Consider the following 54,300-nt stretch of genomic DNA (forward strand, 5'->3'; position numbering starts at 1 on the left):
TCTGCGTAGAGCAGGCCGGCGGTGAGCTGCGGGAAGCAGAGCAGCAGTGTCTGGGCGACCATCCCGCCGAGTGCGGTGAGGGTCGCGTGCACGAAGCCGCCGTCCACCGCGGGGATCAGGCTGAGCGCCCCGGCGAAGGCGAAGGGCAGCTGGACGGCGTACGCCGCCAGGGCGCCGATCGCGGCGGCGAGGGCGGTGAGGCCGAGCGTGCGCCACCAGGCCCCGCGCACCAGGCGGGCCGAGCGGCGCAGGGCGCCGAGCGGGCCCAGCCCCTCGTAGGCGGCGACCGTGGGCGCGAGCGCGAGAAGGACCCCGAGTACGAGGGCGACCGGCAGGGTGGCCGCCGCCACCAGCGGGGGCAGCCCGGCGGCCAGGACGGCGGCGCCCGGTCCGGCCACGGCGCCGAGCACCAGGAGCTGGGTGCCGAGGACGGCCGCGAAGCGGGGGCGGGCGGCGCGCAGCAGCGTACGGGCGGTGGCGGGGCGGCCGAGCAGCGCCGGGCGGAGCACGGCCCCCGTCAGTGCGGCGGCCAGGGTGCAGGTCAGCAGGGTGGCCAGGGCGGCGGCGGGAACCAGGGCGGCGACGGGCCGGGCGTCCAGCGCGAACGCCGTCAGGGCGGCCGCCGCGACCAGCAGCAGTGCCCCGAGCTGGCCGAGGAGCATGGCGGTGGCGAGGCGGACCCCGTACCGGGCGAGGGTGGCGAAGGCGCCGCCGAGTATCTCGCCGGGGGTCAGCGCCCGCAGGGATATCACCCCGGGCCGGGGAGGCTGCGGGGGCAGCCAGCCGCCGCCCCAGGGCGTCCACGGCCGGCTCGCGTGCTGCGTCTCGTGTCGCGTCCCGTCCTGGACCATGCGCGGATCTCCCCGTCCCCCGGTGCACACGGCGGCGCCGCCGCGAGCGGACACCGTAGCGGCCGGGACCGGGGAAGTCCCGGGGACACGCGGTTGTGTACGCGCGTCCATAACGATGTGTACAGTCGTACGCATGCCCTACATACTGCTCGCGGCCGCCATCGCCGCTGAGGTCGCCGGTACCACCGCAATGAAGTTCAGCGAGGGCTTCACGAAGCTGTGGCCCTCGCTGATCACGCTGGTGGGCTACGTCATCGCCTTCACGCTGCTCGCGCAGACGCTCAAGTCGATGTCGGTGGGGACGGCGTACGCGATCTGGGCGGGCGTGGGCACGGCCGCGATCGCCGCGATCGGCATGGTCTTCATGGGGGAGGCCGCGACGGCCGCGAAGATCGGCGGCATCGCCCTGGTGATCGCCGGCGTCGTGCTGCTGAACCTCGGGGGGACCACGCACTGATGGCCGGCTCCGTACGCCGCTACGACCCGGACCGGCGGGACCGGATCATCGACGCGGCCATCCGGGTGGTGGGCGCGCGGGGTATCGCCGGGCTCAGTCACCGCAGCGTGGCCGCGGAGGCCGACGTACCGCTCGGCTCGACGACGTACCACTTCAAGAGCCTGGACGACCTGCTGGTCGCGGCGCTGCGGCAGGCCAACGAGGGCTTCGCTCGGGTGGTGGAGGATTCCGCGGCGCTGGCCGATCCGGACGCGGACCTGGCGGGCGGTCTGGCCGCCCTGCTGGGCGAGTTCCTGGGGGCGGACCGGGCGCGGGCGGAGCTGGAGTACGAGCTCTACCTGGCCGCCCTGCGCCGCCCCGCGCTGCGTCCCGTGGCCGCCGAATGGTGCGAGGCCGTCGCCGCGGCGCTGTCCGCGCGGACGGACCCGGCCACGGCGCGGGCGCTGGTGGCGGTGATGGACGGGATCGGCCTGCAAGTGCTGCTGACGGGGGCGGAGTACGACCAGGCGTACGCCTGCGAGATCCTGCGGCGGGTGCTGCGGGCCTGACGGCGGGGCCGGCCGGGGCCCGGCCGGGGCCCGGCCGGGGGCGGGCCCCCGGGGCTACCCGCCGCGGACCGCCGCCAGGGCGGCGGCCACGCTCGCCTCGATGTCCCGGACCGGGTAGAGGACCTCGCGGACGGTCCGGTCGCGGTCCACGACCAGCGTCAGGCGCTTGAGCCGGCTGATGCCCCCCGCCCGGAACGTCGGCAGCCGCAGCGCCGCGACGAGCCCGAGCTCCGCGTCCGAGAGCAGGGGGAAGCGGAGCCCCTCGGCCTCGGCGAACTCCCGCTGCTCGTCCGGCCGCTGGGTGGACACCCCGTGCACCGTCGCGCCCGCCGCCGCGAACTCCCCGAGCTGGTCCCGGTAGGTGCACGATTCGAGGGTGCACCCCCGCGCCCCGGGGATCCCGGCCCACCCCGGCGGGTAGGACTCGGCTCGGGCGAACGCGCCCGGGAAGCAGTACAGGACGGTGAACGGGGTGTCCGCCACCGGGTCGCGGAGCTCGCCGAAACGGTCCGGCAGCGACAGCTCCGGCAGCCGGGTGCCGCGCAGCGCGTGGACCCGTACCGCCTCGCGCGAGGTCTCGTCCGTCGTCGCCGTCATCTCTCCCTCTCCCAGGATCCAGGTGTCCCCCCAGTCCTGGAGGGCGACCAGGACCGGGAGCAGCGCGCGTCCGCGCGGGGTCAGCCGGTACGCGTGGCGCACCGGCCGTTCCTGGTACGGCTCGCGGGTCAGTACGCCCGCCTCGACCAGCAGCTTCAGCCGCTCCGTCAGGACCTTTCGCGACATGCCCAGTTCGCGCTGGAACTCGTCGAAGCGCTGCACGCCGCGGGCGGCGTCGCGCACGATCAGCAGCGTCCACCAGTCGCCCACGACGTCGAGGGCCTGGGCGATGGAGCAGTCCGCGTCGTCGAGGTGCGTGCGCTGGGCCATGGGCACTCCTTTGTCCGTTGACCCGAGGCTGCCATGCTGACATGGTTAGTTCCCAAAGGGAACTCACTGGGAATGTGTCGGGAACGCGGGGGGACGAGAGTGTGCTGCAGGGATTCAAGGACGTACCGAGGGTCGTGTGGCTGCTGGCTGCGGGGATCCTGGTCAACGCCGTCGTCAGCTTCACCTTCGTCTTCGTCTTCCTCTACCTGACCGGCCCGCGCGGCCTCGGCGCCGCCCAGGCGGGCCTGATCGTCGGCGTCGGCGGCGTCGGACTGGTCGCCGGGAACTTCACCGGCGGCTGGTACGGCGACCGCTTCGGCCACCGCCGGGTGCTGCTCACCGCCTCCGCGCTCGGCGGAGTCGCCCTCGTGGCCCTGCCGGCGGTCTCCACCGGCCTGCTGGTCCTCGTCCTGCCGCTCGCGCAGTACGCCTCCGGGGTGGTCCGCGCCGCCAACTCCGCGCTGGTCGCCGTCACCGTGCCGGAAGGCTCCCGGCGTCAGGCCTTCGCGCTCACCCGCTTCGTGTCCAACGCGGGCTTCGCGGTGGGCTCACCGATCGGGGCCCTCATCGCGACCGGGTTCTCGTACGACTGGCTCTTCGTCGCGGACGGCCTCGGAACCCTCTTCTTCGCCCTCTGGATCGCCCGGGTCGTACCGGCCAGGGCAATCGCAGCGCCCCCCGCGGCCCCGGACGGGGGTCTGGGCCGCGGGGGCCTGTGGCGGGAGCTGCGCGCCCGGCCCGCCGTACTCGTCCTGCTCGGCGCGATCGTCGTCATCGACATCGTCTACAGGCAGCACTACACGACCTTCCCCGTCGTCCTCGCCGACCACGGTCTGGACACCCGCGCCTACGGACTGCTCATCGCGGTCAACGGCGGTGTGATCATGCTCCTGGAGATCCCCGCCGCCCTCGCCCTGCGCCGGCGTTCCCCGCTGCACATCATCGGCACCGGGCTCGTGCTGGTGGGTGGCGGCTACGCGATGCCGGCGCTCGGAGTGGGCGTCCTGACCGCGGTCGCGATGATGCTGCTGCTCACCCTCGGCGAGATCCTCTACAAGACCACCGCCACGGCGTACGTCGCGGACGAGTCGCCCGAGCACGCCATCGGCCGGTTCCAGAGCCTGTACGCGGGCGTCTCCGTCAGTGGCGTCGTCCTCGCCGCGCCCCTCGGCGGAGCCCTGTACGACGCCGCGCCGGGCCTGCTGTGGCCGCTGTGCGCGGTACTGGGCGCGGCCGCGGGCGGGACGGTCCTGGTCATGGGTGCGCGGGCGACGCGGCGACGCGCGCGCCCGGCACATGAGACCGGTTCGCGACCGCGGGCCGTCGCCGGTTAGGTTTCGGGCATGACTGCTACGCGTACCACCGGCGCCGTCGCCGCCGGACTTGCCACCATCACCGCCGACGGCACCGTCCTCGACACCTGGTTCCCCGCCCCCCAGCTGGTCGCCGAGCCCGGCCCGGCCGGCACCGAGCGCCTCACCGCCGAACAGGCCGTGGAGCTGCTGGGGGCCACCGCGCCCAAGGCGATCCGCCAGGACGCGGTCCGCGGCGTCGAGGTCGTAGCCGTCCGCACCGTGATCGCCTCCCTGGAGGACAAGCCGCTGGACGCGCACGACGCGTACCTGCGCCTGCACCTGCTCAGCCACCGCCTGGTCAAGCCGCACGGCCAGAACCTGGACGGCGTCTTCGGCCTGCTGGCCAACGTCGCCTGGACCTCGCTGGGCCCGGTCGCGATCGACCAGGTCGAGACGGTCCGCCTGAACGCCCGCGCCGAGGGCCTGCACCTCCAGGTCACCTCGATCGACAAGTTCCCGCGGATGACGGACTACGTCGCCCCCAAGGGCGTGCGCATCGCCGACGCGGACCGGGTCCGCCTGGGCGCGCACCTCGCCGAGGGCACCACCGTCATGCACGAGGGCTTCGTCAACTTCAACGCCGGCACCCTGGGCACCTCCATGGTCGAGGGCCGGATCTCCGCGGGCGTCGTGGTCGGCGACGGCTCCGACATCGGCGGCGGCGCGTCCACCATGGGCACCCTGTCGGGCGGCGGCAAGCAGATCATCTCGATCGGCGAGCGCACCCTGATCGGCGCCGAGGCGGGCGTCGGCATCGCCCTGGGCGACGAGTGCGTCGTCGAGGCGGGCCTGTACGTGACCGCGGGCACCCGCGTCACCCTGCCGGACGGCCAGATCGTCAAGGCCCTGGAGCTCTCGGGCGCCAACAACATCCTCTTCCGCCGCAACTCGGTCACCGGCGCCGTCGAGGCCCGCCCGTACAAGGCGGCCTGGGGCGGCCTGAACGAGGTCCTGCACAGCCACAACTGACCGATCCGGCCCACCACGACAGCGCCCTCCCACCCCGACCGGGGTGGGAGGGCGTTCGTTTGCGCGATGCCGGCCCGTCGCCGGCGGTCAGGTCCGGTCCGGCAAGGCCGCGTACGCCCGCTCGACCTCGCCCAGGTACTGGTCCAGGCGGAAGTGGACCTCCTCGACGGCCTTGCCGTCGGAGCCGGGGTACATCAGGCCGGACCAGATGACCGTCCCGCCCCGGATCCGGACCCGGAGGGTGAGTCGCTCCGGCCCCGGATCGGGCCCCGGTCGGGCCGCCACGTCCACCTCGCGCGGCATGTCCGCCGGATGGAGCGGTCCACCGGGGCGCAGGAGCCACCACGGATCGAGGCCGGCCATGCGGCTGTCGCTGCGGGCCGTGAGGTCGAGGCCGTCGACGAAGAGGTAGGTGTGCAGGCCGGTGCACACCGGCGGTCCGGGACAGGTGCTGATGAGCAGCGTGCTCAGGGAGCGCATCGGGCCGACGGGCCCGGCGGACCTCAGCAGGCCCGGGGATCTACGAGGCATCCGCCTGATGTGACGTCATGGCCCGAGCCTACCGACCGCGCCGCACCGGGCCGCAGGGAGAACACCCTCCCCACCCGAGCGGGGGAGGGGGATCGGCCGTGCGCGGGGTGTCAGTGCAGGGGGATGGTGCGGACCAGGCCCGCGAAGGCCTGCTGCTCCGCCTCGGTCAGTTCCACCGACTCCATCGGGTGCACGGAGGTGCCGCGCTGGGCCGGGATGACCGAGAGGCCTTCGAAGGCGCCTGGCTCCGGGTGGTGGAAGCGGCTGTCCCACAGCATGTGGCCGAGGCCGATCAGCCAGACGGCGGCGGCCACGAGCAGGACGGCGATGCCGATTTCCTGAGCGAGGGAGATGGAGGGGAACACGCGGTCCTCCAAAGGAGTGCTGGAGTGCGGTACAAGATCGGGCGTGGGGACACTCAACACCAGAACCGCCCGAATGGGTAGGGATGTGCTGAGCGTCACGCCAGGGCCAAAGGTCCCTTCCTCGGCTCCCGACCGTCCGGTCCCGGGTCCCGGCCGCCCTCCCCGCTAGCGCAGCGGCAGCTTGAAGCCCTCGTGGCTCCGGGCGTAGCCCAGCCGCTCGTAGAAGCGGTGCGCGGCGGTGCGGCGCTTGTTGCTGGTGAGCTGCATCAGGCCGCAGCCGCGCTCGCGGGCCCGGTCCGCCGCCAGCTCCATCAGGCGGGCCCCGAGCCCCCCGCCCCGCCGGTCCGCGCGGATCCGTACGGCCTCCACGAGGGCCCGCTCCCGACCGCCCTGGCCCAGACCCGGGACGTACGTCAGCTGAAGGCAGCCGAGGAGGACCCCGTCCTCCTCCAGGACCAGCATCTCGTTGCGCGGGTCCGCCTCGATCGCGGCGAAGGCCAGCTCGTGGGCTTCGGAGACCGGCCCGGAGGCCGGCTCGGGGGCCCCGGCAGCGGCTGCGGCCGGGTCTGTGTCGGCGGACTGAGCCAGCAGGGCGAGTACGGCGGGCAGATCCTGACGCGTTGCGGTACGGAAGATCATGCCGGGATCATGCCAAAGGGGCCGGGCGGCGGTGCGGCCCGGCCCCTTCGGCGGCGCCGCTACGGGCGGAAGCGCACGACCTGCGGGTCGTGGTCGCTGTTCTGGTCCGAGAACTCGGCGTTGATGTGCACGCTGTCGTACGTGAACTTCTTGATCGCCGGGCTGGTCAGGATCTGGTCCAGCACCTGCGCGTTGCCCTGGAAGACGTACGAGTACCGCTCCGACTTCGGCAGCGACTTGATCGCCGGGTACAGGGCGCCGCCGTCCGCCAGCGCGTCCGTCGTCGCCGAGAACTCGAAGTCGTTGATGTCGCCGACGACGAGGACGTTCGCGTGCTTCTCCGCCGCCAGGATCTCCTTGACGAAGCCGTTCACCGCCTGCGCCTGGAGCAGCCGCTTCTCCTCCGACTTGCGGACCGGCGGCTGGTGGTGGGAGGTCAGGCCCTCGTCGCCGCCCTTCGAGCCGAAGTGGTTGGCGATCACGAAGACCGTCTTGCCGCGGAAGACGAACTCGCCGGCCAGCGGCTTGCGGCTGTCCACCCACGCCGGGTTCGCCGGGTCGATCCGGCCGGGGGAGTGGGTCAGGGCGGCCTTGCCGTTCTCCTTCACCACACCGGTCGCCGTCACGGCGTCGCCCGGGGCGCGCTCGGTGAAGGAGACCCGCTCCGGGTTGAAGAGGAACACCTGGCGGATGTTGCCGCCGGGCTCGCCGCCGTCCTTCTTGTCCTCCGGGTCGACGGTCCGCCACTGGTAGGCCGGGCCGCCGGCGGCCGTGATGGCCGCGGTGAACTTCGTCAGGGTGGCCTCGGCCGAGACCGTGCCGTCGTTCTTGGCGCCGTTGTCGTCCTGGATCTCCTCCAGGGCGAGGACGTCGGGGGAGGCGAGGTTCTCGACGACGGCCTTCGCCAGGTTGTCGAACTTCTCCTGCGGGTCGGACGGGTCGAGGTTCTCGACGTTGTACGTGGCCACCGCGAGCTCGTTCGAGGCCTGCGCCTTGGTCTTCTCGGGGGCGAGGGTGCCCGCCCTGACCGTGCCGAGGGTGCGGGCCACCAGGGTGTAGCCGCCGAACTGGTTGAAGTCCAGCGGGCCTTCGGTGGGGCCGGTCAGCTTGTCGCCGACGTTGGCCACCGGGAACGGCTGCTGCGCGAGGGGCGCGAGCTGCTGGATCTGGAGGCGGCCGGTGTTCTGGGACTCGTACGAACCGTAGATCGTGCCGCCGCGCTTGGCGGTGTTCTCCCAGCCCTTCACCGTCACCCACAGCTCCGCGTACGGGTCGGTGGCGCCGACCACGCGCGAGGTGCCGATCGCGATGTTCATGCCCTCCAGGGACTCGTAGTAGTCCAGGGCGTAGCGCGAGGGCTCCAGGGTCAGGCCGTTGATGCTGCCGGCGGCGGCCGGGTCGCCCTCCGGGGCGTACGCGCAGGGGACCGAGTACTCGTTGACGGCGGTGGCCGCGGGCAGCGGGTTGCCGGAGGAGACCACGGTCACGACGGGCTTGGAGATCTGGGTGACCGACTGGTTGCCGGAGGCGACGCCACCGGGGATGTACTCGCCGACCAGGCCGGAGACGGTGACGGCGTCGCCGACCGCGACGGTCGGGACCGAGCTGGTGAAGACGAACACGCCCTCGCTGGTGGCGTCGTCGTCGTCCGTGTCCGGATCCTGGATCCAGAAGCCGCGCGAACCGTACGTACGGACACCCGTGACGACGCCCGCCACATCGGCGACCTGCTTGCCGGCCAGCGGGGATATGCGGGTGGAGCCCTGGATGTCGTGGATGCGTATCGGATCGGCGGACGCGGCGCCTTCGGCCGCGTCGGCGGTGCCCGCGAGCAGGCCGGTGGCCAGCGCGGTGGCGACGAGGGCCGCGACGGCGGCGGAACGGGGATGCGAGGAGCGCATGGGCGGGAACTCCGGTGTGTGGAGGAGGAAGCAGATATCTACGCGCGTCAATTTCCTTCGTGGCCGGCAAAGTTGTCAAGCCCTACAGGGGATACGGCGGTTGACTGTGGGATGAACCAAAGGGGAGGGGCCGCCGGGAGCGCCCGAAATGCGTCTACTCTGGGGCGCCGTAGACCCGTACCCGAACCACCGGTACCCGTACAACCCGCACAACCCGTACCCGAACAACCCGTGCCCGCGAGGAGAACCGCCCCATGTCCGCAGACTCGCACCCCACGCTGCCGCCGGTACGGCTGCTCCCCGACGCGGAGCTGGCCCGCGAAGCCCTGGCCGCCCCGCTGTTCGCCCGCGCCGTGCGCCTCGCCCGCTGGGCCGGACCGGACACCCGCGTGGACACCGGTGGCGAGCTCGTCGCAGGCCAACTGCCGCAGGCCGTCGCCCTGCTGGGCCTCGACCCCGCCGACGAGGACTCCGCCGCCCACGCGAGCCAGGCCTGGCGGGTGGCCGTCGACACCGGACTCGTCGACGTCACCGAACCGGAGGAGGACGGCTCCGCCAACGGGGAAGCGGACGCGGGCCAGGGGGAGTTCGGCACCGCCGGGCCCGGCGAGGACCTGGCACTGGTGACCGGCGGAACCCCCGGCGACGTGCTCGACCTGTGGCTGGCCGCCCTGGACACCGTCCTCGCCGACGCGGCCGTGCCCGCCCTGGACGACCTCGTCGACGCCCTCGACGCGGGCGGCGAGATCGACTTCGACCAGCTCGACTGGAACCCGCGCCGCGAGGCCGACTTCCTCGACGGGGTCCTGGCCAACCTCTACCTGCTCGCCGTCGCCGAAGGCGGCACGGCCGACGGCCCGGTGCCGCTGCCGGTGCTCGCCGCCTCGATGGTGGTGCCGGACGACATGGGCGATCCCACCGACGCCGTGCTGGAGCAGGTCTCGGACGCGATGATGCGCCTCGACGACCAGTTCCGGCAGCTGGAGCCGATCGGGCTGGTCGAGTTCCGACCCGTCGACGAGGAGCTGATGGCGGAGGCCGAGGACGAGGACTTCCTCGCGGGCGCGGGCGCCGCCCCCGAAGAGGAGGACGTCTCCCGGTACGGGCTGGTACGGCTGACCCCGCTCGGGCTGTACGGGATCCGGGCGCGCATGCTGGAGGCGGGCGTCGAGGCCCCGGCCGTCGGCGAACTGGCCGGCAAGGGCGCGGACGTCCTGCTCGACGTGGTCTCCCACTACTCCGAGGACGCCGCCCAGGCCGAGATCGAACAGTGGCTGGCCGGCCGCCCCGTACCCGAGGCCGTGACGGAACTGCTCGCCGCGGCGCGCGGGGCGGACGCGGGCGGCCCGCTGCGCCGGCTGCGCTGCCAGCAGGCCCTCGCCCCGGCCGGCGCGGAGGCCGAACCGGCCGTCCGCTCGGTGCTGGACGACGCGGAGCTCGGCGGGCTCGCCCGGGTCTGGCTGGCCGAGCGCGGGGTGGCCGACGTGCCGGCGCCGGACGAGGAGATGGTGTTCTGGCTGACGGTCGACACGATCGCGGCGCAGCTCGCCACGGGCGGCGGTAGCGGCGGGGGAGCCGGGGGCGGGGAGGACGCCGAGGCGGAGCTGCCGCTCTTGATCGAATCGCTGACCGCCCATCACACCGGGTTCTTCGAGCAGGCCTGGCGGGTGGAGCACCCGGCGACGGCCCACGTGCTGGAGGCGATGGGACGGCTGCACCCCGACAAGAAGGCGGCCAAGGAGGCCCGGAAGGCCGCGTTCAAGGCGCGTTCCCGGGGCGTGTGAGGCGTCGGTAACCAGCCGTTCCCGAAAGGGACTCGGCCAAGGAGGACGCCGGGCAAGGGGTCGATTCGTTTTCCCGGGTAGTTCAGTCGGCGTTCACGTGCGGGCGGGAGCGTGTGCGCCGACGACCGTACGACAGGCGCACCACCTCCCCACCCCTGGAGACCCGATGCCGCTCAGCCGCAGAGATTTCACCACCCGCACCGCACTCGCGGGTGCGGGAGTCGCGCTCACCGGAACGGTCGGCGCACTCGCCACCGCCCCCGGGGCCCTCGCCGCGGACGACGGCGCACCGCAGGACGCCGGCAGCGAGCAGGGTCAGGGCGGCCACGGTCGCGGCCCCGGCTACGGCCCGCTCGTGCCCGACCCGGCCGGAATCCTGGCCCTCCCCGCCGGATTCACGTACCGCGTGATCACCCACAGCGGTGTCACCGCGCTCGACTCGGGCGAGAGCACCCCGTCCAACCACGACGGCACGGCCGCCTTCGCGGGCCACCGGGGAGTCACCCTCCTCGTCAACAACCACGAGCTGAAGGGCCCGCGCGCGAACTGGAAGCACCCCGTCCCGCTCGCGGAGGGCCTCGTCTACGACCCGGCCGCGGCCGGCGGCTGCACGGTCGTCGAGGTCCGGCGCGGCGGCGAGGTCGCCGAGTGGGTGGGCATCTCCGGTACGTCGACCAACTGCGCGGGCGGCTCCACCCCCTGGGACACCTGGCTGACCTGCGAGGAGAACTCGGACCTCGCCGGCAAGAACGGGATGACCAAGGACCACGGCTACGTCTTCGAGGTCGACCCCCACGACCGCCGCGCCAACCTCGGCCCGAAGCCGGTCAAGGCGTTCGGGCGCTATGACCACGAGGCCGTGGTCATCGACCCGCGCCGCGGCCACGCCTACCTCACCGAGGACGCCTCCAACCCCAACGGGCTGCTCTTCCGCTGGACCCCGCCGGCCGGCTTCCGCCACGGGCGCGGCAAGCTCCGTACCCTCGCCGACGACGCCGGTGTGCTGGCGGCCGCCAAGTGCTTCGACAGCGCGGGGCTGTTCGTCGACGACCTCTCGCGGGCGACGAAGATCGGGACCACCTACGGGGTGGACTGGGTGCCGGTCCCGGACCGCGACGCGCGCACGGTGGCGGTGCGCAAGCAGTTCGGGGTGGCCGCCGTGACCCGCGCGCGCAAGCTGGAGGGCATGTGGTGGGCCGACGGCGGTGCGTACTTCGTCTCCTCCTACGCCCGTGAGGAGAGCCCGGGCGCGGCCCACGACGGCCAGGTGTGGTTCTACGACCCCAAGCGGCGCACCGTGCGGCTGCAGGTCCTGCTCGGGGTGAACGCCGACCCGTCGGTGGACGGCGGGTACGACGGCCCGGACAACATCACGGTCTCCCCGTACGGCGGTCTGATCATCGCCGAGGACGGGTCGGGGCTGCAGCACCTCTTCGGCGCGACCGAGTCGGGGCGCACGTACCCGCTGGCCCGCAACGAGATGAACCTGGGGACGGCCGAGGAGCCGGAGTACTCGGAGTTCACGGGCGTGTGCTTCTCGCCGGACGGGCGGACGCTGTTCGCCAACCTGCAGGACCCGGGCATCATGCTGGCCGTCACGGGACCGTGGCGCCGCGGGCGCTGACCGGGTACCCCGACATGAGAAGAGCCGCCGGGGCCTCGGGCCCGGCGGCTCTTCTCGTTGTCTCGTCTGTTCGTCTGTACGTCTGTTCGTTTACTGAGCTTCGGCGCGGCTGGCCGCGGCCCATTCTTCGAGGAGGAACTCGTACGCCTCGGAGGGCCACTCGCCGTCCACCCGGCTCTCGACGAGCTGCCGGATCGCCTCGTTCGCCTCGGCGGCGGACGGGCGCGCGGGGCCCGCGGGCTGGAGTGTCTGGTGCATGGTTCCAAGGCTACGGGCGGGCACTGACAGCCACCTCCGTATTAAGGGTGGAACAGATCACCCGGTGAGGGCGTCCGTCGCTCCATGTGCCCGCTCACCTGCTCAGAGTGCCTGTGCGGCCGGTTTGACCATGCCCCGCACTGTGCGCGACTTCACAAACTCTCCCATGGCCGTCATCTCCCATTCGCCGGAGAACTGCTTGATCAGCTTGGCCATCATCACGCCGGTCTGCGGCTCGGCGCTGGTGAGGTCGAAGCGGACCAGCTCCTCGTTCGTCGCGGCGTCGATGAGGCGGCAGTAGGCCTTGGCCACCTCGGTGAACTTCTGGCCGGAGAAGGAGTTGACCGTGAAGACGAGGCCCGTCGCCTCCGCCGGCAGCCGGCCGAGGTCGACGACGATCACCTCGTCGTCGCCCGCGCCCTCGCCGGTGAGGTTGTCGCCGGAGTGCTTGACCGAGCCGCCCAGGATGGACAGCTTGCCGAAGTAGCAGCTGTCGATGTGGTTGCGCTGCGGGCCGTACGCGATGACCGAGGCGTCCAGGTCGATGCTCCGGCCGCGGAAGGCGGGCTCCCAGCCGAGGCCCATCTTGACCTGCGAGAGCAGCGGGCGGCCGCCCTTGACCAGGGACACGGTCTGGTTCTTCTGGAGGCTGACCCGGCCCTTGTCGAGGTTGATCTTCCCGGCGCCGGGTGCGGGTGCGGGGGCGGCGGCCGCGACCGGTGCGGGGGCGACCGGTGCGGGTGCAGGGGTGGCCCCGCCGGGTGCGCCGCTGGTGAGCCAGGGAGAGGCCGCGTACGTGGGCGGCGCCGCCGGGGGAGCCGGGGGCACGGGCGGTGCGGGCGGGGCGACGGGGGCCGGGGCGGCGGCCGCCGGAGCCGGCTCCTCGTCCACCGAGACCCCGAAGTCGGTCGCGATGCCGGCAAGGCCGTTCGCGTATCCCTGGCCGACCGCGCGCACCTTCCACACACCGCCGCGCTGGTAGACCTCGACGACGATCAGGGCCGTCTCCGTGCCGAGCTGCGGCGGGGTGAAGGAGGAGATCACCGCTCCGCTGCCGGCGTCCCGGACGGTGGCGGTGGGCTCGATGCCCTGGAAGGACTGGCCCGCGGCGTCCGGGCTGGCGGTGATGACGATCCGCTCGATGCCGGGCGGGACCGAACCGGTGTCCACGGTGATCGAGTCCGGTGCCGTGCCGCCGCCCGAGCGGTAGGTGACGCCGGGGCCGGACGGCTGGTTGAAGAAGATGAAATCGGCGTCGGAACGCACCTTGCCGTCGCCGGCGAGGAGCAGCGCGGACACGTCGAGCCGCACCGGGGCAGCCACGTCGACCGTCACGCGGACGGCATTGAGCGGCAGGTTGGAACCAGGGGTCATAGCGGTCATGCCGGGAGAACGACCGAGGTGGCTTTGCCGTTCCCTTACTTTCACCCGGTTTCCCGGTTCTTCACCCGCGCCCCACGCGTGCCTCAGACGCGGCCCTTGTTGCGGGGGTGGTTCCTGGCGGTCCGCTCGTTGCCGAACTTGTAGGAGCCGGTCCAGCGCGCCATGACGAGCTGGGCGTCACCGGCTTCGACCTCGGCCAGGAAGGCGGCGGCCCGCCCGCCCCGCAGGGTGGCCGCGGACCGGCCCTGGTGGGTGATGGCGACGCTCTGGTCGCCGCGTTGTTCGTACGAGAATCCGTGAGGTCTGGGCATGGGCCGAGGGTGCCGTTCCCGGGCGGCGTGCCGCAACGCAATTTGCGCCTCGCGATGCGGTGTCAGCCCTGCCGAGTAAGATCCTTTTTGGGGTGATTTCATGCGCTATGGAAGAGGTCTTGCTCATGCCTGCTGGTGCAGCTCTTACGGCCGAATCGATCGGCCCGGTGGACGTCGCCGTGGTCACCTTCGACGGCAATCGGTTCAACGGTGACGTGGCCCCCGCCCTGCGCGAGCTCCAGGAGAGCGGAGTGGTGCGCATCCTCGACCTCACGTTCGTCCGCAAGGAGCGGGACGGCGCGGTGTCCGTGGTGGAGCTCGCCGACTCCGAGGTGGCCGATCAGTTCGAGCGGGTCCTCGGCGAGGAGTTCGACCTGCTGAGCGACGAGGACCTGGAGACCGTGGCGCAGGGCCTGGCTCCGGAGTCCTCGGCCCTCGTGGTGGTCTGGGAGAACTCCTGGGCCACCCGCCTGGCCTCGGCGCTGCGGGAGTCCGACGGACAGGTGCTCTTCATGGAACGCATTCCACGGGACGGCGTCGAACGAGCCGTCGCCGCACTGGCCGAGAAGTAGGGAGGATCACCATGCGACGACGCTTCGGACGCCCCGGTCTGCTGGGCGCGATGGCCCGCACCGCGGTCGTGGCGGGTACGGCCACCGCGGTCTCCGGCCGGATGCAGCGCAACGCCGCCGAGCGCAGCAACCAGGAGCAACTGGCGGCGGAGGCCGAGCAGCAGGCCTTGGTCAACCAGGCGGCAGCCCAGGCGGCCGCGCAGCAGCAGGCCTGGCAGCAGTCGCAGCAGGCCCCGCAGCCCGCCGCGGCGCCGGCTGCGCCGGTCGACAGGGTCGGCCAGCTCACCGCGCTGGCCGAGCTCAAGGCCCAGGGCCTCCTCACCGACGAGGAGTTCGCGACGGAGAAGGCCCGGGTCCTGAGCGGCTGATCGGGGCTCCCCGACAGGTTCTAGCCTCCCGTGACCCGTCGCGGGAGGTTCAGGGGGTTGGCCTCGCGGAGTTCCGCCGGGAGCAGGGCGTCCGGCACCGACTGGTAGGCCACCGGGCGCAGCCAGCGCTCGATCGCGGTGCCGCCGACCGAGGTGGAGTGCGAGGTCGCCGCCGGGTAGGGGCCGCCGTGGTGCTGGGCCGGAGCCACCGCCACACCGGTCGGCCAGCCGTTGACCACGACCCGGCCGGCCAGCGTCGTGACCTGGGAGATCAGCTTCGCCGCCGGACCCGGGCCGCCGTCCGCCTCGGCGGCCGACAGCTGCAGGGTCGCGGTGAGGTTCCCGGGGAGCCGCCCGAGCAGGGCGGCTGCCTCGTCCTGGCCGGCGTACCGGGCGAGCACGGTGACGGGGCCGAAGCACTCCTCCAGGAGCACCTCGTAGGGCCCGCCCTCCAGCAGGGTCCGCGCCGGCACGCTCAGGTAGCCCGCGCCGACGGTGTGCTCGCCGCCGGAGCCGGGGGTGACGGGCGCGTCGACCCCCGGCAGCGCGGCGCGTTCGCGGACCCCGGCGACGAAGTTCTCCCGCATCCGGTGGTCGAGGAGCACCCCGGGCTCGGTCTCGCCGAGCGCCTTGGTCAGCGCTCCCGCGAGCCGGTCCCCGTCCGCGCCCTCGGGTACGAGGACCAGGCCGGGCTTGACGCAGAACTGGCCGACGCCGAGCGTGACCGAGCCGGCCAGCCCGCCGCCGATCTCCTCGGCGCGTTCCGCGGCGGCCGCCGGGGTGACCACGACCGGGTTCAGGGAGCCCAGTTCCCCGTGGAAGGGGATCGGTACGGGTCGCGCGGCGGCGGCGTCGAACAGGGCCCGGCCGCCCCGGATCGACCCGGTGAACCCGGCGGCGCCGACCAGCGGGTGGCGGATCAGCTCCAGGCCGGCGTCGAACCCGTGGACCACGGCAATGACCTCGGCCGGCAGCCCGGTGGCGACGGCGGCCCGGCGCAGCAGCGAGGCGCACAGCTCGGAGGTGGCCGGGTGGTCGGGGTGCGCCTTGACCACGACCGGGCAGCCCGCGGCCAGCGCGCTGGCGGTGTCGCCGCCGGGCACGGAGAAGGCGAGGGGGAAGTTGGAGGCGGCGTAGACCGCGACGACGCCCAGCGGCACCTTGTAGCGGCGCAGTTCGGGGCGGGGCGGGGTGGTGGTGGGATCGGCGTGGTCGATGCGGATGTCGAGGTAGGAGCCCTCGTCCACGGCGTCGGCGAAGGCGCGGAACTGGCCCGTGGTGCGGGCGAGCTCGCCGGTGAGCCGGCCGGGGCCGAGCGCCGTCTCGGCGTCGGCGGCCTCGATGACGTGGGTGGCCGCCTCGTCGAGCAGGTCGGCGGCGGTGCGCAGGAAGGCGGCGCGCCGCGCGGCGTCGGCCAGCGAGCCGCGGGCGGCGTGGGCCGCGCGCACGGCTTCGTCCACCTCCCGGGGTGTGGCCTCCACCGCAACCTGCTCGCGGTGCTTCCCGGTGCGGGGGTCCACACTCCAGACTGGTGTTGCTGCCATGGCGAACTGCCTCCTGGATCTACGCTGACCCGCGCGGATGCGTTCAGTATTGTGAACGCTGTTCCGTTGGATGAATGATCACATCCACCGTGGACTCTATTTCCGTGTCTTCCGGGTTGACAAGAGACAGCAAGAGACAGAGGGGCACGAAGGCGGATGACCACCACAGCAGAGTCGGGGGGCTCGGGAGCGCAGGCGGCCGTCAAGTCGGCGGTGCGCACGGTCCAGTTGCTGGAACATTTCGCTTCCCGGCCGGGGCTGCACAGCCTGGCCGACATCCAGAGCGACCTCTCCCTGCCCAAATCCAGCCTCTACATGCTGCTGCGGACCCTGGTGAACCTGGGCTGGGTGGAGACGGATGCGACGGGCACGCGGTACGGCATCGGCGTACGGGCGCTGCTCGTCGGCAGCTCGTACATCGACGGGGACGAGGTGGTCGCGGCGGCGCGGCCCACGCTGGACCGGCTCTCCGACGACACGACGGAGACGATCCACCTGGCCCGTCTCGACGGGACGAGCGTGGTCTACCTGGCGACCCGGCAGTCCCAGCACTACCTGCGGCCCTTCACCCGCGTCGGCCGGCGGCTCCCGGTGCACTCGACGGCGCTCGGCAAGGCGCTGCTGGCCACGCACACCGACGAAGAGGTACGCGCACTGCTGCCGCGGCGGCTCGAAGCCGTCACCGAGCACACCATCACCGACCGGGAGCGGCTCATCGAGGACCTGGCCCTGGTGCGGGAGCAGGGGTACGCGGTGGACCGGGAGGAGAACACGCTCGGGCTGCGCTGCTTCGGCGTGGCGGTGCCGTACCGGACGCCGGCGCGGGACGCGGTGAGCTGTTCGGTGCCGGTGGCCCGGCTGACGCCGGGGCACGAACGGGGCATCAAGGCGGCGCTGTTCGCGGCGCGCGACCGGCTGTCGGTGGTGACGCGGCGGATGTAGCCGCGGGGCCGCCGGGGCGCGGCGCGGCGGAGGACCTGATTCCTCCCCCGGGCGGGGGAGGCGGTTCCCCTTCAAGGGGGAGGTGGCGGGGGCGCCGGCGCGGGACCGTTGAGCCATGACCACACGAGCCGTGCACCTGCCGCAGCCACCACGACCGACCCAGGACGCAGCACAGCCCTCCGCCGCCGGGCCGGGGGCCGGGCGCAAGGTCCTGGCCGCGGTGGCCGTCGCCGCCACCGTCCCGTACCTGGCCCTGAAGACCGCCTGGCTGGCCGGGAGTCACCTGGGTATACCGGCGGGCAGTGTGCTGCTGGAGCCCCGGCTGCTCCTCACCGTGGCGAACGCCGTCACGGTACTCATGGACGCGGCCGTGATCCTGCTCGTCCTGGTGCTCATCAGGCCCTGGGGCAAGCGGGTTCCGTCCTGGCTGCTGGTGGTTCCGAGCTTCGTCGCCACCGGCCTGCTGACGCCCATCGTGCTCGGTTTCCCCGGCCAGCTCCTTCTGAGGGGCATGGGTCTGGGTCCGGACGAGGCCGCGCCGACGGCGGCGAAACCCTTCCTCGACGACTGGGTCTTCCACGTCGTCTACACGGGCTTCATCGTCCAGGCGGTAGCCCTGGCCGGCCTGTTCGTGCCCTATGCGCGCGAGCGCTGGGGCCGCCGCTGGCAGGGTCCCCTCGGCGCGCGGCTCCCGTCACCCACGGGGGTGGTGGCGGGAGCCGCGGCGGCACTGGGCGCGGTGGTCGCGGCGGCGCACTTCTACTGGGCGCTGGGCGGCACGGCCGGGCAGAACGCATCGCAGATCGCGCAGTACTCCTCGGACACCGCCGTGGCCACCGCGGTCCACGGGATATGCGCGCTGACCGCGGTGGCGGGGGCGGTACTGCTGGCCAGGGGCGGGACCCGGCGGGCAGGATGGCCGCTGGCCGTGGCGTGGACCGGGTCGGCGGCGACCCTGTGCTGGGGGATGTGGATGCTGGCGGCCTTCACGAGCGGCGACCCCGGACCCGGAGAACGGACCACCACCGCGAGCTACGTGATCTACGGTGGTCAGATGATCACCGCCCTCCTCGCGACCGCCGTCCTGGGGCGGTTCCTCGCCGGCCGCCGCGAAGGCTGAGGGAGAGGGCAGGGTGGAGTGGCGGCCGCGGTGGAGACCCCTGCGCTGGGTCCATCTGATCCTCGGCGGGGCCCTGTTGATGCCGTACTTCCTGCTCACGGAGGTGGCGGTCGGTGTCCTCGCCGGCGGGGACAACGCGCGCGAGTCCCTGCCGCTCAGCCTCGCCGCCTACGCCGCCGCCTTGCCGCTCGTCGCCGCGACCGGGCTGTTCCGGCTGGTCCGGCCGATGTCCGTGGCCGCCGCGCGCGCCCTGTGCGGGGTGTCGGGGGAGCGTTTCGCCGAGGGGCCTGCCCGGAGTTGGGCGGCCCGGGGGCGGGCCTCGGCCTGGTGGACCCTGCACCTGGGGGTCGGAGCGCTGGTCAGCGGGATGACCCTGGCGGTACCGCCCATGGCGGCGGTGCTGCTGGCCCTGCCGTTCGTGAGCGCGCTGCGGGAGCTGCCGATCGGGCTCGGCCCGCTGGGCGTGCCGGATCAGCCGTACGTCGCCCCCCTGCTCGGGATCGGGCTGCTGGCCGGACTCGTCCTGTGCGCCGCCGGGGCGGGGGCCCTGCTGGCCCGACTGGCTCCCGTCCTGCTCGGGCCGGCGGCGGCGGACCGGCTGGCGGCCGCCGAGGAGCGCGCCGCGGATCTGGCGGTCCGCAACCGGCTGGCCCGGGAACTGCACGACGCCGTCGGGCACGCCCTGAGCGCGGTCACCCTCCAGGCGAGCGCCGCCCGGCGGGTGCTCGACAGCGACCCCGGCTTCGTACGGGAGGCGCTGGCCGCGATCGAGGACACCACCCGGCGCACGGTGGGGGAGCTGGACGCCGTCCTCGGCCTGCTGCGCGAGGGCGACGGAGCGGGCGCCGGGGGAGCCGGGCTGCCGGCCGCTCCGACGCTCGCAGCCGACCTCGACGGGCTGCTGGCCCGCAGCCGGGCCTCCGGGACCTCGATCGCGGCCCGTCTGGACCCCGGACGGGCCGGTGGCTGGGGGTGGCTTCCGGCGATCGCCTCCCGCGAGGCGTACCGGATCGTGCAGGAGGGGCTGAGCAACGCCCTGCGGCACGGGACGGGCCCGGTCGATCTGCGGATCCTCGTACGGGTGCGCGGGGGACCCGCGGGACACGGTGAGCAGGGGGAATCCAGTGGGCGCGACGAGCACGGTGGATACGGGGAGCACGGTGGACACGAGGAACTGGAGATCGTCATGACGAACGATCCGGCGGCCGTTCCGGGGGCCCGGACCACCGGGGGCCGGGGGCTGCAGGGCGCCGCCGAGCGGGCTTCGCTGCTCGGCGGGCGTGTCGAGGCCGGGCCGCACGAGGGCCGGTGGCGGCTGCGGGCCGTCCTCCCGCTCGGCGGGGGCACCCGATGACGGCGGCGACCCCATCGGCGAACCCGTCGACCCCAGCGCCGGGGACCCCGTCGACCATGGTGCCCGGGACCGCGTCGGCCCCCGCGTCGGTGACCCCGGTGACCCCGGTGACCCCGGCGACCCCGGGGACCCCCGTGCCGGCCCGTCCGCCGCTGCGCCTGGTCGTGGCCGACGACGAGCGGATGGTCCGTACCGCCCTGCGGGTCATCCTCGACGCCGAGCCCGACCTGGAGGTCGTCGGGGAGGCGGCCACCGGAGCAGAGGCCGTGGCCGTGGTCCGGGCGCTGGAACCCGACGTGGTGCTGATGGACGTGCGGATGCCGGAGATCGACGGGATCCGGGCCACCGAGCGGATACTCGCCACCATGCCCGGGCCGCCCCGGATCGTGGTGGTCACCACCTTCGAGAACGACGCCTACGTGTACGAGGCGCTGCGCGCGGGAGCCGCCGGGTTCCTCCTCAAGCGGGCCGATCCCGACGAGCTGACCGCCGCGGTCCGGCTCGTGGCCCGGGGGGACTCGCTGCTCTTCCCGGCGGCCGTCCGCTCCCTGGCCGCCGCCCACACCCCGCCCGGGGCCGGTCCGGCCACCGCGCCCTGGGTCGCCCGGCTCACGGACCGGGAGGCCGACGTACTGCGGCTGATGGCCACCGGGCTCTCCAACCACGAGGTGAGCGAGCGGCTCGGGGTCGGACCTCAGACGGTCAAGACGCACGTGGCCGCGGTCCTGGCCAAGACCGGCTCCCGGGACCGGACCCAGGCGGTCATCGCGGCGTACGAGGGGGGCTTCCTCATGAAGAAAGGCTGAGAACTCCGCCACAATCGGGGCAGAGCGGAACGGCTGGGGCGGACGGGACGTCCTTCTGGGGGATGAACAAGACGATCAGGCGTGCGTCGGTCTTCTGTCTGCTTCTGGTGCTGGCCCTTTTGGTGCGGGTCACCTGGGTGCAGGCATATCAAGGCCAGGCCCTCGCAGACGACAAGAACAACCGGCGCAACCTCATCGGGAAGTACGAGAACCCGTTGGGGAACATCATCGTGGGCGGGGAGGCGATCACCGGCTCCAAGGACACCGGTGGCAAGGACTTCCGGTACAAGCGGACCTACACCGACGGGCCGCTGTACGCGCCGATCACCGGCTACAGCTCCCAGGCCTTCGGGTGGAGCATGCTGGAGGGCGTCTACAAGGACATCCTCAACGGCACCGACAACCGGCTCAAGACGATCATGGACACGCTCACCAACAAGCGGGCGGCCCCCGGCAACGTCCTCACCACGATCGACAAGGATGTCCAGAAGGCGGGCTGGGACGCGCTGCAGGGCAAGCAGGGCTCGGCCGTGGCGCTCGACCCGGCGACGGGCGAGATCCTGGCCGTCGTGAACAACCCCTCCTTCGACCCGGGCAGCATCGCCGGCGCCGGTGAGGCGGATCAGAAGGCCTGGGAGGCGCTCAACGCGGACCAGGGCAAGGCCATGGAGAACACGGCCCTGCGCAAGCCGCAGGCGCCCGGATCCACCTTCAAGCTGGTCACCCTCGCGGCCGCCATCGAGAACGGCCTGGTCACGAACATCGACACGCCGACCTCCGTCCCCGGCAACTACACGATCCCCGGCACCACGCTCAAGCTCAAGAGCGAGGTGACCGACGAGCAGTGCAACAACGTCAGCCCCCGCACCGCGCTCAAACTGTCCTGCAACAACGTCTTCGCCGACCTCGCGCACAAGCTGGGCCAGGACAAGATGCGGGCGATGGCCGAGAAGCTCGGCTTCAACGTGGTGCAGAAGCTCCCCGTCTGGACCGACCCCGCGAGCAAGTACCCGACGAAGAAGATGTCCGTCGACCAGGTCGCGCAGACGGGTATCGGCCAGTTCGACGTCCAGGCCACTCCGCTCCAGATGGCGATGGTGAGTGCCGCGATCGAGAACGGCGGCAAGCTCGTCGCTCCGCACGAGGTCTCCGAGGTCACCGACTCCAACGGCAACGTGCTGGAGAGCTTCAAGGATCCGAAGTCCACGCAGGTGATGAGCGGGAAGACCGCCTCGATGCTCCAGGACGCCATGAAGACGGTCGCCACCGAAGGCGGCGGCAAGAACGTCCAGATCCCGGGTGTCGAGTCGGGCGCCAAGACCGGTACCGCTCAGCGCGGCGTGGGCAACAGCCTGCCGCCGCTCGCCTGGTACACCACGTACGGCAAGGCCGGCGGCAAGCAGATCGCCGTCGCCGTGGTGATCGTCGGGTCGGACACCGACCGCTCCGAGATCGCCGGCGGCAAGCTGGCCGCCCCGGTGGCGCAGAAGATGATGAAGGCCTGGCTGAAGAAGTAGCCCGTGGAGCGCGCCGGGAACCGGCGGGATTCCCGGCGCGTTCTCCTTCCCATGATCAGGACCGCGCAGCCCGCAGACCTCGACGCCATCGCCGCCCTCCACACCCGGGCCCGCGCCACCTACTACCGGGGCCGGGTACCCGAGGAGGCCTACGGCGGCGCCGCCGAACTGGCGCGCACCCGCGAGGGCTGGTCCCGGGCGGTGGCCCGGGCCGCGGCCGACGGCGGGGTGCTCTGCGCCGAGAGCGGTGGCGAGCTCACCGGGGTGGCGGCCTTCCGCACCGCCGACGGCGAGACCACCCTCACCCAGCTCCACGTGGACCCCGTCCACTGGCGCCGCGGCACCGGGGCGGCCCTGCACGCGGCCTGCCTCGACGCCTGGCGCCGCGCGGGCGTCCGCAGGGTCCGCCTGGAGGTCTACGAGCACAACCTCCGCGCCCAGGCCTTCTACGCCACCCACGGCTGGCTCCCGGACCCCGCAGGCGTCCGGGCCGCGGGCTCCCACCGCATCCTGTGGCTCACGGTGGAAGCGATCGGGGACCCGGGGGGAATGACGGGTCAGGGGGGTGACCCGTCCGGGGAATGAGACGCCGCGGCGGGTGGTTGAAGACGGAACAGTTGATTTCGTGGAGAGAAGAAGGAACATGCGCGTCGAGATCTGGAGCGACATCGCCTGCCCGTGGTGCTACATCGGCAAGGCCCGTTTCACCAAGGGGCTGGCCGGGTTCGCCCACCGCGACGAGGTCGAGGTCGTCTACCGCTCCTTCGAGCTCGACCCGAACGGCCCCAAGGGCCAGGTGGCGCCCGTCGTGGAGATGCTGGCCAAGAAGTACGGCCGCACCCTCGACGAGGCCCGCGGCATGGAGGAGCACGTCGCCGCGAGCGCCCGCGCCGAGGGGCTGACGTACCGCACCGAGGGCCGTGACCACGGCAACACCTTCGACATCCACCGCCTGCTGCACCTGGCCGCCGACCGCGGGCGTCAGGAGGAGCTGCTCGACCTCGCCTACCGCGCCAACTTCGGCGAGGAGCGTTCCGTCTTCGAACCCGAGGTTCTGGTGGCCCTCGCGGTCGAGGCCGGGCTGGACGAGGGGGAGGCCCGCGCGGTGCTGGCCGACGAGTCCGCCTACGCCGCCGAGGTGCGGGCCGACGAGCGCGAAGCGTCCGAGCTGGGCGCGAACGCCGTACCGTTCTTCGTGCTCGACCGCCGCCTCGGGATCTCCGGGGGCCAGCCCGCCGAGGTCTTCACGCAGGCACTGGAGCAGGCCTGGGCCGGCCGCGAGGTCCTCGTGCCCGCCGCACCCGAGGGGGAGGCGTGCGAGCCCGACGGCGCGTGCGCGGTGCCGCAGCCCTAAGGCCTCAGCATAAGTAATCCTTTGGTGTGGTGCGGTGAATCCGGCAATGGACTTGGGGATGGTCCTGGCGCAGAGTGAAGGTCATGGACCTCCTTGCGCCCGAAGCCGTCCGCGACGAGTTCGCGCACTCCACCACCTATCTCAACACCGCCACCTGCGGGATCCTCCCGCGAGCCGCCGTCGCCGAGGTGCGGCGGCTCGCGGAGGCGGCCGGGGCCGGACTCCCCTCCGGATTCGGCGACTTCGACCGGGTCGAACGGGTCCGGGAGACGTTCGCCCGCCTCGTCGGGGTCGACGCGGACCGGGTGGCCGTCGGCTCGGCCGTCTCCACCCACGTCGGCCTGATCTCCGCCTCCCTCCCGGCCGGATCCGAAGTCCTCTGCCCGGAGGGCGAGTTCGCCTCCGACATCAACCCCTTCGTGGTGCGCGACGACCTCAAGGTCCGCTTCGCCCCGCTGGAGTCCCTCGCCGAAGCCGTCGGCCCGGACACGGCGCTGGTCGCGCTGAGCGCCGTACAGTCCGCCGACGGGCGTACGGCGGACCTGGCGGCCGTCCGCGCCGCGACGACCGCGCACGGGGCGCGGATGCTGGTCGACGCCTCGCAGGCGGCGGGCTGGCTGCCCTTCGACGCGAGCCCCTACGACTACACGGTCACCGCCGGGTACAAGTGGCTGCTCGCCTCGCGCGGGGTCTCCTACCTCACGGTCTCGGAGGAGGCCCAGGACACCGTGACCCCGCTGCACGCAGGCTGGGTGGCGCTCGCCGACATGTGGGACGCCATCTACGGCCCGCTGCGGGAACTGGCCCGCGGAGCCCGGCGCTTCGACGAGTCCCCGGCCTTCCTGGCCTACCACGCCGCCGAGCCCTCGCTGGCCCTGCTGGAGCGGATCGGGATCGACGCCGTCCACGCCCACGACACCGCCCTGGCCGCCCGCTACCGCGCCGGCCTCGCCCGCCTGGGCCACGAGCCCGTCCCGGGCGGATCCCCGATCGTCTCGGTGCCGGGCCTGGCCCACCGTCAGGGCGCCCTGCTCGACGCGGGCGTCCCCGTGGCCGCCCGCGCGGGGAGCCTGCGGGCCTCCTTCCACCTCTACAACACCGAGGCGGACGTGGACCGGTTGCTCGACCTCCTGGAGGGCTGATCCCGGGAGGCCGAGCCGGGAAGGCCGAGCCGGGAAGGCCGAGCCCGGGGAACCGGCCTGCTCAGACGGAGGGCGGGGCCGCGGACCAGGCCGAGTCCGCCGCCGCGAGGGCCCCGGCGGGGTCCACCGACAGGGCCCCGGCCAGGGCCGTCAGGCTGGAGCGGACCGTGTCCAGGGAGGCGGCCGTGCCGTAGTGGTTGACCCGGACCATCTCCCCGGCCAGCGCGCCCCCGCCCGCCGCGAGGGGGGCCGCCGGATCCGCCGCCAGGGCCTTCGCCACCACCAGAGAGGCCTCCGGGACCCGCAGGGTGGTGGCCACCGGGGCCGCCGCCGCGTCCAGGCCGACGTACGGGGCGATGCCCAGCGCCGCCGCGCCCGCGCGGGTCGCCGCCGCCGCGGCCGCGTGGCGGGCCGTCACCGACTCCAGGCCCTCGGCCGCGATCCGGTCCAGGCAGGCCTCCAGCGCCAGCATCTCCAGCTGCGCCGGCGCGTGCGGCAGGGCCTTGCGCCCGGCGTCGATCCAGCGCTCCTTCCAGTCCAGCAGGGACAGGTACGAGCGGCGCGGCGCCGAGGGGTTCTCCGCGAAGCGGGCCCAAGCGCGGTCCGAGACGGACACGGCCGAAACGCCCGCGGGGCCGCCCATCGCCTTCTGTGCGCCGATCACGCACAGGTCCACGCCCCACGCGTCCGGCAGCAGCGGCTCCGCGCCCACCGAGGCCACCGCGTCCAGCATGAACAGCGCCCCGTGGGCCCGTACGGCCTCGCCGATCTCCGCCACCGGGTTGGTGTTCCCGGTGGCCGCCTCCGCGTGGACCAGGGAGACGAAGTCGATCTCCGGGTGCTCCGACAGGGCCCGGTCCACCTGCGCCGCGGACACGGCCGTGTCGAAGGGGACCTCAAGGTCCACGACGCTCGCCCCGCAGTCGCGCAGCCAGTTGCCGAAGGTGGTCCCGTAGGGGCCGGTCACCACGTTCAGCGCGGTCGAACCGGGTCGCGCGCCCGAGCGGATGCACCCCTCCAGCGGCAGCAGGGCCTCGCCCTGGGTGATCACCACGTCGGCCCGGGTCCCGAGCAGCTCCGCGACCCCCCGCTCGATCGACGCGAAGCGCGCGGCGGTCAGGGGCGGAAGGTCCAGGAGGGGGTGGGTCACGGCGCCGCTCTCTTCGTTCTCTCGGTCTGGGATCGTGCTCCCGGGCGGACCGCCCATGCGGTCCCGGGGCGTTCGTCCGGAAAAGTCCGGACCGACCTGGAGAGCCTACCGAGCCCGCGCATAGAGTGCCGCCATGAGCGACGAGGTCAACGGTGACAGCGCGAGTTCGGGGCTGCTGCACGTCAAGGGGCGGGTACTGGTCGGACCCGAGGAGGTCCGCGACGAGCTCTGGGTGGTGGGCGGACGGATCTCCTACGAGCGTCCGCGCGGCGCCCGGGAGGTCACCGAGGTCACCGGGTGGGTGCTGCCCGGGCTGGTCGACGCGCACTGCCACGTGGGGCTCGACGCCCACGGGCCGGTGGACGCGGACACCGCCGAACGGCAGGCGCTGACCGACCGCGACGCAGGCACCCTCCTCATCCGCGATGCCGGATCCCCGTCCGACACCCGCTGGATCGACGGCCGCGAGGACCTGCCGAAGATCATCCGGGCGGGCCGGCACATCGCCCGCAGCCGCCGCTACATCCGCAACTTCGCCCACGAGATCGAGCCCGCCGACCTCGTCGAGTACGTCGGCCGCGAGGCGCTGCGCGGCGACGGCTGGGTCAAGCTGGTCGGGGACTGGATCGACCGCGAGGTCGGGGACCTCACCGCCTGCTGGCCGCGCGCCGAGGTCGAGGCGGCCATCGCCGAGGCCCACCGCCTCGGGGCGCGCGTCACCGCGCACTGCTTCGCCGAGGACTCCCTGCGCGACCTGGTCGAGGCGGGCATCGACTGCGTCGAGCACGCCACGGGGCTGACCGAGGACACCATCCCGCTGTTCGCGGAGCGCGGGGTGGCCATCGTCCCGACCCTCGTGAACATCGCGACCTTCCCGAAGATGGCCGCGGGCGGCGAGGCCAAGTTCCCGCGGTGGTCGGCGCACATGCGCCGCCTGCACGAGCGGCGCTACGACACCGTCCGCGCCGCCTACGACGCGGGCGTCGGGGTCTACGTCGGCACGGACGCGGGCGGTTCGCTGCCGCACGGCCTGGTCGCGGCCGAGGTCGGCGAGCTCGTCAAGGCCGGGATCCCGCCGCTGGAAGCCCTCTCGGCGACGGCCTGGGGCGCGCGCGAATGGCTCGGCAGGCCCGGCCTGACCGAAGGGGCGCCGGCCGACCTGGTGGTCTACGAGACCGATCCGCGGGCCGACGTACGGGCGCTGGCGCAGCCGCGGCGCGTGGTGGTGAACGGCACGGTGGTGGCCTGAGGGCCACGGGGTCGCATCGCCGCAAGAACGCAAGAACGCAAGAACGCAAGAACGCAAGAACGCAGGAGCGCAGGGACGGGGGAGCGGGGAGCCCAGAGGCCGGGAGTTGACGCGGCGTGACGTCGGCGGCGGCGCCGTCGTTGTGTATGCCCGGCGCGGGTCTCGGCGGGCGGGATTCCCGTGATGGGAGGGAACTCCCGTTCCGGGTGAGGCGCATTGATTCGAACCTATGCCTGGAAACCACCCTTTGGGGTGAACTCACGCCGGGTTCACCCCCGTTCACTCTCAGTGCGTAAAGATTCCGGGGTCGAGGCCGTCGGCGCGCGCAATGTCCCCCATTGGCGGCGCGACGGCTCCCATCTCCCTGGGGGTTCCACCACCTTGAACAGCAACACCTTCCGCATGCCCGTGGCCGCGCTCGTCGCCACGGGAGCGGTTGCCCTGCTCACCGCCCCGCCCGCCTTCGCCACCGGCTCCCACCCGGGGAAGGGCAAGGCGAGCGCCGTCGTCCTGCGCACCACGCTGGACGTGGGACTGCTCAACAAGACCGTGCACGTCCCGCTGAAGGCGACCCTCAACGAGGTCAGCGCCCCGGAGGAAGCCGCGAAGACGGCGCTGACCGTCACCCTCGACGGGGTCGAGGGCGGAAAGCCGGTGAGCATCCTGCGCGCCGACGTCGCCACCTCCAAGGCCACCGCCGACTCCGACCGCGCCGCGGCGGAGGCCAACCTCGCCAAGGCCCGCGTCCACGTACCGGGACTGCCCCTGCTGTCCCTGATCCAGGTGGAAAAGGTCAGCTCCAAGGCCGTCTGCGAGGCGGGCAAGAAGCCGGTCGCCTCCTCCAACGTCCTGGGCACCGTGACCGTCCTGGGCAAGAAGGTCACCCTCTCGGCGGGCGGCCCCACCAAGGTCGAGGTCCCCAAGGTCGGCCTGGTGAGCCTGGAGCTCTCCGCCATCGAGACCACCTCCACCACGGCCGCCGCGGCCGCGCTGCGGCTCAAGGTGTCGGTGAACCCGCTCGATCTGAACGTCGCCCAGGTCGAGGGGGAGGTCGTGCTCGCCGAGGCCCGCTGCGAGTCCCCCGCCGCCCCCGCCCCCAGCGCCAGTGCTTCGACGCTGCCCGACGTCAAGCCCCAGACGGGCACCACGGGCGGCTCCGGGACCCAGGCCGACCTCGCCGAGACGGGAGGCGGCTCGCTCACCCCGTTCGTGACGGGCGGTGCGCTGCTCCTGCTCGGCTTCGGCGCCGCCGCGCTGATCGTGACCCGGCGCGGCAAGGCCTCGTAAGGCCGGGGCGAGTCCCAAGGGCCGGGCCGGGCGGCCCGGCACCGCGCGCCCTACTTCGTCGCGCGCGTCAGTCCCTGATCCCCGGCGCCGCGTGACATCACGGCCTTGGTGACCTCGCGGTCGGCGGCGGCGTACGTGCTGTCGGCGGTGGAGGCGGTGGCCTCGCAGGAGGTGCAGACGACGCGGAACGGCGGCCGCATGTCCGAGAACTGCGTGAGGTACTCGGCCTTCACCACCTCCCAGCGGCCCGGATGCGCGGCCGCCGGGGCGAAGGTGAAGCGGGGGACCGAGGACATGTTGCCGCGGGCCTTCGCGGCCTCGTAGAAGCTGGCCACCTGGTCGCCCATGCCGTACACCACCCAGGTGCCGTTGACCTTCTCGTACGGCTGCGGCACGTGGTTGTGGGTGCCGAGGATCAGGTCGATGTCGGGGAGGCCGTCCGCCCCGCGCGAGGCGGTCAGCGTCCGGGCCAGGTCGAGTTGCTGCTGGTCCGGGGCCGTCTGCCACTCGGAGCCCCAGTGGACGCTGAGGACGACGACGTTCGCGCCGGCCGCGCGCGCGGCGCGGGCGTCGGCGATGATCCGCGCGGGGTCGATCAGGTTCACGGCCCAGGGCTTGCCGTCGGGGAGCGGGATGCCGTTCGTCCCGTACGTGTAGTCCAGTTGAGCGACCTCGGCCCCGCCGGCTTCGAGCAGGGCCGGGGCCTTGGCCTCCTCGGCGCCGCGGGCCGAGCCGACGTGGCGGATGCCGACGCGGTCGAGGTGGTCGAGGACGCGGACGAGGCCGTCGTACCCGTCGTCCAGGGTGTGGTTCGAGGCGGTCGAGCAGCTGTCGTAGCCGGTGTCCTTGAGGGCGTCGGCCAGTTGGTGCGGTGCCTTGAAGAGGGGGTATCCGGTGTAGGGGCCGCCGGGTCGGCCGTACGGTATCTCGTGGTGGCATATCGCCAGGTCGGCGGAGGAGACGAGGGGCTTGACCCCGGCGAGGATCTTCCGGAAGTCGTAGCCGCCCCGCTCCGCGGAGTCTTCGGCGGCCCGCTGGATGATCGACGGGTACGGGATGATGTCGCCGGTGCCGACGAGGGTGAACGGCTTCCCGCCGGGCACGGCTTGGGCCGGCGCGGGGGCTCCGGTCGAGGCCGAGGCCTCACGGCTCGGACTCGCCGCCGCCCCCGGCTTCGGCCCCAGCCGCTGTTCGGCCGACGCGCCGCCGTCCCGGCCGGCCACCTGCGTCACGCCGTAGGCGGCGCCTCCCGCCACGGCCAGTCCCGCCACGGCCGCGCCTATCCTGCCGACTGCCTTCATCCCCGCACCCCCGGTGTCGCATGGTCGCCGCCTGCGGAAATGGTCGCGCACCGGTGCGGGCGCCGCCATGCGCGACCCGCGGAAACGCGCCATTGGGGTGACGTCCCCGACGGGGGGCGACGGGCGGATCGGTATGCGGGGCGGTGTGCGGCCGGGCGCGTCGTCCGAGCGCCGTCGGCGTGCCGTCAGCGCGGCGTCAGCGTGCCCGCGAGGGCCAGGTCGAGGGCCTGGAGGAGGCGGCCCGTCGTCGCGCGGTCGCGGACCGCCAGCCGCAGCCAGGAGCGGTCCAGCCCCGGGAAGGTGTCGCCGCGGCGCACGGCGAAGCCCAGCGCGCGCAGCCGGGTGCGGATTTCCGCCGCGCCCTCGACCCGGATCAGCACGAACGGCCCGGCCGCCGTGCCCGCCACCGAGATCTCCTCGAACTCCGCGAGTCCCGCGAGCAGGTGCTCCCGGTCCACCGCGATCTGCCGGGCCGCGGCCTCCGCCTCGGCCAGCGCCGCGGGGGAGACGCACGCCTCGGCCGCCACCAGCGCCGGCGTGGACACCGGCCACAGCGGCTGTGCCGCCGCCAGCTTGGCGATCACCCCGGGCTCCGCCAGTACGTAGCCGATGCGCAGCCCGGCCAGGCCCCAGGTCTTGGTCAGGCTCCGCAGCACCACCAGGCCCGGTACGTCCGTCCGTCCGGCCAGCGCCTCGCGTTCGCCGGGGACCGCGTCCATGAAGGCCTCGTCGACCACCAGGATCCGCCCGGGCCGGGCCAGCGCGGCCAGGGTCGCCGCGGGGTGCAGCACCGAGGTCGGGTTGGTCGGGTTTCCGACCACCACGAGGTCGGCGTCCTCCGGCACCGCCGCGGGGTCCAGCCGGAAACCGTCCGCGGCCCGCAGCACCACCCGTTCCACCCGGTGGCCCGCGTCGCGCAGGGCCGCCTCCGGCTCGGTGAACTGCGGATGCACCACCACCGGCCGTACGGCGCCCAGCGCCCGCGCGATCAGTACGAACGCCTCCGCGGCGCCCGCGGTCAGCAGCACCCGCTCGACCGGCAGCCCGTGGCGCAGGGCCACGGCCGCGCGGGCGGCGCGGCCGTCGGGGTACGCGGACAGGGTGTCGAGCGAAGCCGCGATCCGGTCCTTCAGCCACTGCGGCGGGGTGTGGGACCGTACGTTCACCGCAAGGTCGACCAGCCCCGCGCCCCCGTCCGAGACCTCCGCGTCCCCGTGGTGGCGCAGGTCGTGCGTGTGGGCCGTGGCGACGGCGCAGGTGGCCGCCACCGACCGCCGCTTGGGTACGAGGAGTTCCCCGCCCCCGGCGAGCGCTGCGGCCTCCGCCACGGACGCGGTGCCGGCGGCCTCGCGGGCGGCGTCCGAGGGGTGCGGTACCGGGATCGCGGCCAGCCGCTCGGCGGGGTAGCTCAGCAGGGGCACGCCGAAACGTTCCGCCGCACCCGCGATCCCCGCCTCCAGCACCTTCCCCTCCACGGTGGCCAGGGCCGTCACCGACTCCGACGCCAGCCCGGCGCCGCGCAGGGTCTCCTCCACCAGCGCGCAGACCTCCGCCACGGACACGCCCGCGCGGCCACCGACTCCGACGACCAGTTGCGTCGCGTACTCGCCCAACAGGTTCACCCGTTCTCCGTCGTGGTGTTCATGGTGCTGCTCGTGCCCGCGTTCGCGTTCGCGCCCGCGCCCGCGCCCGTGCTCGTGCCCGTGTTCGTGCATGGTGCCCTACGCGCCTTCGGCGACTCCGTGCTCGCGGGCTCCGTGCGCGGGGACTTCGGGTGTGGGGACTTCGGGTGCGGTCGGCCCGTCAACCCGCCGTGGTCCGCCACCCGGGCGCGGAAGTGCGCGGGCGGCGCGGAGTCGGTATGCAGGGGCACATGGCCGTGATCGTGGCGTTGGGTGCGTTCCTGATGACCCTGGCAGGCGGATGGACGGCGCAGCGCGTCACCGACCGCCGCCACCTCGTGCTGGGCCTGGCCGGCGGGCTGATGCTCGGCGTCGTGGGCCTCGACCTGCTCCCGGAGGCCATGCACGCGGCCGGCGACGAAGTGTTCGGCGTCCCGCTCGCCCTGCTGCTGTTCGTCGGCGGGTTCCTCGCCGCGCACTGCGTGGAACGGGTCCTGGCCGTCCGTCAGGCCTCCCACGGGGGCACGAACGGCGACGGGCCCGGGGACTCCGGGCAGAGGGTCCCCGAGGTCGGCCTGGCGGCGGCGGCCGCCATGGTCGGCCACAGCCTCGCCGACGGGGTGGCCCTCGGCGCCGCGTTCCAGGTCGGCGGGGGGATGGGCGTGGCCGTGGCGCTGGCCGTCATCACCCATGACTTCGCCGACGGGTTCAACACGTACACCCTCACCCGGCTGTACGGGAACGACCGCCGCAAGGCCCTGCTCATGCTCCTCGCGGACGCGGCGGCCCCCGTCGTGGGCGCCGCGTCCACTGTGCTGTTCACCCTTCCGGAGGAACCGCTCGGGGCCTACCTCGGCTTCTTCGGCGGCGTCCTGCTGTACCTGGCCGCCGCCGAGATCCTGCCCGAGGCCCACCACAAGCACCCCGCACTGTCCACCCTGATGTGCACCGTGGGCGGGGTGGCGGGGATCTGGCTGGTCGTGGGCCTGGCGGAGTGACGGGGCCGGGCGTCTGAGGTTCACCGATGCGCTGCCGCGGCCTCGGCGAAGCGCAGGGCCACGGAGGGCTCCGCCGCCCAGTGCGTGTGCAGGTAGCTGGCGTGCACACCGCCCGCCACGAAGCCCTCGACCCGGCGTTCCGGATGCGTGAAGCCCCACGCCGGTGCACTGCCGGCGCCCGGCTCGATCACCGTGCGGTGGAACTCGTGCCCGCGCAGCCGGGTCCCGGCCGGGGCCAGCACGCTGTCGGAGACGGCGACCGCCTCGCGGTAGCCGAGCGTGAGCCGCTCAGACATCCGCGCGTCGGCGTCGAGCACCCCGCACATGGGCTTCCCGTCCAGCGAACGGGCCAGGTACAGCAGCCCCGCGCACTCCGCGGCCAGCGGGCCGCCGGCCGCGGCGAACGCGGCGACGGCCTTGCGGAGCGGCTCGTTCGCGGACAGCTCCGGGGCGTACACCTCGGGGAACCCGCCGCCTATCACCAGGCCGGTGGTGCGGGGCGGGAGCGCTTCGTCCCGCAGCGGGTCGAAGGTGACGACTTCCGCGCCCGCTGCGCGCAGCAGCTCCGAGTGCTCGGCGTACGAGAACGTGAAGGCCGCCCCGCCCGCGACGGCGATGACGGGTGCGGCGCCGCCGCCGGGGCTCCGCCCCGGACCCCGCGCCTCAAACGCCGGCGAGGCTGGATTTTGCCGCTGCGCGGCATTTTCCAGCCCGTCCGGTGTTTGAGGACCGGGCCCGGGCAGAGCCCGGTTTCGGGAAGGGGCGGGGTGGGGGAGAAGAGCCTGTTCCGGAGCCCAGGCTTCGCAAGTCAGGGCCGGGGCCGTTCTGGCCAGGGCCATCAGGGCCTCCAGGTCACAGCCTGCCCGGACCTGGTCCGCCAGGGCAGCCACCGACGAGACCGCGTCAGCGCGCCGCTCGGCGACCGGCACCAGCCCCAGGTGCCGCGAGGGCGCGGCCACCTGCGGAGCCCGCCGCAGGACGCCGAGCACCGGCATCCCCGCTTCCTCCAGCGCCTCCCGCAGCATCACCTCGTGCCGGTCGGAGCCGACCTTGTTCAGGATCACGCCGCCGAGGCGCACCTGCGGGTCGAAGGAGGCGAAGCCGTGCACCAGGGCCGCCACCGACCGCGACTGCGAGGACGCGTCGACGACCAGCACCACCGGCGCCCGGAGCAGCTTCGCGACCTGCGCCGTCGACGCCAGTTCGCCCCGCCCCGCGGCCCCGTCGTAGAGCCCCATCACGCCTTCGATGACGGCGAGATCGCAGCCGTCCGCCCCGTGCGCGAACAGCGGGGCCACCAGGTCCGGCCCGCACATGAAGGCGTCCAGGTTGCGCCCGGGCCGGCCCGTGGCCAGCGCGTGGTAGCCCGGGTCGATGTAGTCGGGCCCGGCCTTGTGCGGGGACACGGCGAGGCCGCGCTCCGAGAAGGCCGCCATCAGGCCCGTCGCGACGGTGGTCTTGCCGCTGCCGGAGGAGGGCGCGGCGATGACCAGTCTCGGTACGTTGAACGAGGTCACCACTCGATGCCCTTCTGGCCCTTCTGGCCGGCGTCCATCGGGTGCTTGACCTTGGTCATCTCGGTGACGAGGTCCGCGAACTCCACCAGCTTCTCGGGTGCGTTGCGCCCGGTGATCACCACGTGCTGGGTGCCGGGACGATTCCGCAGCACCTCGACGACCTCGTCGACGTCGATCCAGCCCCAGTGCATCGGGTACGCGAACTCGTCCAGCACGTACAGCTTGTGCGTCTCGGCGGCCAGATCGCGCTTGACCTGCTCCCAGCCCTCCTTGGCAGCCTGCTCGTTGTCGAGCTGGGCGTCGCGCTGGACCCAGGACCAGCCCTCGCCCATCTTGTGCCAGACGACGGAGCCGCCCTCGCCGGAGGCACCGAGCACCTTCAGCGCGTTCTCCTCGCCGACCTTCCACTTCGCCGACTTGACGAACTGGAACACCCCGATCGGCCAGCCCTGGTTCCAGGCGCGCAGCGCCAGACCGAAGGCGGCCGTCGACTTGCCCTTGCCCGGCCCGGTGTGGACGAAGACGAGCGGGCGGTTGCGGCGCTGACGCGTCGTGAGTCCGTCGTCGGGAACGACGGACGGCTGTCCCTGCGGCATTACGCGGCCCTCCTGAGGGTCGGGGATGGGGTACGTACGTTTTTCACGAGCCCGGCCAGCGAATCGGCCCGCAGCCCGTCGAGGGTGACGACCGGGCCGCCCAGATCGGCGGCCAGTGCTCCGGCCAGCCCGAGCCGGACCGGACCCGACTCGCAGTCCACGACCACGGAGGCGAGCCCGCCGGCCGCCAGCAGCCGGGCGCTGCGCGCCGAGAGCTCGCGGGGATCGCCGCCCACCGAGCCGGCCGAGGTGGCCCGCCCGTCGGTGACGACCACGAGCAGCGGGCGCCGGCTCGGGTCCCGCAGCCGCTCGATGCGCAGCACTTCGTGGGCCTTGAGCAGCCCGGTGCCGAGCGGGGTGCGACCGCCGGTCGGCAGGTTCTCCAGCCGGGCCGCCGCGGCGTCGACGGAGGAGGTGGGCGGCAGGGCCAGTTCGGCCGAGGAGCCCCGGAAGGTGATCAGGCCGACCTTGTCCCGGCGCTGGTAGGCGTCGAGCAGCAGGGACAGCACCGCTCCTTTGACCGCGCTCATGCGCTGCCGGGCGGCCATGGAGCCGGAGGCGTCGACGAGGAACAGGACGAGGTTGCCCTCGCGGCCCTCGCGGGTCGCCTGCCGCAGATCGTCCTTGCGGACGATCAGCCCGCGCCCGGTGCGCCCGCGGGCCTTCTGGTGCGGGGCGGCGGCGTGGACGGTGGCCGCCAGGTGCAGTTTGGTCAACTGGCCGCGGGGGCGCTGGGCGCCGGTGGTGCGGCCGTGCGCGGTGCGGGCGCGCGAACGCCGGCCGGAGGCGCCTTCGCCGAGCCCCGGGACGCTGAGCATCTTGGTGCGGAACGGCTCGGCGGCCCGTACGGGTGCCTGCTCGGCCGGACCCGCCGCCTCGGTCTCCTGGGCGGAGGGCTGGGTCTCGGGCCGCTGCTCGGGCTCCGCCGGGGCCTCGGGCTCGGCCTCGGTCTCGGGCGCGTCCGGTCCGGAGCCCTGCGGGGGTACGCCGCCCCCGCCGTCGGGGCCGCCGCCGTCCGGGCCGTCGTCCTGCGGACCCTCGCCCGGCCCCTCCGGCTCGGGCTCCGGCTCGGGGTCCGGCTCCTCGTCGGGGAACCCGTCCAGGATCCGGTCCAGCATCTCCTCGTCGAGACCGGGCGCGTCGAAGGGGTTGCGGCGGCGCCGGTGGGGGAGCGCCAGCAGGGCGGCCTGCCGCACGTCCTCCTTGCGCACCTCGGTCCGGCCGGCCCAGGCGGCGAGCGCGGTCGAGGTGCGGGCCATCACGATGTCGGCGCGCATGCCGTCGACCTCGAAACCGGCGCAGGTCGCGGCGATCTGCAGCAGCGAGGTGTCACCGAGGCGCACCTTCGGGAGCAGGGCCCGCGCGGCCACCACCCGGGCGCGCACCTCCTGCTCGTCCCCGGACCAGCGGCCCGCGAACCCCGCGGGGTCGTCCTCGTAGGCGAGCCGGCGACGCACCACCTCGACCCGCTGGAGGGGCTCCCGGGAGGCGGCGACCTCGACGGTCAGCCCGAACCGGTCGAGCAGCTGCGGGCGGAGCTCGCCCTCCTCGGGGTTCATCGTGCCGACGAGGAGGAAACGGGCGGCGTGCCGTACGGAGACGCCCTCGCGCTCGACATACGAGGCGCCCATCGCGGCGGCGTCGAGGAGCAGGTCGATGAGGTGGTCGTGGAGCAGGTTGACCTCGTCGACGTACAGGATCCCGCGGTGCGCGTCGGCCAGCAGGCCGGGCTCGAAGGCCTTCACGCCTTCGGAGAGGGCGCGTTCGATGTCGAGGGCGCCGACGAGCCGGTCCTCGGAGGCACCGACGGGCAGCTCCACCATGCGGGCGGGCCGCGCGGCGGCCGGTCCCGGCTCGTGGGGGCCGTCGGGGCAGGCGGGGTCCGCGGCGGTGGGGGCGCAGCTGAACCGGCAGCCCGGGACCACGTCCACCTGGGGCAGCAGGGTGGACAGGGCGCGGACGGCGGTGGACTTGGCGGTCCCCTTCTCGCCGCGCACGAGAACACCGCCGACCGCGGGGCTCACGGCGTTGAGCAGCAGCGCGAGGCGCAGGTCGGTCTGGCCGACCAGTGCGGTGAACGGGTAGGGCGTGCTCATGCGGTGGCCCCTTCTTGGGCGTGTGTACGGATACGCGTGCGCGGGCGGGCGTGGACGGCGCGGCCGGGCTGCGGGTGCGCCGCTGCGCGGGGCGGAGTTCCCCTGCCCGCCCTTCGCCCGTTCCCCGGAGCTCCGCCCCGGACCCCGTGCGTGCGCTGCGCGCCCGCGCCCTCGAACGCCGGGCGGGCTGGTTCTTCGAGCCTCGCCGGCGTTTGGGGCGCGGGGTCCGGGGCGGAGCCCCGGGGAACGGTGGAAGGGTGGGTCGGGGACGGCCCCCGCAGGGCTGCGCCGCTCATGGCGCGCCCGGGGGGAGGAAGGGGAGGCCCGACGGGGCGCCGGTCTCGATCAGGCGCAGCAGCGCGTCCGTGTCCGCGTGTTCCTCGATCAGGTCGCCGAGCAGATCGAGCTGCTCCTCCCGCAGGGAGGCGAACGAGGTGTCCGGGGCCGGGACGAAGCGGCGGCCCGCCGCCGAGGCGACCTCGCGGAGGAACGCCCGGCGGAAGCCGTCCGACTCCAGCGAGCCGTGCCAGTGCGTGCCCCACACCTCGCCGACCCGGCACCCGTCCAGGAAGGGGGTTCCGCCCAGGACTTCGGCCACGCCGTGGTGGATCTCGTACCCCTCCACCGGCTCGCCCAGCGCCGAACCGACCGGCCGGGCCAGGGTCTTCTCCCGCTCGAAGCGGACCCGTACGGGAAGCAGCCCGAGCCCCGGCACGGAGCCGGCCTTCGACTCGACCTCGTCCTCGATGTGTTCGCCCAGCACCTGGAACCCGCCGCAGATGCCCAGGACCGGCCGCCCCTCGGCGGCCCGCCGGGCCAGCGCGTCCGCCAGCCCCCGCTCGCGCAGCCAGGCCAGGGCCTTGACCGTGCCGCGGGTGCCGGGGACGACGACCAGGTCCGCGTCCGCCAGTTCCTCGGCCCGGTCCACGAACCGCACGACCACGCCGGGCTCCGCCGCGAGCGCGTCGACGTCCGTGAAGTTGGACATCAGCGGCACCGCGCAGACCGCGACCCGCAGCACGTCCCGGCCGACGGGCGGGGCGACCACGGATTCGCGTACCGCGCCCCGCAGGGAGACCCGCAGGCCGTCCTCCTCGTCGATGCCCAGCCCGTGCTGGAAGGGGAGCACGCCGTACGTGGCCCGCCCGGTGAGGCCGCGCAGCATCTCCATGCCCGGTTCCAGCAGGGTGACGTCACCGCGGAACTTGTTGACCAGGTAGCCCGCGATCAGCGACTGGTCCTCGGGGGAGAGCAGGGCCGTCGTACCGAAGAAGGACGCGAAGACCCCGCCCCGGTCGATGTCGCCGACGACGACCACCGGGAACCGCGCGGCCCGCGCGATGCCCATGTTCACGATGTCGGTCCGGCGCAGGTTGATCTCGGCCGGGCTGCCCGCCCCCTCGCAGATCACGGCGTCATACGTGCCCCGCAACTGCTCCAGGCAGTCCGTGACGATGCCGAGCAACTGCTCCTGACGCCCGCCGTGGTAGCCGCGGGCGCTCATCTCGCCCACCGGCTTGCCCAGCAGCACCACCTGGCTGCTGCGGTCGCTGCCGGGCTTGAGCAGCACCGGGTTCATCAGCGCGGTCGGCTCCACGCGGGCCGCCTGGGCCTGCATGGCCTGGGCGCGGCCGATCTCGGCGCCCTCCCTCGTCACGAAGGAGTTCAGCGACATGTTCTGCGCCTTGAACGGGGCGACCTTCACGCCCTGCCGGGCCAGCCACCGGCAGATGCCCGCCGTGACCACGCTCTTGCCCGCGTCCGAGGTCGTACCGGCGACGAGGAGCCCCCCGCCGCGCTTCGCTCCGCCGCTCATGCGCGCCGCCCCTTCTTCTTCGTCGTACGGGAGACCAGCGTCCGGGAGACCAGCGTCCGGGCGGCCACGCAGGCCCCCAGCGCCACCCACGTCACCTGGCGCGACAGTCGCACCGCGCGTTCGATGTCGGCGACCTCCACGGGCCGCCCGGCCGCACCGTTGAGCACGGCCCGGTGTTCGACCCGGCCCGCGTACGCCAGGGTCCCGCCCAGCCGTACGCCCAGCGCCCCGGCGAAGGAGGACTCCACGGGGCCCGCGTTGGGGCTCGGGTGCTTGGCGGCGTCCGCGCGCCAGGCCCGTACGGCTCCCCGCCGGTCGGGCCCGGCCAGTACGGCGGCCAGGGCAGTCAGCCGGGCGCCCGGCCAGCCGGCCACGTCGTCGAGCCGGGCCGAGGCCCAGCCGTAGCGCAGGTGGCGGGGGGACTTGTGGCCGACCATCGCGTCCAGGGTGTTCACGGCGCGGAAGGCCAGCAGCCCGGGGACGCCCGCGACGGCGCCCCACACGAGGGCGCCGACCACGGCGTCGGAGGTGTTCTCGGCGACCGATTCGACGACCGCGCGGGCCATCTGCTGCTCGTCCAGGGCCTGCGGGTCGCGCCCGCACAGGTGGGGCAGCCGCTCGCGGGCCACCTCGGCGTCCCCGGCGGCGAGCGCGCCGCCGATGGCGCGGGCCTCCCGGCCCAGCGAGGTGCCGCCCACGACGGCCCAGGTGGCGGCGGCGGTGAGAGCGATGCGGGCGGCCGCGGGGCGGGAGCGCACGGCGCGGGCGCCCAGCGCGCCGACGGCGGCGGCGCCTCCGGCGCACAGCAGGGTGTGCAGGGCGCCCCGGGCGCGGTCGTCGCGCCACAGGGCGCGTTCGACGGCGGCGGCGGCTCGTCCGAAGGCGGCCACGGGGTGCCCTCGGCGCGGATCCCCGAGGATCCGGTCGCCGATCAGGCCCGCCGTGACGCCGTACGCGAAGACGCGATCGGCACGCATGGTGGCAGGTATGTCCTCACTCAGGGTCCGCGCCCTGGTTCGACGTGTCCGGCGGCGAGAGTTCCTGGCTCCCGGCCGCACACGGCCAGAGGTCCGCGTGCGCCGGTGACAGTGGCGGGACCGCGCCGGATTCGCACCGGACTTCCTCTCCATGCCGCCGTATTGGCTCGGGCAGTCCACCACGCAGCGCGAAGGCCCGTCAACTCGCCGTTGACCTGCGGAGGGGTGGCGGGGGAGGGGGCGGGGCCGGGCCCGCGCGAAGGGGCAGGGGTACGTCCCGGGCCGGTCCGGGGCATGCGAAAGCTCCCTCCGGTACGAACCCGGAGGGAGCCTTCGTACGTGCCGTCCCGCGCCTCAGGCGACGATCAGGTAGATCCCGTAGGCCACGGCCGCCGCGCAGAGCGCGAAGCAGGCGTACGCACCGCTGCGGGCCAGGGTGGCGGCGCCGCCCTGTTCGGTGGCGGCCTCGTGCTTGGAGAGCCCCATCAGGCCCAGGGTGAACAGGGTCACCAGGATGACGGTGGCGGAGAGGCTGACCCCGAAGACGGAGCCGAGTGCTGCCCAGTCGATCTTCATACCGCTGAATCCTCTGTCGTTCTCGGGGTCAGACGGCCGCGGCCGGAGCCGCGGGAGTCGTCGTCGCGGAGGCCGGGATGGTGGCCCTGAGCTCATCGTCCGTCACCGCGGCGGTGCTGCCGGCGGCCGAGGCGGTCGGCGGGACGCTGACGGCCGCGATGGCCGTGGTGACGACACCCGGCTCCTGGGCGTCGGCCGTCCCGACCTCGTTGACGTTGGTGTGGTCGACGACCTGGCGGCGCGAGATCAGCCAGATGGCGACGCAGGAGCCGATCAGGAAGACCGTGACGCCGGCGATGCCGATGTCCCCGGTGCGCATGACCAGCTCGGCGCCGGCGGCCACCAGGGCCGCGGCCGGGAGGGTCAGGCCCCAGGCGATGAACATGCGGGTGGCGGTGGACCAGCGGACCACGCCACCCTTGCGTCCCAGACCCGAACCCATGACGGCGCCGGAGCACGCGTGGGTGGTGGAGAGGGAGAAGCCGAGGGAGGAGGAGGCCAGGATGACGCTGGCGGCCGAGGTCTGGGCGGCGAAGCCCTGCTGCGGCTGCAGGTCGGTCAGGCCCTTGCCCATGGTGCGGATGATGCGCCAGCCGCCCAGGTAGGTGCCCATCGCGATGGCCAGACCGGCGGAGACGATGACCCAGACCGGCGGGTTGGAGCCGGGGGAGAGGGCGCCGCCGGCGACGAGCGCCAGCGTGATGATGCCCATCGTCTTCTGCGCGTCGTTGGTGCCGTGCGCCAGCGAGACCAGACCCGCGGAGGCGATCTGACCGGCGCGGTAGCCCTTGGCCGAGGTCTTCTCACCCATGCCGTTGCCGACCTTGTACGTGACCTTCGTGGCCAGGTACGCGGCGAAGCCGGCGACCAGCGGCGCGGCGATCGCGGGGATCAGCACCTTGGTGACGACCACGCTGCCGTTGACGGCGCCCATGCCGGCGGAGGCCACGGCCGCACCGATCAGGCCGCCCATCAGGGCGTGCGAGGAACTGGAGGGCAGGCCGACCAGCCAGGTGACGAGGTTCCAGAGGATCGCGCCGACCAAGGCGGCGAAGATGACCTCCGGCTGGATGCCTTCCTCGTTGACCAGTCCCTTGGAGATCGTCTTGGCGACCTCCACGGACATGAAAGCGCCGACGAGGTTGAGCACGGCGGACATCGCCACCGCGGTCTTGGGCTTGAGGGCGCCGGTCGAGATGGTGGTGGCCATCGCGTTGGCCGTGTCGTGAAAACCGTTCGTGAAATCGAACACGAGAGCGGTGATGATCACGATCCCGAGGAGAAGCGTTATGTGCTCCATTTACCCAGGCTTCTGTTTGACGTCAGTGGTTCGTGGACCGTAGGCAACCTGGATGAACGGAAGGTGAACTGCCAGGGGTCATGCGGTGTATCGGTACGGCACCCCATCGGGACCTTCGTCCCGGGAAGGGCATTGATATGTCGATTAATGCACGTCACGGCGGGGTGTCCGCACGTTTCGGGGAGGGACTTCCGGTAGGGCCTGCTGTTCATCCGGAACCCCCGAAGAGACCTAGATCACCTTGCGCGCCACCCCTTCGGGGTGCCGGCCGGAACGATTCCCTCCGGTGGCCCGCCGACCCGTCCGCCTCGACACTGGAGCGGTGCGCACCGCTACCGCGACGGCAGCCGCCGTCACCACGACCCTGCTCGGCGCCGGCGCGGCCGCCGTCACCGCCGTCGCGCTCGCCGGCCGGTACGCCGCCGACGCGGCCCTGCGGACCGAGCCCGGCCGTCCGCTCCCCGGCAGCCCCCGGCTCAGCGTCCACTCCACCGCGGCCGGCCGGGTCGAGCTGACCCGCTCGCTGGCCTCCCTGGGCCCCGGCACCTACGGGCTCACCGCCCCCGGGGTGCACGCCGTCGTCGGGCCCGTCCTCCCCGATGCCCCGCACGGCCCCGACACCGTGGTGCGCCGCCTCGTCGCCGTCACCCACGGCAGCCTCGACCCCGGAACCCGCGTCACCCTCACCCCCACGGTCCACCTGGGAAACCCGGGCACCGCCCTCGGGCTGGACCACGCCGACGTGGACGTCCCCGGGGAGCTCGGGGCGCTGCCCGCCTGGTTCGTGCCCGCGGCCCGCGACACCTGGGTGATCACCGTCCACGGACTCGGCACCACCCGCGAGCACCCGATGGTGGTCATGCCCTTCCTCCACCGCAACAAGCTCCCCGTCCTGGACCTCGGGTACCGGGGCGACCTCGGCGCCCCCGAGTCGCCGGACGGCCTCGGCCACCTCGGCGAGTCCGAATGGCGCGATCTCGACGCCGCCATCCGCTACGCCCTGCGCTACGGAGCCCGCCGCGTGGTCCTGCACGGCTGGTCGACCGGCGCCACCATGGCCCTGCACGCCCTCGAACGCTCGGCGCTGGCCGACCGCATCTCCGGGCTGGTCCTCGACTCGCCCGTACTGGACTGGCACGCCACCCTGCGCGCCCTCGCCGCCGCACGCCGCACGCCGGCCCCCCTGCTCCCGTTCGCGGTCAAGGCCGCCGAGGGCCGTGCGGGCCTGCGCGCCGACCGGCGGGCCCCGGGGTCGGATCCGGCCGCGCTGAAGGTGCCCGTACTGATCTTCCACGGCCCCGACGACGCGCTCGCCCCCTGGGAGCCCTCCCGCCGGCTCGCCGCGGCCCGCCCCGACCTCGTCACCCTGCACTCCGTTTCCCACGCCGCCCACGGGGCGATGTGGAACGCCGACCCGGCCGCGTACGAAGAGGCGCTGCGCCGCTTCCTGACCCCTTTCATGTGAAGGGCCGGTTGACGGACCGTCGGACGAGTTGTCCGAAGACAGCGGGGCGGACGGGGCGGGGAGGGTGGGTTGTCCCGTTCTGTCCCTGTGGGGCCTTGTGGCAATGGCTGGTTCCGTTTGGGCTTTCGGCCAGTGACGGGCGAGACTGCTCACGTGACGTCCCGAAAGCCTGATGAGCAGTTGGCTCGCGACTCCAGACTCCGACTCGTCGCCCCGCGGTCCGTGGCCACGGCCCGCAAGGCGGTGACCGACCGGCGCACCCGGACCGCCCCGCGGCCTCCGGCGGGCACGCCCGCCACGGCCGACCTGGCGAACAGGGCCCGCGCCTCCCTCGCCGACGCGGTGCGGCTCGCCCGCTGGGCCGAGCTCCACCTAGGCGCCGCGGACGGCAACGGGCCCGCCCTGGCGGGCGCCCTGCCCGCCGCCGAAGCCGAACGCGCCGCCGCCCAGCTGAGCCTGACACCGGGCCAGATCCGGGTCGGCTGGGACCGCGCCCGGCTCGCCGGGCTGATCGAGATGCACGGCGGGCACGCCCGCCCGGGCTGGCGCCTGCGCGCCTGGAACCGGGACGACACCGCCGTGCTGCGCGGCTGGGTCGCCCTCTTCGACGCCTGGTCGCTGGTCCACCCGGCCCCCGCCGACATCGCCCCCGCGGCCGTCGCCGAGGTGGTCGAGGCCATGCCCCAGCTGCTCTCCCTGCTCCAGCTCTCCGCCGGTCCCGTGACCGTCCCCGATCTGCTGGACCTGCTCCGCCAGCGCGTCGACGAACTGCGCGACGAGCGGTGCGAGGTCCCCTACGAGTCCACGGCGCAGGCCGCCGGGACCCCGCACGCCGGTCCCGCGCCGGCCGCGGCGCCCGTCCCGCTCGCCCGGCTGCTGCGCTGGGCGCTCGGCGGGCTCGCCGCCGTGGACGCCGTCACCCTCGGCCCCGCCAGGGCCACCCTCACCCCGCTCGGGAGCTGGGCCGTCTGGGTCAAGCTGGAGCAGATCTGCGTCGCCGCGCAGAGCCCCGCCGGGAACATCGAACAGTCCGCCGCCGCCATGCTCCACGGCTGCGCGCGGCTCACCCCCGGCCCGGCCCGCGCCGAATACCAGGCCTGGCTGGCCGCCCGGCCCGTCGGCCACGCGGTCTCCGAGCTGCTGCTCGCGGCCCGCGGCCAGGACGCCCTGCTGCGCGGGCTCGCCTTCGAGGCCCTGCGCGTCGTCGGAGCCCCCGCCGAGCCCGAGGTCCGCAAGGCCTCCCGGGAGGCCGCGCTGCGCCCCTACGCCCTGCTCTGGCTCGCCGAGCACGACGGGGTCGACCCCGACGAGGCGCAGGACGTGCTCACCGCCGAGGAGCAGACCTGGCTCTGGGTGGACACCGCGGCGGCCATCGCCGACCACGGCGAGGCCGAGCTGCTGGCCCGCCACCTGGACTCGGCGGTGCGGACCACGGTTCCCCGGCTGCTGGACGAGGTCCGCGCGGTCGGGCACCCCCGCACGGTGCAGGTGCTGGTCGCGCTGGCCGCCGCCCATCCCGACCCCGCCCTGGCCAAGGCGGTGCGCCGGGCCGCGTTCCAGGTGCACACCGGCGGCGCGTAGCGCCCCGTACGGGCGCCGTACGCGCCGCAGGGGCTCCGGTCAGACCTGCGGTGCGTACGTCCCGAAGCTCCACACGTTGCCCTCGGCGTCGCGGGCCATGTAGTCCCGCGAGCCGTAGTCCTGGTCGGTCGGCTCCATCAGGATCTCCACGCCGTGCTCGACGGCCCGGCGGTGGTGGGCGTCCACGTCGTCGACGTGCACGTAGACCCCGGTCGGGCCGGCCGCCTCCATCGCCTTGTCGAAGGCGCTGCCGGTGCCCTTGCTGCCGAGCATCACCATGCCGTTCCCGTAGGACAGCTCGGCGTGCGCCACCGCTCCGTCCTCGCCCTCGTACGCCGCGACCTGGGTGAAGCCGAAGGCCTCGGTGAGTAGCTGGATGGCGGCCTTGGCGTCGGTGTACAGCAGGGTCGGACAGATGGACGGAACGCCTGCCATGACGATCACTCCCTCTCGTACCGTGGGTGGATGGTGATCCACGTCACAGCATGACAGGCGCCACCGACACTCAGCGGAAGGTGTTGCACTGGGCCATGTCGCCCGTGCGGTAGCCCTGGTAGAACCACTGCTGGCGCTGCTCGGCCGAACCGTGCGTCCAGGACTCCGGGGACACCCGGCCCTGGAACTTCTCCTGGATCCGGTCGTCGCCGACCGCGGCCGCCGCGTCCAGGCCGTCCTTGATGTCCTGGTCGGTCAGGCTGGTGATCAAGGGCTTGCCCGTGGACTCGTCCGGGGTCTTCGTGGCGTTGTGGGCCCAGACCCCGGCGTAGCAGTCGGCCTGCAGCTCGACCCGTACCGCGTTGCTGTTCGCGCCCTGCCGGCCGTCCTGGGCCTTCTGCAGGGTGCCGGTCAGGTTCTGGATGTGGTGGCCGTACTCGTGGGCCACCACGTACGCCTGGGCGAAGGGGCCGCCGCTCGCGCCGAACTTGGTGCGGAGCTCGTTGAAGAAGCCCAGGTCCAGATAGACCTGCCGGTCACCGGGGCAGTAGAACGGGCCGACCGCCGAGGTGGCCGCGCCGCAGGCGGTGCCCACCTTGCCGGTGAAGAACACCGTCTGCGCCGGGGTGTACTGGGCGCCGCGCTTGGCGAACTCCTGCTTCCAGAAGTCCTGGGTGCTGTTGATCACCGCCACCAGCCGGCAGTCCTCCTTGGTGTTCGCGTCCTGCCCGGTCTTGCAGCTCTGCTGCACCTGGGCGGCGGAGGAGGAGGTCGCCTCGGGCTGCGGACTTCCGTCGGACAGGCCCAGCTGCTCCGGGCCCACCCCGAACAGCAGACCCATGATCAGCGCGATGAAACCGATGATGCCGCCGCCGACCGTGGCCCTACCGCCCGGGATGCGGCTGCCACGTACGTCCTTGACCTCGGAAGTGTCCAGATTGGCGTTGTCGTCGAACTGCATCCCGCACCGCCCTCCATTCCAACCAAGGGGGGTACGAGTACGCCCCTGCGGCGAGTATCAACCCGTTCATCCTCATACGCCCCCCGGCCGGGAGGCGTGTTCCCTGGGCCGAACGGGGGACACGGGGGTGGGGGCGGGGGCGGTCCCCGGAGGGGCGGGCGGGCCCGAAAGTAGTTGCGCACCCCCGGTAGAATGACTCCCATGGCAAATCTCCTCGCGGATTAGCGGCGTAGAAGCATCGCGTCCTGCCCCCCTTCCGCCGTCCCGACCCGCCCTGGAGTATTTCCGTGATCACCGCCACCGGCATCGAGCTGCGCGCCGGCGCCCGCATCCTCATCGAGAACGCCTCCTTCCGCGTCGCCAAGGGCGACCGCATCGGCCTCGTCGGCCGCAACGGAGCCGGCAAGACCACCCTCACCAAGTGCCTCGCCGGCGAGGGAACCCCGGCCGGCGGCAGCATCGCCCGCTCGGGCGAGGTCGGCTACCTCCCGCAGGACCCGCGCACCGGCGACCTCGACGTGCTGGCCAGCGACCGGATCCTGTCCGCCCGCGGACTCGACGTGCTGCTCAAGAAGATGCGGATGAACGAGGAGCGCATCTCGTCCGGCTCCGGCGCCACCCGCGAGAAGGCGATGCGCCAGTACGAGCGCCAGGAGACCGAGTTCCTCACCAAGGGCGGTTACGCCGCCGAGTCCGAGGCCGCGACCATCTCCGCCGCCCTCGGCCTGCCCGACCGGGTGCTCGGCCAGCCGCTGCACACCCTCTCCGGTGGCCAGCGCCGCCGCGTCGAGCTCGCCCGGATCCTCTTCTCCGACGCCGACACCCTGCTCCTCGACGAGCCGACCAACCACCTCGACGCCGACTCGATCGTGTGGCTGCGCGACTACCTGAAGACCTACCGCGGTGGCTTCATCGTCATCTCCCACGACGTGGACCTGGTCGAGACGGTCGTCAACAAGGTGTTCTACCTGGACGCCAACCGCTCCCAGATCGACGTCTACAACATGGGCTGGAAGCTCTACCAGCAGCAGCGCGAGGCCGACGAGAAGCGCCGCAAGCGCGAGCGCCAGAACGCCGAGAAGAAGGCCGCGGCGCTGAACTCGCAGGCCGACAAGATGCGCGCCAAGGCCACCAAGACCGTCGCCGCCCAGAACATGGCCAAGCGCGCCGACCGGCTGCTCGCCGGCCTGGACGCCGTCCGCGTCTCCGACAAGGTCGCCAAGCTGCGCTTCCCGGACCCGGCGCCCTGCGGCAAGACCCCGCTGACCGCCGAGGGCCTGTCGAAGTCCTACGGCTCGCTGGAGATCTTCACCGACGTCGACCTGGCCATCGACAAGGGCTCCCGCGTGGTCATCCTCGGCCTCAACGGCGCCGGCAAGACCACCCTGCTGCGCCTGCTGTCGGGCACCGAGAAGCCCGACACCGGTACGGTCATCCCCGGTCACGGCCTCAAGCTCGGCTACTACGCCCAGGAGCACGAGACCCTGGACCCCGAGCGCTCGGTCCTGGAGAACATGCGCTCCTCGGCGCCGGACCTGGACCTGGTCTCCGTACGCAAGACGCTCGGCTCCTTCCTCTTCTCCGGCGACGACGTGGACAAGCCCGCGGGCGTCCTGTCCGGTGGCGAGAAGACCCGCCTCGCCCTGGCGACGCTGGTCGTCTCCTCGGCCAACGTGCTGCTCCTCGACGAGCCCACCAACAACCTCGACCCGGCCAGCCGCGAGGAGATCCTGGGCGCCCTGCGCACCTACAAGGGCGCCGTCATCCTCGTCACCCACGACGAGGGCGCGGTCGAGGCGCTGGAGCCGGAGCGGATCATCCTGCTCCCGGACGGCGTCGAGGACCTCTGGGGTCCGGACTACCGGGACCTGGTGGCACTCGCCTGAGGCGCTTCCGCTTTCGTGATCCTTTGCTTATGGATCATTCGGCTCAGACGTGATCCATCATCTGAGTGAGACGGTCTCATACCGTTCCGTGCTCGACGAAGGCCCCGGCCGCGCATCCTCACCGATGCGGCCGGGGCCTTCCGCTTACCCGCTTCCGGCCCCTGACCTGGTGATTCATACCGGCCGAGCGGAAATGTGACGGAGGTCATGCAGCGGAAGAGGAGATTCCGTTCTGCTCGGCCGTCCACGGCTGAAGAAATGCCGCCGTATCGACCTTGCTGAATGGGTGGCCAGGAAGCCGGGGAGGGGTGATCATGAGAAGTCCAGAGCGCACTTCCCATAGAGGAGGCACGGGTGGCCGAAACTCTGAAGAAGGGCAGCCGGGTAACCGGCGCCGCGCGTGACAAGCTCGCGGCAGACCTGAAGAAGCAGTACGACTCCGGTGCGAGTATCCGGGCGCTGGCCGAATCGACTGGCCGGTCCTACGGATTCGTCCATCGGATGCTCAGCGAGTCCGGAGTCACGCTGCGTGGTCGCGGTGGCGCGACACGCGGCAAGAAGGCGGCTACGGCCTGACCATTTGGTTCCCCTTGGTTCCAACGGTTCTTCCGTATTCAGCTTCACGGTTCCAGTTCCACCGTCCTTCGGTGACCCCCGGTCGGCTCCATGGCCGGCTGGGTGGTTACTGTGCAGTCACTTAGGCCGAGAACGCGGCCGAACGACGGCACAACCACCGGAGGCACACAGATGGCTCTGCTCGACAAGGACGGCGTACGGCTCACCGTCGACGAGACGGTCGCCACGGTGACACTGACCAATCCAGCCAAGCGAAACGCTCAATCCCCCGCGCTCTGGCGGGCGTTGACGGAGGCTGGAAGGTCGTTGCCGGGCACCGTCCGGGTCGTCGTGCTGCGCGGCGAAGGGCAGTCCTTCTCCGCAGGGCTCGACAGGCAGGCGTTCACCCCCGAAGGCTTCGAGGGCGAGCCGTCCTTCCTTGACCTGGCGCGCGGTTCGGAGGAACTGCTCGACTCCACCATCGCCGAGTACCAGGAAGCGTTCACCTGGTGGCGGCGCAACGACATCATCTCCGTCGCCGCCGTTCAGGGGCACGCGATCGGTGCCGGTTTCCAGCTTGCCCTCGCGTGCGATCTGCGCGTCGTCGCGGACGACGTGCAGTTCGCCATGCGCGAGACCGGGCTGGGCCTCGTCCCCGACCTCGGCGGCACCCAGCCGCTGACCTCGACGGTCGGCTATGCCCGCGCGCTCGAAATCTGTGCGACGGGACGCTTCGTCCACGCCGAGGAGGCGGAACGGATCGGCCTCGCGAACCTGGTCGTCCCCGCGGGCGAGCTCGACGCGGCCGTCCAGGACCTCACCACCGCGCTGCTGGCTCCGCCGCGGGACGCGGTGATCGAGACGAAGGCGCTGCTGCGCGGTGCGGTGTCGCGCCCTTACGAGGACCAGCGTGCGGCTGAGCGTGCCGCCCAGGCCCGCCGCCTGCGGGACCTGGCCGGGCTGTCGGACTAGCCGCGGCGCCGTTGCCGGGGGCCAGCCCCCGGACCCCCGCTCCTCAAACGCCGGAGGGGCTGAAAAGATCGCCTCAAACGCCGGCGGGGCTGGATTTATCCAGCCCCGCCGGCGTTTGAGGCGCGGGGTCTGGGGCGGAGCCCCAGGGGGTCCGGGGCACAGCCCCGGGGAACGGTGGAAGGGCGGGGAGGGGACTTCGCCTCGCGTAGCGGAGCCCGCCCGGCCGCGTCGGGACAGGCGCCGACGGGGGTGCCGCCTTAACGTGGGTCGGGAGCCCGTACGCGCGCGAAGGGGATATGAGATGACCGAATCCGCCGCCACAGGGAGCACCGCCAAGCCCCCCGCCGACCGCGGCCGCACGAGCATCGCCGACGGCGTGGTCGAGAAGATCGCCGGCCTGGCCGCCCGCGAGGTGGTCGGCGTCCACGCCATGGGCAGCGGCAGCGGCCTCTCCCGTACCTTCGGCGCCGTCCGCGACCGCGTCCCCGGCGGGGCCAAGTCCAGCGTCAGCCGGGGCGTGAAGGCGGAGGTCGGCGAGGTGCAGACCGCCCTCGACCTGGAGATCGTCGTGGATTACGGCGTGTCGATCCGGGACGTGGCCCGGGCCGTCCGTGAGAACGTCGTCTCGGCGGTGGAGCGGATGACCGGCCTCGAAGTCGTCGAGGTCAACATCGCGGTCAGCGACGTCAAGCTGCCGGACGAGGACGACGAGGAGCCGGAGTCCCGACTGCAGTAGAGGAGTCCGCATGAGCATGGCGGTCGTCGGCCTGGTGGCCGGCATGGCACTGGGGTTCGCCGGGTACTTCGGCGGCTTCGGGGCCTTCCTGCTGGTGGCCGCCCTCGGCGCCATCGGCTTCGTCGTGGGCCGGTTCCTCGACGGGGACCTGGAACCGGGCGACTTCTTCCGCCCCCGGGGCCGCCCCGGGGACCGCGACCGCGACCGGGATCGCGACCGCGACCGTGACCGGGACCGATGAGCACCCCCCGCCCCACCCCGCCCCGGGTGCCCGCCGCCGAGCGCGGGGCCACCCGGATCGCCGACCGGGTCGTGGCGAAGATCGCCGCCCAGGCCGCCCGGGAGGCGCTGACCCGGCCCGCCCCGGACGCGGCCCCGCCGCACGCCACGGTCACCGTCCACCACGACATCGCCCGGGTACGGGTGGCCCTGGAGCTCCCCTACCCCTGCGACCTCGCCGCCCAGTGCGCGGCCGTACGCCGTCAGGTCGCCCTGCGCGTCGAGGAGTACGCGGAGATGGCCGTACCCGAAGTGGACCTGGACATCGAGCACCTGCACCCCGCGCGGCCCGCCACCGGGCGGGACCGGCGGGTCCGGTGAGCGCCCGCTTCCGGTCGCCCCGGCGGTTCCCGGCCGCGGTGGGGGCGTTCGCCGTCCTCGCAGTGGCGGGGCTGTTCCTGTACGACCTGGCGGCGGTACGGGCCCACCGCCCCGGCATGCGCTGGCGCGAGGAGCTCTCCCGGGCGCTGGAGCGGCACACCCCGGCCGACCCCGGCGTGCTGATCGGCGGCGGAGTTCTGGCCGCGGCCGGGGCCGCGCTGCTGCTGTACGCCCTCACCCCGGGCCTGCGCGGGATCCTCCCGATGAGCTCGGCGCATCCGGAGGTCCGGGGCGGACTGGAACGCAAGGCCGCCGCGCAGGTGCTGCGCGACCGGGTCATGGAGGTGTCCGGGGTGCGGTCGGCGCGGGTCGGCGTGGGCCGGTCGCGCATCGGGGTCCGGGCCGTGTCCCACTTCCGCGAACTGGACGACGTACGGGCCGACCTGGACGCGGTGCTGGCCGTCGGCGTCGCGGAGCTGGGGCTGGCCCACGAGGTGCGGCCGAAGGTACGGGTGAGCCGCCGGTGACCCTCGGGACGGTGAACCGGGTCCTGCTCGCGCTGCTCGGCCTGGTCCTGCTGGCGGCGGGGGCGTCGGTGCTGACCGCGTCCGGGCCGTTCCAGGGCCGCCGCGAACCCCTGCTGGCGCCGCACGGGCGGGGCTGGCCGGCGCCCTGGTGGGTGGTGCTCGCCGCACTCGGGGCCTGCGTACTGCTGGCGCTGTGGTGGCTGCTGTCCCAACTGCGCCGGGCCCGGCTGGCGGAGGTGCTCGTGGACACCGGGGACGGGGCGTTCGCGGTGCTGCGCGGGCGGGCGCTGGAGGAGGCCGTCGAGGCCGATGTCCGGGAGGCCGTGGAGGGTGTGGCCCGGTGCCGGGTCACGCTGCGGGGGCGGCGCGGGGCCCCGGCCCTGCGGGTCGCCCTGGAGCTGGAGCCGCACGCGGTGCCGGCCGACGTACTGGCGGCCCTCGCCGGCCCGGTGCTCGGCCGGGCCCGTGCCTCGGCGGCGCTGCCGGCCCTTCCGACGGAGGCGCGCCTGCACGTCACCCCCCGCCGGGCGCGGCGGGTGACGTGAGGCGGAGCCGGGGCGGCCGGCTCAGAAGCCGTGCCGGGAGCCGCCGTCCACCGGGAGCATGACGCCGGTCAGGTAAGAGGCCGCCGGGGACAGCAGGAAGGCGGCCGAGCGGCCGAACTCCTCCGCGGTGCCGTAACGCCGCAGCGGGATCCCGGACTCGTTGCGGGCCCGGGCGGCGGCCGCGTCCCCGGACAGGGCGTCGAGCTCGCGGACCCGGTCGGTGTCGATGCGGGCGGGCAGCAGGCCGACCACCCGGATGCCGCGCGGGCCGAGCTCCACGGAGAGGGACTTCGCGAAGCCGGCCAGGCCGGGGCGCAGACCGTTGGAGATGGTGAGTCCCGGGATCGGCTCGTGCACGGAGCCCGACAGGACGAAGCCGATGACCCCGCCGTCGGAGAGTTCGGCGGCCGCCGCCCGCGCGAGGCGGACCGCGCCGAGGAAGACCGACTCGAAGGCGGCCGCCCACTGCTCGTCGGTGTTGTCCGCCGCCGAACCGGGCGCCGGGCCGCCGACGCTGATGAGGATGCCGTCGAGGCGGCCGAAGTGCTCCCGGGCCGCGGCGACGAGCCGGGAGGCGGCCCCGGGGTCGGAGTTGTCGGCGGCCACGCCGACCGCGTTCGAGCCCAGCGCCTTGGCGGCGGCCTCGGCGCGCCCCGCGTCCCGGCCGGTCAGCACCACCTTGGCGCCGTCGGCGGTCAGTTCGCGGGCGGAAGCGTAGCCGAGGCCCCTGGTGGCGCCGGTGACGACGTAGACACGGTCCTTCAGTCCAAGATCCATGCCGACACGCTACGCGGTCGCCACCGGCTCCCGCTCGGAAGCCTCGGCCGAGGCTGCGGCCGCCGCCTCGCGGTCGCGCTTCTCGCGCCGTACGAGCACGATCCAGCCCACCGGCACCGCCAGGGTGAACAGCCACCACTGCACGGCGTACGCCATGTGCGGCCCGATCGAGTCGTGGTCGGGCTCGGCGACCACCTCGGGTTCGCCGCCGGCCGGGACCGGGGCGGTGAGTTCCAGGTAGCCGCCGAGGACGGGCTTGCCCAGGTACTGCGCCTGCCGGGCGCTGTTGATCAGCATCACCTGGCGGTCCGGCAGGCCCTTGCGGTCCTTGATGCCGCTGCCGCCGCTGGTCTCGTCGGCCTTCAGCCGCCCGGTGACCGTCACTTCGCCGGTGGGCGCGGCCGGCACCGGCGGGTAGGCGCGCGGGTCGTCGCCGCCCGCGACCCAGCCGCGGTTGACGAGCACGACCCGGCCGTCTTCCAGGACCAGCGGGGTCAGGACGTGGAAGCCGACCTTGTCGTCGTTGTCGGTGCGCATGCGCACGACGACCTCGTGCGCGGGGTCGTACGTACCGGTGGCGGTCACGGCGCGCCAGTAGTCGGCGCGCGGGACCACGTGGCCGGGGGAGGTGACCTCGGTCATGGGGACGGGCTTCGCCCGCAGGTTCGCGTCGATCAGCTCGTTCTGCGCGACCCGGTGCTCATGGCGGTGGAACTGCCAGAACCCCAGCCTGATCGTCGCGGGGATCAGGGCGAGGGCGATGAGGGTGAGGCACACCCACTGCCGGGTCAGCACAAAGCGGTACACGCCCACGACGGTACCCCCAGCGATGGGGACCCCGGCGGCCGGGTGGCCGTCCGGGGTCGTGGCGGAGGGGGAGCAGGGGGAGACAGGGGAGGACGGGACGGGAGTCAGACGCGGTCGGTGATGCCCACCTTCCCCTCCGCGCGGGCGCAGTGCCCTCCGCAGAACCACTGTCCCTCGACCTCGACGCCCTGCCCGATGATCTGGACCCGGCAGTGCTCGCAGATGGGCGCCATGCGGTGAATGGCGCAGGAGAAGCAGTCGAAGACGTGCACAGCACCCTGTGCGTGTACTTCGAAGGACATGCCGTAATCGTTCCCGCAGACTTCGCAACGTGCCATGCGCGGCATGCTGCGCAGGGCGGACCGCCGGAACAAGATCCACCGGGGTGAGTCGCCGAGCGTGCACCCGGCCGGCCCAACGGGCGGCCCCCGGACATCCCCTGGGCCGGTCCCGTGTGGCCGGTCCCGAGTGGTCGGTCCCGTGAGGTCAGTCCTGCGCCGGAGCCACGTCCCGCAGCAGCTGGGTGAAGGCCGCCTCGTCGACGACGGGGGTTCCGAAGGACTTCGCCTTCACCGTCTTGGAGGTCGAGGAGTCCGGGTCGTTCGTCACGAGCAGGCTGGTGAGCCGGGACAGGCTCGTCGCGATGTGCAGGCCCGCCTCCACCGCGCGGTCCTCCAGCAGCTCCCGGTCCACCGAGGTGTCGCCGGAGAACGCGATCCGCATGCCCTGCTTGAGCGGCGTGCCGTCCGCCCACCGGCCCGGGTTCGGGTACGGGCACGGCGGCCGCTTGCGCGAGGCCCGCCAGCTGGAGCCGGCTCCGTACGAGGCCTGGTACCCGACGCGCGGGGCGGCCGGGGTGTCCGACCACTCCGTCAGCGGCCGGCATTCCAGCAGGGGCAGCCGTACGTTGTCCCGCGCGGCCGCGTGCAGGGACGGACGGAAGGCCTCCGCGAGGACCCGGGCGTCGTCGAGCGCGTGGTGGGCGCGCTGCTGGACCACCCCGAAGTGCGCGGCGAGCGACTCCAGCTTGTGGTTGGGCAGCGGGAGGTTCAGTTCCTTCGACAGGGCGATGGTGCACAGCCGCTGGCGCACCGGAGCGGTGGCCTCGGCCCGCGCGTACTCGCGGGCGATCATCTGCCAGTCGAAGATCGCGTTGTGCGCGACCAGCACCCGGTCGGCGAGCCGGCCCGCGAACTCCTCGGCGATGTCCTTGAAGAGCGGCGCGTCCTGGAGCATGTCGCTGGTCAGACCGTGGATCCACACGGGCCCGGGGTCCCGGAGCGGGTTGACCAGCGTGTACCAGTGGTCCTCGACATTGCCCTGAGCGTCGAGCCGGTAGACGGCGG

At 73.4% G+C, this 54,300-nt stretch carries 55 protein-coding genes and 1 riboswitch (2 of these 56 only partly in view); of the genes, 29 read left to right on the top strand and 26 right to left on the bottom strand.

The window, feature by feature from the left end; all coding sequences use genetic code 11:
• Nucleotides 1-851, bottom strand: the 5' portion of a protein-coding gene (locus OG276_RS29175; protein ID WP_266909699.1) for a hypothetical protein. The gene continues 70 nt to the left of window position 1, outside the view; 851 of the gene's 921 nt are visible here — the first part of the coding sequence; its start codon is at nucleotides 849-851; its stop codon lies beyond the left edge, outside the window.
• 133 nt (nucleotides 852-984) lie between these two features.
• On the opposite strand from OG276_RS29175, the gene OG276_RS29180 reads away from it, so the two are divergent.
• Complete coding sequence (locus OG276_RS29180) at nucleotides 985-1,308, top strand: multidrug efflux SMR transporter (protein WP_266909701.1); 324 nt, start codon at nucleotides 985-987, stop codon at nucleotides 1,306-1,308.
• A complete protein-coding gene (locus tag OG276_RS29185; protein WP_266909703.1) occupies nucleotides 1,308-1,856 on the top strand; it encodes a TetR/AcrR family transcriptional regulator in 549 nt (182 codons plus the stop codon). Before OG276_RS29180 ends, OG276_RS29185 begins: the two co-directional genes overlap by 1 nt.
• A gap of 54 nt (nucleotides 1,857-1,910) precedes the next feature.
• On the opposite strand, the gene OG276_RS29190 is transcribed toward OG276_RS29185, so the two are convergent.
• Nucleotides 1,911-2,783 (bottom strand): winged helix-turn-helix transcriptional regulator, encoded by an 873-nt coding sequence (locus tag OG276_RS29190; protein WP_266909705.1) that lies wholly within the window; start codon nucleotides 2,781-2,783, stop codon nucleotides 1,911-1,913.
• A 41-nt stretch (nucleotides 2,784-2,824) separates the two neighbouring features.
• On the opposite strand from OG276_RS29190, the gene OG276_RS29195 reads away from it, so the two are divergent.
• Nucleotides 2,825-4,117, top strand: a complete 1,293-nt coding sequence (locus OG276_RS29195; RefSeq protein ID WP_323182372.1) for an MFS transporter — start codon at nucleotides 2,825-2,827, stop codon at nucleotides 4,115-4,117.
• 9 nt (nucleotides 4,118-4,126) lie between these two features.
• Nucleotides 4,127-5,107 (top strand): 2,3,4,5-tetrahydropyridine-2,6-dicarboxylate N-succinyltransferase, encoded by a 981-nt coding sequence (gene dapD / locus OG276_RS29200; protein ID WP_243338420.1) that lies wholly within the window; start codon nucleotides 4,127-4,129, stop codon nucleotides 5,105-5,107.
• A gap of 87 nt (nucleotides 5,108-5,194) precedes the next feature.
• Here dapD and OG276_RS29205 read toward each other — a convergent pair whose 3' ends face one another.
• From OG276_RS29205 to OG276_RS29220, 4 genes are all read right to left on the bottom strand, one after another.
• Nucleotides 5,195-5,638, bottom strand: a complete 444-nt coding sequence (locus OG276_RS29205; protein WP_266909707.1) for a hypothetical protein — start codon at nucleotides 5,636-5,638, stop codon at nucleotides 5,195-5,197.
• 110 nt (nucleotides 5,639-5,748) lie between these two features.
• Nucleotides 5,749-6,003 carry a hypothetical protein gene (locus tag OG276_RS29210; RefSeq protein ID WP_266876878.1) on the bottom strand — a complete coding sequence of 85 codons (255 nt, stop codon included), beginning with the start codon at nucleotides 6,001-6,003 and terminating at the stop codon, nucleotides 5,749-5,751.
• 165 nt (nucleotides 6,004-6,168) lie between these two features.
• The gene (locus OG276_RS29215) at nucleotides 6,169-6,642 is read right to left on the bottom strand and encodes a GNAT family N-acetyltransferase (RefSeq protein ID WP_266909709.1); all 474 of its coding nucleotides are present in this window, start codon (nucleotides 6,640-6,642) and stop codon (nucleotides 6,169-6,171) included.
• Nucleotides 6,643-6,701: 59 nt separating this feature from the next.
• A complete protein-coding gene (locus OG276_RS29220; protein WP_266909711.1) occupies nucleotides 6,702-8,543 on the bottom strand; it encodes an endonuclease/exonuclease/phosphatase family protein in 1,842 nt (613 codons plus the stop codon).
• Between the two features lie 254 nt (nucleotides 8,544-8,797).
• On the opposite strand from OG276_RS29220, the gene OG276_RS29225 reads away from it, so the two are divergent.
• Nucleotides 8,798-10,327, top strand: a complete 1,530-nt coding sequence (locus tag OG276_RS29225; RefSeq protein WP_266909713.1) for a hypothetical protein — start codon at nucleotides 8,798-8,800, stop codon at nucleotides 10,325-10,327.
• Between the two features lie 166 nt (nucleotides 10,328-10,493).
• The gene (locus OG276_RS29230; protein ID WP_266909715.1) at nucleotides 10,494-11,951 is read left to right on the top strand and encodes an alkaline phosphatase PhoX; all 1,458 of its coding nucleotides are present in this window, start codon (nucleotides 10,494-10,496) and stop codon (nucleotides 11,949-11,951) included.
• 90 nt (nucleotides 11,952-12,041) lie between these two features.
• Here OG276_RS29230 and OG276_RS29235 read toward each other — a convergent pair whose 3' ends face one another.
• The 3 genes from OG276_RS29235 to OG276_RS29245 form a co-directional block, all read right to left on the bottom strand.
• A complete protein-coding gene (locus tag OG276_RS29235; protein ID WP_243338429.1) occupies nucleotides 12,042-12,209 on the bottom strand; it encodes a hypothetical protein in 168 nt (55 codons plus the stop codon).
• A gap of 102 nt (nucleotides 12,210-12,311) precedes the next feature.
• Nucleotides 12,312-13,583, bottom strand: a complete 1,272-nt coding sequence (locus OG276_RS29240) for a TerD family protein (protein WP_266909717.1) — start codon at nucleotides 13,581-13,583, stop codon at nucleotides 12,312-12,314.
• Between the two features lie 92 nt (nucleotides 13,584-13,675).
• On the bottom strand, nucleotides 13,676-13,903 hold the full coding sequence (locus OG276_RS29245) for a hypothetical protein (protein ID WP_266909719.1): 228 nt from the start codon (nucleotides 13,901-13,903) through the stop codon (nucleotides 13,676-13,678).
• A gap of 125 nt (nucleotides 13,904-14,028) precedes the next feature.
• On the opposite strand from OG276_RS29245, the gene OG276_RS29250 reads away from it, so the two are divergent.
• Together OG276_RS29250 and OG276_RS29255 are read left to right on the top strand one after the other, a co-directional pair.
• Nucleotides 14,029-14,475, top strand: a complete 447-nt coding sequence (locus OG276_RS29250) for a DUF6325 family protein (RefSeq protein ID WP_266909721.1) — start codon at nucleotides 14,029-14,031, stop codon at nucleotides 14,473-14,475.
• Between the two features lie 11 nt (nucleotides 14,476-14,486).
• The gene (locus OG276_RS29255; protein WP_266909723.1) at nucleotides 14,487-14,843 is read left to right on the top strand and encodes an SHOCT domain-containing protein; all 357 of its coding nucleotides are present in this window, start codon (nucleotides 14,487-14,489) and stop codon (nucleotides 14,841-14,843) included.
• A 20-nt stretch (nucleotides 14,844-14,863) separates the two neighbouring features.
• Here the strand turns inward: OG276_RS29255 and OG276_RS29260 are convergent, their stop codons facing one another.
• Entirely contained in the window at nucleotides 14,864-16,387 is a 1,524-nt protein-coding gene (locus OG276_RS29260) for an aldehyde dehydrogenase (NADP(+)) (protein ID WP_266909725.1), read from the bottom strand.
• A 156-nt stretch (nucleotides 16,388-16,543) separates the two neighbouring features.
• Between OG276_RS29260 and OG276_RS29265 the strand changes: the two genes are divergently transcribed.
• The 8 genes from OG276_RS29265 to OG276_RS29300 all read left to right on the top strand — a co-directional run bounded on the left by OG276_RS29265 (nucleotide 16,544) and on the right by OG276_RS29300 (nucleotide 24,622).
• The gene (locus tag OG276_RS29265; RefSeq protein WP_266909727.1) at nucleotides 16,544-17,329 is read left to right on the top strand and encodes an IclR family transcriptional regulator; all 786 of its coding nucleotides are present in this window, start codon (nucleotides 16,544-16,546) and stop codon (nucleotides 17,327-17,329) included.
• A gap of 115 nt (nucleotides 17,330-17,444) precedes the next feature.
• Nucleotides 17,445-18,449 carry a hypothetical protein gene (locus tag OG276_RS29270; RefSeq protein WP_266909729.1) on the top strand — a complete coding sequence of 335 codons (1,005 nt, stop codon included), beginning with the start codon at nucleotides 17,445-17,447 and terminating at the stop codon, nucleotides 18,447-18,449.
• A gap of 79 nt (nucleotides 18,450-18,528) precedes the next feature.
• Entirely contained in the window at nucleotides 18,529-19,803 is a 1,275-nt protein-coding gene (locus OG276_RS29275; protein WP_266913208.1) for a sensor histidine kinase, read from the top strand.
• A 56-nt stretch (nucleotides 19,804-19,859) separates the two neighbouring features.
• Nucleotides 19,860-20,609 (top strand): response regulator transcription factor, encoded by a 750-nt coding sequence (locus OG276_RS29280; protein WP_266909731.1) that lies wholly within the window; start codon nucleotides 19,860-19,862, stop codon nucleotides 20,607-20,609.
• Between the two features lie 62 nt (nucleotides 20,610-20,671).
• Nucleotides 20,672-22,126 carry a penicillin-binding transpeptidase domain-containing protein gene (locus tag OG276_RS29285; protein WP_266909733.1) on the top strand — a complete coding sequence of 485 codons (1,455 nt, stop codon included), beginning with the start codon at nucleotides 20,672-20,674 and terminating at the stop codon, nucleotides 22,124-22,126.
• A gap of 51 nt (nucleotides 22,127-22,177) precedes the next feature.
• Nucleotides 22,178-22,711 (top strand): GNAT family N-acetyltransferase, encoded by a 534-nt coding sequence (locus OG276_RS29290; protein WP_266909735.1) that lies wholly within the window; start codon nucleotides 22,178-22,180, stop codon nucleotides 22,709-22,711.
• A gap of 58 nt (nucleotides 22,712-22,769) precedes the next feature.
• Nucleotides 22,770-23,480 (top strand): DsbA family oxidoreductase, encoded by a 711-nt coding sequence (locus OG276_RS29295; RefSeq protein WP_266909737.1) that lies wholly within the window; start codon nucleotides 22,770-22,772, stop codon nucleotides 23,478-23,480.
• A gap of 83 nt (nucleotides 23,481-23,563) precedes the next feature.
• Nucleotides 23,564-24,622, top strand: coding sequence for an aminotransferase class V-fold PLP-dependent enzyme (locus OG276_RS29300; protein ID WP_266909739.1), 1,059 nt, complete (start codon nucleotides 23,564-23,566; stop codon nucleotides 24,620-24,622).
• A gap of 61 nt (nucleotides 24,623-24,683) precedes the next feature.
• On the opposite strand, the gene OG276_RS29305 is transcribed toward OG276_RS29300, so the two are convergent.
• Nucleotides 24,684-25,772: an alanine--glyoxylate aminotransferase family protein gene (locus OG276_RS29305; protein ID WP_266909741.1), complete on the bottom strand. Its 1,089-nt coding sequence runs from the start codon at nucleotides 25,770-25,772 to the stop codon at nucleotides 24,684-24,686.
• Nucleotides 25,773-25,905: 133 nt separating this feature from the next.
• Between OG276_RS29305 and OG276_RS29310 the strand changes: the two genes are divergently transcribed.
• Both OG276_RS29310 and OG276_RS29315 read left to right on the top strand, forming a co-directional pair.
• On the top strand, nucleotides 25,906-27,021 hold the full coding sequence (locus OG276_RS29310) for an amidohydrolase family protein (protein ID WP_266909742.1): 1,116 nt from the start codon (nucleotides 25,906-25,908) through the stop codon (nucleotides 27,019-27,021).
• 381 nt (nucleotides 27,022-27,402) lie between these two features.
• Nucleotides 27,403-28,308: an SCO1860 family LAETG-anchored protein gene (locus OG276_RS29315; protein WP_266909743.1), complete on the top strand. Its 906-nt coding sequence runs from the start codon at nucleotides 27,403-27,405 to the stop codon at nucleotides 28,306-28,308.
• Nucleotides 28,309-28,358: 50 nt separating this feature from the next.
• Here the strand turns inward: OG276_RS29315 and OG276_RS29320 are convergent, their stop codons facing one another.
• On the bottom strand, nucleotides 28,359-29,609 hold the full coding sequence (locus OG276_RS29320; RefSeq protein ID WP_266909745.1) for a CapA family protein: 1,251 nt from the start codon (nucleotides 29,607-29,609) through the stop codon (nucleotides 28,359-28,361).
• 185 nt (nucleotides 29,610-29,794) lie between these two features.
• Nucleotides 29,795-31,324, bottom strand: coding sequence for an Rv2231c family pyridoxal phosphate-dependent protein CobC (cobC, locus tag OG276_RS29325; protein ID WP_266909747.1), 1,530 nt, complete (start codon nucleotides 31,322-31,324; stop codon nucleotides 29,795-29,797).
• 158 nt (nucleotides 31,325-31,482) lie between these two features.
• On the opposite strand from cobC, the gene OG276_RS29330 reads away from it, so the two are divergent.
• A complete protein-coding gene (locus OG276_RS29330) occupies nucleotides 31,483-32,229 on the top strand; it encodes a ZIP family metal transporter (RefSeq protein ID WP_266909749.1) in 747 nt (248 codons plus the stop codon).
• 20 nt (nucleotides 32,230-32,249) lie between these two features.
• Here the strand turns inward: OG276_RS29330 and OG276_RS29335 are convergent, their stop codons facing one another.
• From OG276_RS29335 to OG276_RS29365, 7 genes are all read right to left on the bottom strand, one after another.
• Nucleotides 32,250-33,749, bottom strand: coding sequence for a cobyrinate a,c-diamide synthase (locus OG276_RS29335; RefSeq protein WP_266909751.1), 1,500 nt, complete (start codon nucleotides 33,747-33,749; stop codon nucleotides 32,250-32,252).
• Nucleotides 33,743-34,342: a cob(I)yrinic acid a,c-diamide adenosyltransferase gene (cobO, locus tag OG276_RS29340; RefSeq protein ID WP_243338462.1), complete on the bottom strand. Its 600-nt coding sequence runs from the start codon at nucleotides 34,340-34,342 to the stop codon at nucleotides 33,743-33,745. Before cobO ends, OG276_RS29335 begins: the two co-directional genes overlap by 7 nt.
• The gene (locus tag OG276_RS29345; protein WP_266909753.1) at nucleotides 34,342-36,438 is read right to left on the bottom strand and encodes a putative cobaltochelatase; all 2,097 of its coding nucleotides are present in this window, start codon (nucleotides 36,436-36,438) and stop codon (nucleotides 34,342-34,344) included. Before OG276_RS29345 ends, cobO begins: the two co-directional genes overlap by 1 nt.
• 292 nt (nucleotides 36,439-36,730) lie before the next feature.
• Nucleotides 36,731-38,254 carry a cobyric acid synthase gene (locus tag OG276_RS29350; protein WP_266909755.1) on the bottom strand — a complete coding sequence of 508 codons (1,524 nt, stop codon included), beginning with the start codon at nucleotides 38,252-38,254 and terminating at the stop codon, nucleotides 36,731-36,733.
• Nucleotides 38,251-39,231, bottom strand: coding sequence for a cobalamin biosynthesis protein (locus OG276_RS29355; protein WP_266909757.1), 981 nt, complete (start codon nucleotides 39,229-39,231; stop codon nucleotides 38,251-38,253). Before OG276_RS29355 ends, OG276_RS29350 begins: the two co-directional genes overlap by 4 nt.
• A 58-nt stretch (nucleotides 39,232-39,289) precedes the next feature.
• Nucleotides 39,290-39,380, bottom strand: a riboswitch (cobalamin riboswitch).
• Nucleotides 39,381-39,585: 205 nt separating this feature from the next.
• Entirely contained in the window at nucleotides 39,586-39,807 is a 222-nt protein-coding gene (locus OG276_RS29360; protein WP_266909759.1) for a hypothetical protein, read from the bottom strand.
• 28 nt (nucleotides 39,808-39,835) lie between these two features.
• The gene (locus tag OG276_RS29365) at nucleotides 39,836-41,107 is read right to left on the bottom strand and encodes an inorganic phosphate transporter (RefSeq protein ID WP_266909761.1); all 1,272 of its coding nucleotides are present in this window, start codon (nucleotides 41,105-41,107) and stop codon (nucleotides 39,836-39,838) included.
• A gap of 322 nt (nucleotides 41,108-41,429) precedes the next feature.
• On the opposite strand from OG276_RS29365, the gene OG276_RS29370 reads away from it, so the two are divergent.
• Complete coding sequence (locus tag OG276_RS29370) at nucleotides 41,430-42,572, top strand: S9 family peptidase (RefSeq protein ID WP_266909763.1); 1,143 nt, start codon at nucleotides 41,430-41,432, stop codon at nucleotides 42,570-42,572.
• Nucleotides 42,573-42,815: 243 nt separating this feature from the next.
• Nucleotides 42,816-44,153, top strand: coding sequence for a hypothetical protein (locus OG276_RS29375; protein WP_266913210.1), 1,338 nt, complete (start codon nucleotides 42,816-42,818; stop codon nucleotides 44,151-44,153).
• Between the two features lie 39 nt (nucleotides 44,154-44,192).
• Here the strand turns inward: OG276_RS29375 and OG276_RS29380 are convergent, their stop codons facing one another.
• Together OG276_RS29380 and OG276_RS29385 are read right to left on the bottom strand one after the other, a co-directional pair.
• Entirely contained in the window at nucleotides 44,193-44,588 is a 396-nt protein-coding gene (locus OG276_RS29380; RefSeq protein ID WP_266909765.1) for a VOC family protein, read from the bottom strand.
• A 70-nt stretch (nucleotides 44,589-44,658) separates the two neighbouring features.
• Nucleotides 44,659-45,549, bottom strand: a complete 891-nt coding sequence (locus tag OG276_RS29385; RefSeq protein ID WP_266909767.1) for a neutral zinc metallopeptidase — start codon at nucleotides 45,547-45,549, stop codon at nucleotides 44,659-44,661.
• Between the two features lie 287 nt (nucleotides 45,550-45,836).
• Between OG276_RS29385 and OG276_RS29390 the strand changes: the two genes are divergently transcribed.
• The 8 genes from OG276_RS29390 to OG276_RS29425 all read left to right on the top strand — a co-directional run bounded on the left by OG276_RS29390 (nucleotide 45,837) and on the right by OG276_RS29425 (nucleotide 51,370).
• Nucleotides 45,837-47,435, top strand: coding sequence for an ABC-F family ATP-binding cassette domain-containing protein (locus tag OG276_RS29390; RefSeq protein WP_266909769.1), 1,599 nt, complete (start codon nucleotides 45,837-45,839; stop codon nucleotides 47,433-47,435).
• Nucleotides 47,436-47,789: 354 nt separating this feature from the next.
• Nucleotides 47,790-48,011 carry a helix-turn-helix domain-containing protein gene (locus tag OG276_RS29395; RefSeq protein WP_204357858.1) on the top strand — a complete coding sequence of 74 codons (222 nt, stop codon included), beginning with the start codon at nucleotides 47,790-47,792 and terminating at the stop codon, nucleotides 48,009-48,011.
• A 171-nt stretch (nucleotides 48,012-48,182) separates the two neighbouring features.
• Nucleotides 48,183-48,962, top strand: a complete 780-nt coding sequence (locus OG276_RS29400) for an enoyl-CoA hydratase/isomerase family protein (RefSeq protein ID WP_266909771.1) — start codon at nucleotides 48,183-48,185, stop codon at nucleotides 48,960-48,962.
• Between the two features lie 301 nt (nucleotides 48,963-49,263).
• Nucleotides 49,264-49,698: an Asp23/Gls24 family envelope stress response protein gene (locus OG276_RS29405; protein ID WP_266909773.1), complete on the top strand. Its 435-nt coding sequence runs from the start codon at nucleotides 49,264-49,266 to the stop codon at nucleotides 49,696-49,698.
• A 10-nt stretch (nucleotides 49,699-49,708) separates the two neighbouring features.
• Nucleotides 49,709-49,939 (top strand): hypothetical protein, encoded by a 231-nt coding sequence (locus OG276_RS29410; protein WP_266909775.1) that lies wholly within the window; start codon nucleotides 49,709-49,711, stop codon nucleotides 49,937-49,939.
• On the top strand, nucleotides 49,936-50,298 hold the full coding sequence (locus OG276_RS29415; RefSeq protein ID WP_266909777.1) for a hypothetical protein: 363 nt from the start codon (nucleotides 49,936-49,938) through the stop codon (nucleotides 50,296-50,298). The genes OG276_RS29410 and OG276_RS29415 overlap by 4 nt, the downstream gene beginning before the upstream one ends.
• Entirely contained in the window at nucleotides 50,295-50,825 is a 531-nt protein-coding gene (locus tag OG276_RS29420; protein WP_266909779.1) for a DUF6286 domain-containing protein, read from the top strand. Before OG276_RS29415 ends, OG276_RS29420 begins: the two co-directional genes overlap by 4 nt.
• Complete coding sequence (locus tag OG276_RS29425) at nucleotides 50,822-51,370, top strand: alkaline shock response membrane anchor protein AmaP (RefSeq protein WP_266909781.1); 549 nt, start codon at nucleotides 50,822-50,824, stop codon at nucleotides 51,368-51,370. Before OG276_RS29420 ends, OG276_RS29425 begins: the two co-directional genes overlap by 4 nt.
• A gap of 21 nt (nucleotides 51,371-51,391) precedes the next feature.
• Here the strand turns inward: OG276_RS29425 and OG276_RS29430 are convergent, their stop codons facing one another.
• The 4 genes from OG276_RS29430 to OG276_RS29445 form a co-directional block, all read right to left on the bottom strand.
• Nucleotides 51,392-52,147, bottom strand: coding sequence for an SDR family oxidoreductase (locus OG276_RS29430; protein ID WP_266909783.1), 756 nt, complete (start codon nucleotides 52,145-52,147; stop codon nucleotides 51,392-51,394).
• A gap of 9 nt (nucleotides 52,148-52,156) precedes the next feature.
• A complete protein-coding gene (locus OG276_RS29435; protein ID WP_266909785.1) occupies nucleotides 52,157-52,954 on the bottom strand; it encodes an SURF1 family protein in 798 nt (265 codons plus the stop codon).
• Nucleotides 52,955-53,058: 104 nt separating this feature from the next.
• On the bottom strand, nucleotides 53,059-53,292 hold the full coding sequence (locus tag OG276_RS29440; RefSeq protein ID WP_112453882.1) for a hypothetical protein: 234 nt from the start codon (nucleotides 53,290-53,292) through the stop codon (nucleotides 53,059-53,061).
• Nucleotides 53,293-53,440: 148 nt separating this feature from the next.
• On the bottom strand, nucleotides 53,441-54,300 hold the 3' portion of the coding sequence (locus tag OG276_RS29445) for a DEDDh family exonuclease (RefSeq protein WP_266909787.1). Its footprint extends 115 nt past the window's final position; only the last 860 of its 975 coding nucleotides appear in the window; its start codon lies beyond the right edge, outside the window; it ends in the stop codon at nucleotides 53,441-53,443.

Origin of the sequence: Streptomyces sp. NBC_00086 (assembly GCF_026343255.1) — a bacterium.
Taxonomy (GTDB): Bacteria; Actinomycetota; Actinomycetes; order Streptomycetales; family Streptomycetaceae; genus Streptomyces.

What these genes read in the sequence shown, in the direction of transcription:
- OG276_RS29350 (WP_266909755.1), bottom strand. Translation starts at nt 38,254, where the DNA reads ATGAGCGGCGGAGCGAAGCGCGGCGGGGGGCTCCTCGTCGCCGGTACG.
- OG276_RS29405 (WP_266909773.1), top strand. Translation starts at nt 49,264, where the DNA reads ATGACCGAATCCGCCGCCACAGGGAGCACCGCCAAGCCCCCCGCCGAC.
- OG276_RS29365 (WP_266909761.1), bottom strand. Translation starts at nt 41,107, where the DNA reads ATGGAGCACATAACGCTTCTCCTCGGGATCGTGATCATCACCGCTCTC.
- OG276_RS29300 (WP_266909739.1), top strand. Translation starts at nt 23,564, where the DNA reads ATGGACCTCCTTGCGCCCGAAGCCGTCCGCGACGAGTTCGCGCACTCC.
- OG276_RS29440 (WP_112453882.1), bottom strand. Translation starts at nt 53,292, where the DNA reads ATGGCACGTTGCGAAGTCTGCGGGAACGATTACGGCATGTCCTTCGAA.
- OG276_RS29360 (WP_266909759.1), bottom strand. Translation starts at nt 39,807, where the DNA reads ATGAAGATCGACTGGGCAGCACTCGGCTCCGTCTTCGGGGTCAGCCTC.
- OG276_RS29215 (WP_266909709.1), bottom strand. Translation starts at nt 6,642, where the DNA reads ATGATCTTCCGTACCGCAACGCGTCAGGATCTGCCCGCCGTACTCGCC.
- cobO (WP_243338462.1), bottom strand. Translation starts at nt 34,342, where the DNA reads ATGCCGCAGGGACAGCCGTCCGTCGTTCCCGACGACGGACTCACGACG.
- OG276_RS29185 (WP_266909703.1), top strand. Translation starts at nt 1,308, where the DNA reads ATGGCCGGCTCCGTACGCCGCTACGACCCGGACCGGCGGGACCGGATC.
- OG276_RS29280 (WP_266909731.1), top strand. Translation starts at nt 19,860, where the DNA reads ATGGTGCCCGGGACCGCGTCGGCCCCCGCGTCGGTGACCCCGGTGACC.
- OG276_RS29285 (WP_266909733.1), top strand. Translation starts at nt 20,672, where the DNA reads ATGAACAAGACGATCAGGCGTGCGTCGGTCTTCTGTCTGCTTCTGGTG.
- OG276_RS29275 (WP_266913208.1), top strand. Translation starts at nt 18,529, where the DNA reads ATGCCGTACTTCCTGCTCACGGAGGTGGCGGTCGGTGTCCTCGCCGGC.
- OG276_RS29430 (WP_266909783.1), bottom strand. Translation starts at nt 52,147, where the DNA reads ATGGATCTTGGACTGAAGGACCGTGTCTACGTCGTCACCGGCGCCACC.
- OG276_RS29270 (WP_266909729.1), top strand. Translation starts at nt 17,445, where the DNA reads ATGACCACACGAGCCGTGCACCTGCCGCAGCCACCACGACCGACCCAG.
- OG276_RS29265 (WP_266909727.1), top strand. Translation starts at nt 16,544, where the DNA reads ATGACCACCACAGCAGAGTCGGGGGGCTCGGGAGCGCAGGCGGCCGTC.
- OG276_RS29380 (WP_266909765.1), bottom strand. Translation starts at nt 44,588, where the DNA reads ATGGCAGGCGTTCCGTCCATCTGTCCGACCCTGCTGTACACCGACGCC.
- OG276_RS29240 (WP_266909717.1), bottom strand. Translation starts at nt 13,583, where the DNA reads ATGACCCCTGGTTCCAACCTGCCGCTCAATGCCGTCCGCGTGACGGTC.
- OG276_RS29255 (WP_266909723.1), top strand. Translation starts at nt 14,487, where the DNA reads ATGCGACGACGCTTCGGACGCCCCGGTCTGCTGGGCGCGATGGCCCGC.
- OG276_RS29415 (WP_266909777.1), top strand. Translation starts at nt 49,936, where the DNA reads ATGAGCACCCCCCGCCCCACCCCGCCCCGGGTGCCCGCCGCCGAGCGC.
- OG276_RS29400 (WP_266909771.1), top strand. Translation starts at nt 48,183, where the DNA reads ATGGCTCTGCTCGACAAGGACGGCGTACGGCTCACCGTCGACGAGACG.
- OG276_RS29320 (WP_266909745.1), bottom strand. Translation starts at nt 29,609, where the DNA reads ATGAAGGCAGTCGGCAGGATAGGCGCGGCCGTGGCGGGACTGGCCGTG.
- OG276_RS29355 (WP_266909757.1), bottom strand. Translation starts at nt 39,231, where the DNA reads ATGCGTGCCGATCGCGTCTTCGCGTACGGCGTCACGGCGGGCCTGATC.
- OG276_RS29245 (WP_266909719.1), bottom strand. Translation starts at nt 13,903, where the DNA reads ATGCCCAGACCTCACGGATTCTCGTACGAACAACGCGGCGACCAGAGC.
- OG276_RS29310 (WP_266909742.1), top strand. Translation starts at nt 25,906, where the DNA reads ATGAGCGACGAGGTCAACGGTGACAGCGCGAGTTCGGGGCTGCTGCAC.
- OG276_RS29230 (WP_266909715.1), top strand. Translation starts at nt 10,494, where the DNA reads ATGCCGCTCAGCCGCAGAGATTTCACCACCCGCACCGCACTCGCGGGT.
- OG276_RS29205 (WP_266909707.1), bottom strand. Translation starts at nt 5,638, where the DNA reads ATGCCTCGTAGATCCCCGGGCCTGCTGAGGTCCGCCGGGCCCGTCGGC.
- OG276_RS29180 (WP_266909701.1), top strand. Translation starts at nt 985, where the DNA reads ATGCCCTACATACTGCTCGCGGCCGCCATCGCCGCTGAGGTCGCCGGT.
- cobC (WP_266909747.1), bottom strand. Translation starts at nt 31,324, where the DNA reads ATGCACGAACACGGGCACGAGCACGGGCGCGGGCGCGGGCGCGAACGC.
- OG276_RS29385 (WP_266909767.1), bottom strand. Translation starts at nt 45,549, where the DNA reads ATGCAGTTCGACGACAACGCCAATCTGGACACTTCCGAGGTCAAGGAC.
- OG276_RS29195 (WP_323182372.1), top strand. Translation starts at nt 2,825, where the DNA reads ATGGTTAGTTCCCAAAGGGAACTCACTGGGAATGTGTCGGGAACGCGG.
- OG276_RS29260 (WP_266909725.1), bottom strand. Translation starts at nt 16,387, where the DNA reads ATGGCAGCAACACCAGTCTGGAGTGTGGACCCCCGCACCGGGAAGCAC.
- OG276_RS29235 (WP_243338429.1), bottom strand. Translation starts at nt 12,209, where the DNA reads ATGCACCAGACACTCCAGCCCGCGGGCCCCGCGCGCCCGTCCGCCGCC.
- dapD (WP_243338420.1), top strand. Translation starts at nt 4,127, where the DNA reads ATGACTGCTACGCGTACCACCGGCGCCGTCGCCGCCGGACTTGCCACC.
- OG276_RS29330 (WP_266909749.1), top strand. Translation starts at nt 31,483, where the DNA reads ATGGCCGTGATCGTGGCGTTGGGTGCGTTCCTGATGACCCTGGCAGGC.
- OG276_RS29225 (WP_266909713.1), top strand. Translation starts at nt 8,798, where the DNA reads ATGTCCGCAGACTCGCACCCCACGCTGCCGCCGGTACGGCTGCTCCCC.
- OG276_RS29290 (WP_266909735.1), top strand. Translation starts at nt 22,178, where the DNA reads ATGATCAGGACCGCGCAGCCCGCAGACCTCGACGCCATCGCCGCCCTC.
- OG276_RS29190 (WP_266909705.1), bottom strand. Translation starts at nt 2,783, where the DNA reads ATGGCCCAGCGCACGCACCTCGACGACGCGGACTGCTCCATCGCCCAG.
- OG276_RS29410 (WP_266909775.1), top strand. Translation starts at nt 49,709, where the DNA reads ATGAGCATGGCGGTCGTCGGCCTGGTGGCCGGCATGGCACTGGGGTTC.
- OG276_RS29250 (WP_266909721.1), top strand. Translation starts at nt 14,029, where the DNA reads ATGCCTGCTGGTGCAGCTCTTACGGCCGAATCGATCGGCCCGGTGGAC.
- OG276_RS29295 (WP_266909737.1), top strand. Translation starts at nt 22,770, where the DNA reads ATGCGCGTCGAGATCTGGAGCGACATCGCCTGCCCGTGGTGCTACATC.
- OG276_RS29345 (WP_266909753.1), bottom strand. Translation starts at nt 36,438, where the DNA reads ATGAGCACGCCCTACCCGTTCACCGCACTGGTCGGCCAGACCGACCTG.
- OG276_RS29220 (WP_266909711.1), bottom strand. Translation starts at nt 8,543, where the DNA reads ATGCGCTCCTCGCATCCCCGTTCCGCCGCCGTCGCGGCCCTCGTCGCC.